This window comes from Prevotella multiformis DSM 16608, assembly GCF_000191065.1.
In the GTDB taxonomy this organism is placed as follows: domain Bacteria; phylum Bacteroidota; class Bacteroidia; order Bacteroidales; family Bacteroidaceae; genus Prevotella; species Prevotella multiformis.
The window spans coordinates 668,118-725,788 of record NZ_GL872282.1 but is presented as its reverse complement, the minus strand read 5'-3'; the positions used below and the strand labels follow the sequence as shown (position 1 = coordinate 725,788).

The window sequence follows — 57,671 nt, the reverse complement described above, 5'->3', positions numbered from 1 at the left end:
CGGCGGCGGATCAGGCTTCGGCAACTGGTTCCTGTAGACAGACTGCAGGTTCCCGACCGGCCGGGAACATCTGTACCGGGCACTGGGAACAGCATTCCCTGACGGTCGGGAACAGAATAAAACGTATAATCATCAAAGAATATGACAAAGCAAATGATACAAAAGAGACTGACCGCATACCTGCTCCTCGGCCTGATGTTATTCGGCCTGGGCAGCTGTACGCGCAACGAAATGCCCGTGAAGCAGTCCACCTCAAAGACGAAGTTGGACCACCTTATCATCAAGGAAGTGTTCTACGTAGGCCATTACTGGTACCGTGACGTGAAGGCATGGGGCATGAAGAACATGAACCAGATGTACAACGACGACCAGTACATCGCCATTTACAATCCTACCGGCGAGGTGAAATACCTGGACGGACTGGCTCTGTGCGACAATGCCATCGACCCGAGCAAGGCGATACAGTTCGCCCCGAAGGACGACTTCGTCAACCGCTATTACGGAGCGGCGGGCATCTCCTATTTCCCCGGAAAGGGCAATGACTATCCCGTAAAGCCGGGGCAGACCATCATCGTGGCGAAGTATGCCATCGACCACAAGGCGCGCTTCGAGTCGGAACTGGAGGGGGAAGACCTGAAGATGTATGGCGGACTGGGGGCTTTCCTGGACCTGAGCAAGGCCGACTTTGAATGGACGAACATCAATTACGACCCCGGACACAAGAACAATCCGGATGTGCCGGACCTGAACGCCATTCTCACATCGACGGACAGCAAGGGCAACATAGGTCCTTCCTACGAGTTCTCCAACATATCGGAGAGCAACGGCATCGCCTTGATAAAACTGCCCTGGACACCCGAGGACTTCCGGAAGAACTATGCCGACACCAAAGACGGGAAGGGCTATCTGCACTACATTACCGTCACGAGCAGTGCTTTCGGCGATTTCTATGCGATAGAGATTCCCTTTGAGAACGTCATCGACTGCATCACCATCTGCCCGCGCCGTATGTTCCAGATGCGCCCGAGCAAGCTGGACCGTGGATACAATGCCGTCACGGACGTGTCGTCCGCCAGCATGAAACAGAGCGATTACCCCATTTTCTCCGGACTTGCGCTGATGAGGAAATGGGACGGAAAGAAGTTCGTGGACGACAACAATACCACTGCCGACTTTGAAGTGAAGGTCGCCTCGCTGTCGAGGAAGGACAGCAAGGGGAATGCGGTAAAGTAGGGTGCTTTCCCTACTTTATCCGCCCGTGATTGCCTGTGCTCGCCTACTCGAAATAGTAAAGGAAGGTGGCGATCCCCTCGAGTGCCGGCTTGCGTTCGCCTTCTATCTCGATCCGGAAGCTGATGCCGGCCTTGCAGATGCCCCGCAGGTTCTCGATGCCGGCGAGGGTGGCGACGAGGCGAACACGCGAGCCGGCGAGGACCGGGCGGCCGAAGCGCATCTTGTCCATGCCGTAGTTGACCATCATCTTGAGGTTCTTCACCTCGATGATCTCCTGCCACATGTGCGGAAGCAGCGAGAGGGTCAGGTAGCCGTGGGCTATCGTGCTCTTGTAGGGGCTCTCCGCTTTCGCGCGTTCCGGGTCGACGTGGATCCACTGGTGGTCGAGCGTCGCGTCTGCAAAGAGGTTGATCCGTTCCTGGTCGACGAGGAGCCATTCGCTCTCTCCGAGCTTCTCGCCCAGTCGGGCAGCAAGCTCATCGTAGTTGTTTACTGTTAATTTTGCCATTGTTGTTTTCTTTTTGGTTTCTTGAAAAATGCAGTCGGGAAAGACCATGACGGGCTTCTGTCATTGATTTTCTTCTCCGCCTATGGCCGCCTGTCACCGCCTGTTATCCCCTCCTACACTTCCCTGCAAAATTACGAAAAACTTCCGGAACATCCAAATCCCCCGGCAGCCTCCCGGAAAGCGGTGAAATCCCTCCTCGAATTAAAAAAACTAAAAAAAACAACCGACACCGCCGCATCCTGATTAATTTTCATAAATTTGCAAGGAGTGCCGTGTCCGGGTGCATGTCCGCGGCGCTCGGAACAGGACAATCTAATGAGACAGAATGAAAAAGATACTCTCCCTGATCGCCGCACTCCTCATCACCGTGGGGATGCAGGCGCAAAGTGATGTCGTCACGGTGGCCGACGCCATCCGGATTTTCCAGACGAAGACGCTCTACACCGGCCGGCAGGTGCTGGAGAAGCAGGGCTACAGATACAAGGGGCTGTCGTCCGACGAGTTCGGGAAAGACCACAACTGGGTGAAGAACATGGACCTGACCAAGGATTTCGTCCCCACGGCCATGGGACGTGGAAACTCCAGCATGGTACTGCTGGCACAGGACGGAAAGACCGTCTACGTCTATGTCTTCAACCGCACCGCCTTCGCCGGACTGCAGGCACAGGTGAAGGCGATGGGCTACGACATGGGCAGGGCCGTGAAAGCTGACAAGGGGACGCTGATCTGCACGAAGGACAACCAGCCCACCATTACTTTCCTCACCCTCCAGCAGCCCTTGCCCTACTGCATGCAGATTACCGAGTAGCCGCACCCCGCCCCCCCCTGTCATCCTCGCCTATTGCCGCTTATCCTCGCCTGTCATCGCTTATCGTCCCCGCCTGCCACATTCCCTCCTGCTGGAGGGCTTGCGGAGGCTCCAGAAAACAAAGAACAGAATGAAGAAGAAACCCACCTACAAGCTCCCCGTGTCCATCTGTGCCATCGTCCTGGCGGCAGGAGCGGTCGTCCTTGCCGTGCTCATGGAGACACGCCAGATGGCTCCGCCCCGCAAATACGAGGTGGATATGTCCGGAGAGGTCATCGGCATCGACAACGGTCCGAAGACTCCTGTCCTGACGGAAGAGGAAACGAAGGAAGAGGAAACGAGAGAAGAGAAGAAGCGGGAGAAGCCTGTCCCTGCTGCTCCTGAGGAGGAGGAACCGGCCGCCGCCGAAGAGCCGGTCATCGTCCCTGATGTCCCGGAAGGACAGACCGACCCCGCTCCTGTCGTCCGGACTCCTGCCCCGGAAATCAAGAAGCCTGTGATTGACAAGGTCGAGAATTGACGGAATCCCCGTCCTCTGTTCCCTTATTCTCTTATCCTCTTTTATTCCCTTTTATTCCCTCTCATCCCCTTTTATCCTCTCTTATTCCCTCTTATCATCGCTTGTCATCGCGCTGCATCCCCTCCCTCGGAGGGGCTTGGGGAGGCTTTCTGGGGAATCCACAAAAAAGTCTGGAGTTCTTAGCAATAAGAACTCCAGACGATATGGTTGCGGGTGCAGGACTCGAACGTGCGACCTCCAGGTTATGAGCCTGGCGAGCTACCAACTGCTCCAACCCGCGATGTGATATGTTGACAATCCTTCACGGCCTTGCAGCCGTATTTCCGAATTGCGGATGCAAAGGTACGGCTTTCTCATGGAAATGCCAAGAAAATATACATTATTTAACAGATGATCCGCTCTGCGCCGGCCGCTTCCAGACTTTCCCGGCTGCCGTTTCCGTATGTCACGCCGCAGGTATGCGTCCCTGCATTCCGTCCCATGAGGATGTCGAATTCGGTGTCGCCTACGACAAGCGCCTCGTCCGCCCGGACACCGAAATGGTGCAGCGTAAGGACGACAGGGTCGGCTGCCGGTTTCTGATGCGCTGTGTCGTCGGCCCCGATGAGGTAGCTGATGTAGTCCGACAGATGCAGGTCGTGTACCAGTCCCGCAAGCGACCGGTGGCTGCGGCTGCTGGCGATGGACATCGCAATCCCCCTTTCTGACAGCCGTCCGAGCGTCTCCTCGACACCGGGGAAAGCCGTCACCGCACCCGGCACATTCTTCACGTTGAAGATCTCCGTATAGGTGGCGGCGCATTGTTCCGCCTGCGCCTCGTCCATCGGAATCATCGAAGAGAAGCATTCCTTCAAGGGAAGTCCTATGGTGCGGGCGCACTCCTCACGGCTCCGCCGGGGCAGTCCCAGCCGCCCGATGGTGGCGAGCATCGTGTCGGTGATGAGCCGGCGGGAGTCGCCGAGCGTTCCGTCGAAGTCGAAGATGACAAGGCGGATGCCCTCGAGGAGGGACGGATCTGAGAAAAGATCGGGGCGGCAGCGTGCCGGGGTCTGCCGTACCGCCGCCGCGTCTGTGCCGCCGGGAGCGGATTCTCTCCGCCGGAACCAGCCCTTGACACGCTTGTAGCCTTCCACGCCGAGGATGGCGATGCCACTGTACTGGAAGGCCTTTGCCAGCCCGAACAGCACCGCCCACAGTATTCCTTTCGTGGCGACCGGAAGGGGAAGGAGCATCTGCGAGAAGGACAGGACATAGAAAGGTACGCACATGAGCAGGATGATGACACCTGTGCGGAAAGAGAGCGTCTGGAGTCTTTTTCGGATGGACATATTCTGTTCTGTATTTCGTTTCAGCCGGCGGAGACGAGGCAGACGGGAAGCGGGAAGCTGCCTGCCGGATGCGGCTTACGGCCTGCAAAAATAGGAAAAAACTTTCTATTACAGGTCTCTGGAATGGAAAAATACAATCTCCTCTCTGTCCTGAAAGTTCTAAAAGGTCGGATAAAGGAGCGTGTTCCCTTCCGGAAGAGCAGGGCATGGTGGCCGTATTCCCTCCCGGAAGGGCAGGGCATAGTGGCCGGACTCCCTTCCCAAGAATCGGATAAAGGGGCAGTCTCTCTTTCCCGGGCATCCGTCCGGAACGTCCTCTCTGGCCGATCCGGAGCGTATTCCCCCCGCCTTCGCCACGGTCTCCTGCAAGGTACGGCCCGGCATATCCGCACAGGAACGGAGAGCCTCCGGTGCGGTGCAGGCATAGGGACACCTCCGTCCCTTTCCTGATGGACCGGCTGGACACAGGCCGGCCGGCAGCTTCCGGCACATACCGATTTGGACCAAAGAAAACTCCTTATACGCCCGCCGGGCATATAAGGAGTTTTCTTTGGTTCAGTCAACGGTTGCTGTTGACTGCCTGATGGTGCGTATGTCTTATTGCGGCCACAGCCAGTGCGCATTGTTGCGAGGCCCATATCCGGTATGTACCTCATTTTTCTGAACATACAGATTATAGGCATTTAATGCTTCATAGGGGCGTGGTGTGCTTGACCAATAATATCCTCTGACCCCGACATTTCGCAACTCCCCATTATTTAGTATATAAGTGCCGATAGCTGGCAAGTAGACATAATCATTCGGGTTGTCGGGTCTGCCGTCTTTAATGGTTTTATTGTCTTTAATAAACTGATCATATATTTTATATGATTGTTCCTTCGTGTAATCCGTTCCACCGGGAGCCGCCTTCTTCATCTCTGTTACATTCGTATGTTTGTCTGCAGCGATACCGCTGAGTTTCTTCAGCCACATGCCTCCGGCATACAGATGTTTCATGATGGACCAGAGAGAAGGATCCCAGTGAGGATCTCCATACATGACATACCACAGCATTTCGTTGGCGTTAGGGCAGGCGGCTGCCGAACGTGTTGCAGAAGTCGGGAACGGAGCAGGGTTATACCATCTCGAATCACCGGATGTTTTTGGATAGCTGGCGTTCGATCCTCCGTTCAGTATCGGCTGGTCGTTCTCATGACCTTCCCATGCGTTCTTTCCCACGGCAGCGTCCCACATATAGTATCTGTCGCTCGAATAGTGTGTGATTGCCAGATCGGTGCTTACTTTCTTGTTCTTTCCTGCCTTGCAGGTAATGTCATTATAAGTCTTGGATACTGTCCCGCGGACCTGCGTCTTCTGGTCGTAGAGGGTGTATTCCACGGTGACATGATGATATTCTCCCGGTGCAAGGACCATTATGGCCGCGTTCTTTTCATGGTCTGCTGCCTTGGGGATGACGAATCCGTTATTCGAACCGCCGTTCAGTGTGAGCGTTATGCTCCTGTTGGCAGCAGTTGCGGCGGGGCGGGGTGTCGTGTTTATCCCATTGTCATCGAATTTGAACTCTCCGGCAATTGCCTCGTCTGCCGTTACCTTGATCTGCGTCACTTTCACGTCCTCTGCAAACTCAGGGCTGTAATAAGGCGTAAAGACGAGGTAGGATGCTTTGTGAGCGAGCGTGAAGGTGTAGCTCCCGTCCCCCTGCCTGGTGGCTTCCGCCGTGCCGCAGTCTCCGTCTGTACCGATGTGCGAGGCATCGTCAGGAGCGCTCTGCGACTGGGCCGTACTTATGGTCACCTTGTCGCCATGGGCGTTGCCGTTGCCCGTATAACGTACGTTGTATTTCGACGCGGTGAGTATCCCGGGGAAATAGAACTTGGCCGTAGGAGCCTTGCCCGTGATATTGTCTTTTGTGCTTATTGTTAAAGTGCCGGCGTCGTTGATCCACAGCCTGTCTCCTGAAGTCCAATAAAACTTTATCGCCGAACCGTCGTAAGTGCCTGCTGTGCGGGTCAGCCCCCCGTCTGCGAACTCTGTCATTCCTGCGGGCACCGTGTTCTGCTGCTTCCCGTTGTCCGCCTGCAAAGTGTCGTCATTGGAGCAGCCTGCCAGTGAAAGCAAGGCTGCGACCGGTAAAGCCCAAAAATAAGAATACTTCATTTTTCTACCTTTTCTTAACTTGTGTTCCATTCTACTTTAGTTCTTGTCTTCGGCAGATTCTTCCTCAAAGAAAAAGCTTGACGGCTTTGCATTTAAAGACTCGCCGTCATCTTCTGCGCTGTGATGCCCTCCGCTTACAGAAGTCCGGAGAAGATATTCCTTCTCGCCGATGGATATTACAGCTGTCTCAGCTTTAACATACATTTTTCTTTCCATATTGTCAACTTTCGTTAGTGATTACGATTTTGAAAACTGCCGTCTGCCGGCATCTCTCTTTATAATCGGCTGATGCGTGCATCAGCCGGAACCGGACTGGCTGCCGTCCGGAGCCCTTGCGGAATCCCTGTCCGTCCGGCTGCGGCATGACACGTTCCCGTGTATGTCTGATGAATATCATGCGCACGTCCGGAGCATATGCCGGGACAGCAAGAATCTCTTTGCGGGATGTTTTACACCTTATAATACGATATAAGGATGCCATTATCCATACGGTCAATCCTTCCGGATTCCAATGACAGGTGTGCAAAGGTAGTGCTGTTTTTGTGAATGACAAAATAATTTAACTATAAATAACACGCTTGATCCCAATGGGTTCTGTCTATATGGCCGAAAGGAAAAGCCGAAGATGCCGCATAAAAGTAAAGACACAAAGAGCGGACAGATTCCCTGTCAACGACAGACCGACGCGTTTTTTCAGAACAGGGCCTCAGCAGAAATATACCTGCATGGAAAGGCATATACTGTCAGCAGCAATCAGAAATAAGTCCTCAACCCGTCAGCCAAGTTTGGAAGTAAGCGGAAAAGCTGTCGGCCCGGAACGTCAAACCACAGACCCGACATGTTAAACTGCACGGAAGAAAATCCCGCCGAAGGCCGGGACGGGGATTCCCGGCGCTTGGGAATGTGATTCCCAGCGTCCGGTACTGCTGTTCCCAACCGGTTGGGAACAGCAGTACCGGCAATGCCCACCCTGTCCATAAAGTATCAACTTTGGCTAAAATAGTATTTGCAGTTTACGCTTTTAACCCTTATCTTTGCAGCAGTCTTTCCGACTGGCCGCAGGCGGGGCATCCGATGATGTCTGCCGAGGGGGCCAAAGAAGCGTAACATCCTAAAAACCAGAAATCAAAGATAACAGCATGAACAGAAGAAGTGTTTTCACCTTATTTATTACTCCTTCTGCGGCCCCGACATGAAGTCCGTCGTAGAACCGGGGGACTTCGAGGTGCTGGTAGGAGGCAGCAGCCGGGACGAGGACCTGCAGAAAGCGACCTTTACAACAGTAGAGAGACCCCTGCAAAACTCTATTTATATCAGAACATCATATTTGATTATCAATAAGTTACACTTTTCGAGAGTCTCATGTAATGGAGTTTTACCGAGGGCTCGTAGAATGAATATGAAAAGAATACTCCTTGCCATGGCTGCCGCCTTGCTCGCAGCGAACGCGGCAGGCTTATTCAGTAAGAACCCACTGTTGAAATTAATGTTCCTCGGCTTTGGAGGCATGAATCTCTTAAACAATGCAGGACATGAAATGTTAGGAGTACCTGAGCCGTCTGCCCCCAGGAGGAACTACAAGCAATATGATGATGAGCCACTCAACCCACGCTTAAACAATGTGGCATTAAGAGGGCGATCATTAATAGCAGATATCGACAATCAACCTGTCGTTATAAATATTTCAGATACCGCAGTAGACGCATTTGAAAAAAAGCCCTACCTTTGAACACGCTTGCAAATGCGGTGTTAAGAAAGTATGACGAAAACAGAGCTTCAGCTGCTAATAGCTATGACAGGACTTTAGCTTCACAGGAAGAACAAGAGCGACAGCGAGGTTATGGAATGAAATAATTTCTTACTATCAATACTTGTTAGCACCCCTGCCGGCGTAGAAGAGTTGCGTCGGTGGGGGTTTACTATAATAAAAAAGTGGAGAAGAAAAATCTTCCCCACGGATATATTAAATCATATCTTATTTACCTCAAATAATGTATTATTACATGAAGAGAAAGTAATTACTCATAATCTACCTTTAAAGTCTTCTCGCTCAAAGTGAGTTGAACTTTTGGGATTATAGTCTCATATGTTGTATTTGCTTCAACAATCTTGCTTAGATCTGCAAATGATATTTTTTTCCTAACAATCCATTTCCCTGTTCCTCCCTCCGATCTTGGCTCCAAAATCTCCCAGCCATTCACTTCCAAATATGCAAGCCCTTCCATCATATTTCGCACAACGATAGCTCTCCCATCAGTAGTTTTCATGATAGAAGGACGCTGTTGTCCATTTTCTCCCGGAGACATCAATATTACAAAGCACTGTTCTCCATTAGCCTTATTAGCCCATCTAACTTCAATGTAAGAATACATATAATAGTCTCTCTGCGTATCAGGTGCCGTTTTGCCCTGTGCCATACTATTTAATGTAATCGCCATGAGCAGAGCTACAAGAAACAGTCTTATCTTTCCCATAACATATAAACGTTAATGAGTACGCCGATAAAAGCGTACCCATAGTTAATGATTCATCTTAAAATAACTTCTGATGGTTATCATGTGACCATCCCATAGCATCCTTATAGTTGCTATTTCTTCTCCCACGCTTACGGCTATTTCCCCCGCCTAACGCAGCCTTAATTCCTGCCCCGAAGATGCAGGCACATACTGCTAATTCAATCATGATTAATTTCCTTTCTATCGTTTACGTTCAGTTATATCTACTTACAAAGGTGCGACTTTATTTTCGGATTACAAAACATTTATCACATTATATTCAACAAAGATATTTTCAGGGAGATTGAAAGATCTGACAACCTCCTATGCTATATTCATAAAAGTTTAAATTCAATTTCGGGCATCCTGATTCTCAACCTAAAATTAGGTTTGAAGTCTCTTCGACCCGAACTTTTTTTTATTTCGGTGTAACCGTCATCTCGAACTTTTTATGTGCGATGGAGAGTGCCGTCCACAAGGAAAGTAAGGCAGACAATTGACCGGTGATTTTTTCAGGAAACCGCAATCCCGTTTTCCCTCTTTTTCCGTCCGCAGACTGCCCCCATGACACCCGGAGGGCGGTTTCGGCTGTCAATTAGGCAGGAAAAATGCCGGCAAGATAAAATAAAGAAAGAAATCTTACGTTATGAGAATGAATTTACGTACTTTTGTACTTGAAATCATTTACAAAGAAAGGAAAGTCCAATGGCACAACTATCAGACCGGCTGAACAGGCTGGCACCTTCCGCAACGCTGGCAATGTCGCAGAAGAGCAGCGAGATGAAAGCGCAGGGCATCGACGTCATCAACATGAGCGTGGGCGAACCGGACTTCATGACCCCCGACTTCGTCAAGGAGGCGGGCAAGCAGGCGATCGACGACAACTACTCGAAGTATTCGCCCGTCCCCGGCTACCCCGCCCTCCGGAAAGCCATCGCAGAGAAGCTGAAGCGGGAGAACGGTCTGGACTACGCCGCTTCCGAGATCATCGTCGGGACAGGCGGCAAACAGGGGGTGTGCAACACCATCCTGGCACTGGTCAATCCCGGCGACGAGGTGATTATCCCCGCTCCTTACTGGGTGAGCTATCCGCAGATGGTGAAGCTGGCGGGTGGTGTGCCGGTCATCGTTCCGGCCGGCATCGGGGAGGACTTCAAGATCACCGCCGCGCAGCTCGAAGCGGCCGTCACGCCGAAGACGAAGCTGGTCATCCTCTGCTCGCCGAGCAATCCTACGGGGAGCGTCTATTCGGAAGAGGAACTCGGGGAGCTGGCCGGGGTGGTGCTCGCCCATGACGACCTGTTCGTCCTCTCGGACGAGATCTACGAACACATTAATTATATAGGGGGGCACAGCAGCATCGCCGCCTGTCCGGGCATGAAGGAACGGACGGTGGTCTGCAACGGCGTCAGCAAGGCCTACGCCATGACGGGCTGGCGGCTCGGATGGGTGGCCGCGCCGGAGTGGATCGTCAAGGGACTCGGCAAGCTGCAGGGACAGTACACCTCCGGCACGAGCAGCGTCAGCCAGATGGCGGCCCTGGCGGCCTACGAAGGCGACCAGAGCTGCGTGGCAGCGTTCCGCGAGACCTTCCGCCGCCGCCGCGACCTGATCGTCTCCCTGGCGAAGGACATCCCGGGACTGGAAGTGAATGTGCCGCAGGGAGCGTTCTATCTCTTCCCGGACTGCTCCGCCTTCTTCGGCAGGAGCGACGGGAAGCGGGTCATCCGCAATTCCACCGACCTCGCCCTCTACCTTCTCGAAGAGGGACACGTGGCGACGGTGGGCGGCGAAGCCTTCGGCGCACCCGGCTGTTTCCGGATGAGCTACGCGACGGACGACGCCAGCATAAAGGAAGCACTTCGCCGAATCAAGGGCGTACTCTCAAGGCTGGAATGAGAACGGAAAAGCAAATTGTAAGGAAGTACAGGCAAAAACTATACAACCACGATTGTTAAATGTTATTAATCGTACCTATAATTTTCTTTTAATTGCTATCTTTGCGGAGATAAGACCCCCTTTCCGGCGGTGTGCCGTAGCGTGTCTGTTTACAAACACTTAAGAATCAGAAAGATATTAACAATTTAATTCATTAATAACCTAAAATTAAAAATTTCATCAAATTATGGCAACTACACAACAAAAAGCAGCCCCGAAGAAAAAGTCCGAGGGCTTCACAGGAGTTAGAGGTGCATTCTGGATCATCGTCGTTTGCGCCATCGTTGCGTTCGTACTGTTCTTCACATGGTTCGGCAACGACATGCACTTCCAGGATCCGGGTACCAACGAGACACCGGCTGACGTATGGGGTACCATCTTCAAGGGCGGCGTTGTCGTTCCGGTCATCCACACCCTCCTGCTCACCGTGCTGGCTATGTCCATCGAGCGCTGGCTGGCGCTGAAGACCGCTTTCGGCAAGGGTGCGCTTCCCAAGTTCGTTGCAAACATCAAGGCAGCTCTCAACGCCAACGACCTCGCCAAGGCCAACCAGCTCTGCGACAAGCAGAAGGGTTCTGTGGCAAACGTGGTGAAGGCTTCCCTGAACGCTTACAAGGACATGGAGACAGGTGCCAACGCTAACCTGAAGAAAGCACAGAAGGTATCCAAGATCCAGCAGGCTCACGAAGAGGCTACGCAGCTCGAGATGCCGACCCTGACGATGAACCTCCCGATCATCGCCACCATCGTCACCCTCGGTACGCTGACCGGTCTTCTCGGTACGGTAACCGGTATGATCAAGTCGTTCTCCGCTCTGTCCGCAGGCGGCGGCGCCGACTCTGCCGCACTGTCTGCCGGTATTTCCGAGGCCCTGATCAACACCGCATTCGGTATCGCTACATCCTGGTGCGCAGTGGTTTCCTACAACTACTACTCAAACAAGGTCGACAAGTTGACTTACGCACTCGACGAGGTTGGTTATTCTATCGCTCAGACATACGAAGTAAACCACACGGAAGAGGCTTAATTTTTGCTGACCCTTTAAATATTTATCGCTATGGGTAAAGTAAAAATTAAGAAGAGTGACGTCTGGATCGACATGACACCTATGTCCGACGTGATGACCCTGCTGCTTACCTTCTTCATGCTGACTTCGACGTTCGTAAAGAACGAGCCGGTGAAGGTGAACACCCCGGGTTCCGTGTCCGAGACCAAGGTGCCGGAGAACGGCGTCCTGACGATTCTCGTCAGTCCTGAAAAGAGACCTGACGGCAAGCCGACCGGCGAAGGACAGGTGTTCCTGAGTTACGACAACACCAACGAACTGGCGCAGATCGTAGACCAGATGACCACCCTGACACCCGCACAGAAGAAGACTTTCGTGGCAGAGTCCACATTTGGTACTCCTCTCGACAAGCTGGCAGCCTACCTGTCAAAGCCGGCCGCAGAGCGGAGCAAAGAACTCCCTAAGATGGGTATTCCTCTCGACAGTATCCAGGGACAGGAGATGACGGAGTTCCAGCAGTGGGTCAACGCAGCCCGCCAGGTGAACCCGAAGGTGAGACTTGCCATCAAGTCCGACGCCGATTCTCCTTATGGAACAGTTAAGAAAGTAATGAGCGAGCTCCAGGACATGGACGAGAGCCATTACTACATGATCACGCAGTTGGACGCTAAAAAGGCTGCCCAGGCAGCTAACGGAGGGGCTAAGTAATGGCAAAGGAAAAGAAAAGTAAGCAGAAGAAGATGACCGTGCGCGTGGACTTCACGCCGATGGTGGATATGCTGATGCTGCTCATCACCTTCTTCATGCTCTGTACCTCGCTTAGCAAGCCTTCGACGATGGAGCTGACCATGCCGAGCAATGACAAGACGCAGGACGATACGAAGAAGAACGAAGCCAAGGAGTCGCACTCCATCACGATCTACATCGCCGACGGAGACAAGATGTTCTACGGCAACGGTAAACCCGAGTACGACAATGCGAACTGGCTGAAACCCGCCGACTGGAGCAACACTCCGAAAGGCATCCGGTACGTTCTCCAGCACAAGCAGGTGGGCGATCCTTCTACCGGCGAGGCAATCACCGTCCCGTATCAGGACATGGAAATTGCCGTCAAGGAGCTGAACCAGAAGAAGCAGGCCGATCCGAAGGCTTATCCGGACAGCATCTACCAGTCGGAGATCGCTGCCATCAAGAGCGGTATGATCAACGGCAAGAAGGTATCGACAATGACCGTTATCATCAAGCCGACCGATCAGGCTTCTTATCGTCACTTGGTAGACATTCTCGATGAAATGCAGATTTCATATATTGGAACTTACGTCATTGACAAGCTGACAGACCAGGACAAGGCTCTTCTGGCCAAGAAAGGTGTGAAGGCTTAATCACTGATTCGTAAACAATTAAAGAAAGAAACAATGGCAAAAATAGATCTATACGATCCGAAATGGGTCGACATGGTGTTCGCCGGAAAGAACAAGGAATACGGTGCCTACAGGCTCCGTAAGACCGTCTCCCAGCGTAACATCAAAGCATTGGCTATTCTGCTGTGTGCTGCATTCCTCGGCGGTGGTTACTTGGCTTACCAGATCAAGAAGCACAACGACGAACTGGCAGCCCAGGCGGCGTATGCGGCCAAGATGGAGCTGGCAGCCCTCGAACAGGCAAAGAAGGACCAGGCGGAACGCAAGAAGAACCAGCCGAAACCGGAACAGAAGAAGATCGAACCGGAGAAGGTGGTGCCTGAAACGCGTGCCACTGTCAAGTTCACTGCCCCTGTCATCAAGGACGACAAGGACGTGAAGGAGGAAATGCCGCCTATGGTCAAGATGAACAAGGAGACGAAAGCCGTCGGCGTGGAGAACAAGGAAGGTACGGAGGACCGTACCGAAGTCGCTGCACGTACGACCGTCGCTACTCCCGAACAGGTTGTGCCGAAGATCGAGAAGCCGGTCGTTGAGGCTCCGAAGCCGGAACCCAAGGAAGAGGTGGAGAACAAGATCTTCACCGTGGCGGAGCAGATGCCTTCGTTCAAGGGCAATGTGAACGCATGGCTGAGCTCGCACCTGCAGTACCCGGCTGTGGCTGCCGAAAACGGCATCCAGGGACGCGTCATCGTCAAGTTCGTTGTCGGACGCGACGGAAGCGTCAGCCAGGCACAGGTCCTCCGCGGCGTCGACCCGTCGCTCGACCGTGAGGCGCTGCGTGTTGTCAACAGCATGCCGAAGTGGAACCCGGGCATGAACAACGGCCAGGCGGCCAACGTCTGGTTCACCCTGCCCATCACCTTCAAGCTGCAGTAAAAGCACGACTGATATGAAAAGACCGAGATTCTACATTACAGTAGGATGGATGCTGACCCTCGGCTTCCTTCTGTCCGCCTGCGGACAGAAGAAGGTCAGGGACGGCAGAACAGATACACCGACGTCAGGGACGATTAAGTTCGCCTCTGACGAAAGTTTTAGTCCTATTATCGAGGAACTGCTGCAGACGTATCAGTTCCGTTATCCACAGACCCACCTGCTGCCGATCTATACGGACGACAACAAGGGGATGAAACTGATCCTCGACCAGAAGGTCAACCTCTTCTTCACTTCGCACAAGCTGACGAAGGGAGAGGACGCCATGTTACGGGGGAAAGGTCCTATTCCGGAGGTATTCCCGATAGGATATGACGGGATCGCCTTCATCGTGAACCGTGCCAACAGCGATTCCTGCATCACGGTCGGCGACGTGAAGAAGATTCTCAGCGGACAGATTGCACGATGGAAACAGCTGGATCCGAAGAGCGGCCGGGGCGACATCGAAGTCGTCTTCGACAACAGGGCTTCGGCGACGCTGCATTATGTCGTCGATTCCATCTTAGGCGGAAAGAACATCAAGAGCGCGAACATCGTCGCGGCCAGCAGCAGCAAGGCGGTCATCGACTATGTTCACAAGACTCCCAATGCGATAGGTGTCATCGGATCCAACTGGTTGAACGACCACCGCGACTCCACGAACACCACATTCAAGAAGAACATCACGGTGGTAGGCATCTCTAAGACCACCGTCGCACAGCCCGGCAACAGCTGGCAGCCCTATCAGGCTTACCTGCTCGACGGCAGATACCCGTTCGTCAGGACGATCTATGCCATCGTTGCTGATCCCCACAAGGCGCTGCCGTGGGCTTTTGCCAATTTCGTCACCAATCCGATCGGACAGAAGATCATCTTCAAGGCGGGTCTGCTGCCTTACCGGGGAGAGATCAACATCCGGGAAGTGGAGGTGAAGACGGAATAGCGCTGGCAGGCGGCATCCGACAGGCATCAAAGTGGCACCCATGAAAGCGGCGGTCACAAAGGAGCGGTCACAGCTCCGGAGTCTCTCCTCTCCCTGCCATTTCCGCTTATCATCGCTTTTCTCCGCCCATCCCAGCTTATCATCACCTATTATCACCCATCCCCTCACAGAAAGTAACCCTTTAAAGAACGAGAATTATGAATACAAAGAAATATCTTATCGCCGGAGCATTGATGTTGGCAATGTCTGCGCCGGCAACGGCACAGGAAGTCAACTATGCCGAGGCACTGAAACCCATCACCGCTGCCATCCAGGCCGCACCGAACGACCCGAAGGCGGCCAAGGATCTCATCAAGGAGTATCAGAAGACCTTCAAGAAAAGTGAAGAGGCGATCGTCGCACTGGGCAACGTCTATCTGCTGCAGCACAATTTCACCGCTGCGACCGATATTGCCAACAGCGTGGTGAACAACAAGAAGTTCAACGGAAGTCTGGGGTATGTCCTCCTGGGCGACATCGCGGCTCTCCAGGACTCCATCGGCAACGCCGGTGCCGCCGCACAGCAGTACCAGACCGCCATCAGCCTCGACCCGCAGAACGTCGCGGCTTACGAGCGTTATGCGAAGGTCTACCGCCATGTAAACTCCAAGGTGGCTGTCGCCAAGCTCGAAGAGCTCCGCAAGGTGAAGCCGGATTACCCGGTTGAGGCGACGGCTGCGGAGATCATGCTCAGCGACGGCAAGTACAAGGAGGCGCTCGCATGGTACGACAAGGGGAATCCTGCCTATATGTCCGAGGACAACTTCTACAACTACGGTTTCGCCGCCTACATCACGAAGAACTACCAGAAGGCATTGGATGTCATGAAGAAGGGTCTGCAGAAGTTCCCGAACAGCGAATACCTCAGCCGTATCGCCATGATGGCGTCGGTCGAACTGAAGGATTATCCTTCTGCCATCAGCTACGGAAAGGTGGTCTTCGCCGGTACGGGCAAGAAGGTCGCCAACGACTATGATGTCTATGCCAAGGCGCTCTGCGGTGCGCAGCAGTATGACGAGGCCGTCAGCACGGTCAACAAGGCGCTCGAGGTCGATGCGAAGAACGTGGAGCCTCTGAAGACGCTGGCTGCCATCTATGCCGCACAGGGCAATGAGGACAAGTCGCTCGAGGTGCAGCAGGAGTATCTCTCCAAGAGCAGGAAGGCTACCAACAACGACTGGGCGACGCTTGCCAACACGTACGTGACGAAGGCGGAGGCTCTGACGGACCGTGACGAGAAGAATGCCGTCCTGGCGAAGGCGCTGGATGTCTACGAGCAGATGGTCGAGAAGTTCCCGTCTATCTCCGACTGGGTATGGCTGAACCAGGCGAATGTGGCACAGCTCATGAACGACCCGGACAAGGTGGCTGAGATCTATCAGAAGGTGGCTGCCTATGAGGAGAAGAAGCCCAAGCTCGATGAGGACAGCAAGAGCTATCTGGAGAGCGTGTACTACGGCCTCGGCTACTACTATTCGAAGAAGGGCAACAAAGAGCTTGCTGACCAGTATTTCAACAAGGTGCTGAAAGTGAACCCTGACAACGTGGATGCCAAGAAGGCACTGGGAATGTAATTATCTGAAACAATCATTGATAGGAGGGCGATGGTCGCAATGACCGTCGCCTTTTTTCGGTTCTTCCGTTAAATGCGTAGATTGGAAACAGGATAAAGGCTTATGCCCTTGCAGGGTATGACTGTCCAGAATCAGACAGTCTTAAAAGACAGGATAAACTGCAAGATAAAATACCGGAAAAAGACAAACAGATACGATGTCTGTCCGTCAGCATGTCTTTCCGACTTCTACAAACAACTTATTCTCATATCATCGGTGTTTGTAAACATTTTTATGCGGTCCAAAGCTGACACATGCTCTTCTGGCTCCTGAAAGATGCCTGATTGACTTGCAGCAGATGCCCTTTCAGCGTGTTACCAACGCCCTTTTGAAGCCCAATCAGGCACCTTTTACGAATGGCTTAATAACCAGTTGATTGACTGCTGGTTACAAATCTGCTCTTTGCACGTGTTCTTTATATTTGCAGATGATTTGTTTGAAATTATGCAATGGTTTTTCAAAACCTTATCTGTCTTTTCAACGTATCAAAATGAAAAGGTCTTTGTATCAGGTGATGATGACAGAACAGGCAGTTGTCGGTCTGGCCATGTTTTTGTTGAATGAACCACTTCGGTTCTTCCGTTAAAGCTATATGGAAAGCATCCACGCATTGAACGAAAGACCCTTTTTTCTGCCGCCCTGTGGGCGGATCCGCCTGCGGAGGAGGCTCTGCGTAAGGACGGATGCCGATGAAACGCACGGCCGTATGGATTTTCCAATATCTCTGTCTGCTGCCCCTGTCCCTCTGCCTGCCGACTGTTCCTGCCTTCCCGCCTGTTGGCCTTGAATCGCCGGCCTGCGCTCCGTCTCTCCGGTCCGCCGGCCTCAGACTCCGTTTTTCTCCTCCTGCATGGAATCAAAAACGGCTGCATTTATTTTGCAGTTCGCTTGATTTAGTGTATCTTTGTGGCTATGAATGCACAGCAGGCACAGAATATACGTTGGAGTGAAAACATCATCATCGCAGACGGTGATTATATAGACCATGTCGCTTTCGACCTCATCGTGAACTTTGAGCGGATGCTGGACCGTCGGATTCCTGCCGCCGACTTTAGTCAGTGGGCTGTTGACATCGCTCTTGACGGACGGCTGAAGCCCGGTGACCACGAGACGCAGGTGGTTCTGCTGCACGACAGGAAGCACCTGAAGCTGGAGAACTTCGCCCCGTCCGACTATGAGAAGGAGCTGAACGGACAGGCTTTCAGGGACGCCCGTCTCGGCGAGTTCATCATCAACGCCATTGCCACGGGACATGAAGAGAGCGGGAAGGAGGCTGTCCTGCTCGATCTGCTGAATGTCCTTTGCAGTCATGAGGAGGTGAAACGCATCATGGTCGTGCCGGATGCAGAGGACAGCTCCCTGCTGCATTCCATTAAGAGAATCTTTGAGGAGGTCGATGATGAGCTGAAGCATGTCACGCTCTTTGCCATGCAGCCTGTCGAGGGCGGCAACTTCAGGCAGCAGATTCTGGGGTATTCGCTTCTGAATTCAATGGGCATCTCTTCTTCAGAAATAGACGGTAAGATAAAATAACAAGTAAGATAAATGGGAAAAGTTTTAATGATCGGTGCAGGTGGTGTGGCCACCGTAGCCGCTTTCAAGATCGTCCAGAACCGGGACGTGTTTACGGAGTTCATGATTGCCAGCCGCCGCAAGGAAAAGTGCGACGCACTGGTCAAGGCCATCCATGACAAGGGCTACAAGGCCGACATCAAGACCGCACAGGTGGATGCGGACGACGTGGAGCAGCTGAAGTCATTGTTCAGCGACTTCAAGCCTGAGCTGGTGATCAATCTCGCTCTGCCTTATCAGGATCTGACGATCATGGACGCCTGCCTGGCCTGCGGCTGCAACTATCTCGACACCGCCAACTACGAGCCGAAGGACGAAGCGCACTTCGAATACAGCTGGCAGTGGGCTTACAAGGACCGGTTCGAGAAGGCGGGACTGACGGCTATCCTCGGCTGCGGTTTCGATCCGGGTGTTTCGCAGGCTTATACTGCATACGCAGCAAAGCATCACTTTGATGAGATTCACTATCTCGATATTGTTGACTGCAACGCCGGCAATCACCACAAGGCGTTCGCCACGAATTTCAATCCGGAGATCAACATCCGTGAAATCACTCAGAAGGGACTTTACTATGAGGACGGCAAATGGATTGAGACAGAGCCGCTGGCTGTGCATCAGGATCTGACCTATCCGAACATCGGCCCCCGTGACTCTTATCTCATGCACCACGAGGAGCTGGAGTCACTGGTGAAGAATTATCCTACTATCAAGCGTGCCCGCTTCTGGATGACATTCGGCAAGCAGTACCTTACTTACCTCGACTGCATCCAGAACCTCGGCATGAGCCGTATCGACGAGATTGAATACGAAGCACCGTTGGCTGACGGCTCCGGCAAGACGGCGAAGGTGAAGATCGTGCCTCTGCAGTTCTTGAAGGCGGTGTTGCCTAACCCGCAGGACCTCGGCGAGAACTATGACGGCGAGACCTCCATCGGCTGCCGTATCCGTGGTATCAAGGATGGTAAGGAACAGACTTATTACATCTATAACAACTGTAAGCATCAGGATGCCTATAATGAGACAGGTATGCAGGGCGTGAGCTATACGACAGGCGTGCCGGCAATGGCTGGTGCAATGATGTTCTTCAAGGGACTGTGGCGCAAGCCAGGTGTATGGAACGTGGAGGACTTCGATCCGGATCCGTTCCTGGAGGTGCTCAATAAGCAGGGCCTGCCTTGGCATGAAGTGTTCGGCGGTGATTTAGAACTATAAGAAGATGGCTTGCTCTTTGGATTTTATCGAATTTGTCTGCAGTCAGATAGCTGCGGCAGGGACTGTGAGATACAGGAAAATGTTTGGCGGTTACATCATTTATGTTGACGAAAAGCCCGTCATCACAGCCTGCGACAATATACCTTACGTGAAAGAACACGAGGCGATCAAGCCGATGATGCTGTCTGCCGAACGTGGATTCCCCTACGAAGGTGCCAAGGAACACTACGTTTTAGATGTTTCAAGGTCTGATTTTGCAGTCAGGGTTGTCAAGACCTTAGCAGAGGTTTTGCCCTATCCAAAAAGCAGAAAGAAGAAATAATGTTTTATCAATCAAAAACGAGATATATAGTATATGGCAAAAGAAGATACAGGCGCTGCATCAGCTGCTGAGGGAAAACTGAAAGCCTTGCAGGCCGCGATGTCCAAGATAGAGAAAGACTTTGGGAAAGGGTCCATCATGCGGATGGGCGATGAACAGATAGAGCAGGTAGAGGTCATCCCTACGGGCAGTGTGGCCCTTGATACCGCACTCGGCGTGGGCGGTTATCCGCGTGGCCGCATCATCGAGATCTTCGGTCCGGAGAGTTCCGGTAAGACCACCCTCGCCATCCATGCCATCGCCGAGGCGCAGAAGCAGGGCGGCATCGCTGCCTTCATCGATGCCGAGCATGCCTTCGACCGTTTCTATGCGGAGAAGCTCGGCGTGGATGTGGATAACCTCTGGATTTCGCAGCCTGACAACGGCGAACAGGCTCTGGAGATTGCCGACCAGCTGATCCGCTCCTCCGCCATCGACATTCTTGTAATCGACTCCGTGGCGGCCCTCACGCCGAAGAAGGAGATCGAAGGCGACATGGGCGACTCTGCCGTCGGCCTGCAGGCACGCTTGATGAGTCAGGCTCTGCGCAAGCTCACCTCCACCATCTCAAAGACCAACACCTGTTGCATCTTCATCAACCAGTTGCGTGAGAAGATTGGTGTGATGTTCGGTAACCCAGAGACAACAACGGGTGGCAACGCCCTGAAGTTTTACAGTTCCGTCCGCCTTGATATCCGCCGTGTTACATCTATCAAGGACGGCGATCAGGTGATCGGTAACCAAGTTCGTGTAAAGGTTGTCAAGAACAAGGTAGCTCCTCCTTTCCGCAAGGCGGAGTTCGAGATAACCTTCGGTGAGGGAATCTCAAAGATCGGCGAGATCGTCGATCTGGGCGTGCAGTACGGCATCATCAAGAAGAGCGGCAGCTGGTTCAGCTATAAGGACACGAAGCTCGCCCAGGGCCGTGATGCCACCAAGACGATGATCAAGGACAATCCCGAACTGGCCGAGGAGCTGGAGGGACTGATCAAGGAGGCCATCTCGGCACAGACGAAATAAGCGCACGGAGCGTGTCGGGGATGTCAATTCTGCAGGGCAGACAACCCGTCTGTCCTGCCGTTTTGTGTCGGATGGTCCCGTGCGCTTTCTTCCTATATGGAACAGTAGTCAGGCATCCATCCATGGATGGCATAGGCGTTGTCTTTCATCAGTCTCTGCACATAACGTATCCTACCAGACATTGAGACACCCGTTCCCAAGGCTTGGGATTCCTGTTCCCAGGCATCGGGACTTCTGCTCCCAGGCATCGGGAATCGTGTTCCCGGGTGTCGGTATGACATCTGTTTGCAGGAATGAAGGCAGGAACAGTGCTCCTTTCGTGAATCCGGCCTTGTCTTTCTTTGCTTAAAGTACCATCATAATTTATTTTTTACTCCCATGTTACCGTTCTCTTCCCTTTCTTCCAATGAGCGTGCGCTTCTTATGCTGATGGCTTATTTTTATAGTGACAAGCTTACAGAAGGCAAGCTTAGGAATCTGTCAGCCATGATAATGTCCCCGGCTCTCTTTGAGCAGGTCTTTGTTTCGTTGAGGAAAAAGAAAGTCTTACGGGAAGAACTTAAATACTATTACAATGGTCCTAAGGTCTACCAGATAGGGAAGGAAATGGTGATACCGGCTGTCATCAGTCTTTTCAAGGCGGAAAACAAAAGGCTGTTGACCAGCATCCGTTCCGCTTATAATGCAGAACATAGATATGGTAAACCGGCATCGCTGGTCCGTCTGACAGCTTATTTTGCTGCGCCGACCGAACCGGAGGCGATAGAGTCGGCTTATGGGCAGACTGTTGATGATTTTTGCAGAAGCTGTTCCGTCCTGCTTTGTGACAAGGAGTATGCTTTGTTCTTCCAGTCTGTTTCTGACGATGTGTTCTCCGGAATTCTGAATCTCTCTCTCGGTGAAGCTTTGATACAGGATAAGGAGATTGACTGGGCTTATCTGAAAGGTCTTGTATCAGACTCCAGGAAGAATACGCTGCTTCAGAAGCGCACCCTGGAATCCGTTTTCGCATTCTATTATTATTTGGGGACCGGGGAATTCTGCATCGATCTTCATAAGTCCATTGTCAATCCTTTCAGTCTCCAGATAGCAGCCATTGAAGCTTTGTATAAAGGCGACAATGCTTTGGCTTACAAGCTCTACGCCAAGGCGATGGCGGCGAACAACAAGGTCGCTCCTCAGAAAGGGATCTTTTTGAATCCCGTTTCCAATTATTATTTCGCGCTCGCCGCTATCCTGACCAACACGGAGACTTCCCTGAAGAAAATCGAGACGATCGTGAAGCGGAACGGGGAAGGCGCTTACACGCCGACCTACTTCCTGGTATCGCCCCTGAAGGATTATTTCTGCGGGAAAACCGAGCCGGCAGTCTCCCCGTCGGCTTATCGGTCACTGCTCGACAGCTCCTATGGAAAGATGGTCCGCTGGCTTACCGGGAAGCTGTACAGCCGTCTCGGCATCCTCTCCGGCAAGGTGTCCAGGCCGCTCGAAAAGCCGAACTGGGCTTACCTGCGGCATGAAGCCGGTTTCCCGGAAGACGAGGGGCATGCCGGAGAGCTGCAGCGGAAGTTCGGCGGCTCCTCCGTGCTCGACCGGCTGGAGATAAAGTCGGTCTGGCAGCTCCGGCTGGAGACGCTCATTGCCGAGAACCAGGCCGGAAGCGGCAAGGACGAGCGGGACGGACGGGAGACGATGCTTGTCTACCTCATCCGCTATGGTACGATCGTCCCCATCCTCAAGCGGCGGCTGAAGAACGGCAGCTGGTCTGTGGGGAAGGAGCTGTCCGTGCGCGACCTGCTCAATCTCGACGACCCCTGTCTGGATGCCGCGGACCAGCGTGTCAGGGAAGGCATCTTCTCGTGGGAATACAGCATTTATGTAGACAAGTACATCCATCTCCTCGTCGGCTGCGACCATGTCTACACGGGTTCTGCCTATGAACTCCAGCCGGTGAAGGTACACAGCGAGAAACCTTACCTTATCATCGACAAGCGGAAGGACGGCTCTTTCGGGGTATCGACGAATGTCGAAGAACTGGAGAAAGGAGAGAAGAGTTCGTTTTTCTACAGGAAGAATACGGAAACGGACTATTCCGTGTTCATGCCTTCCGCCTTTGAATACAAGACCTACAAGAACATCCTCGCACAGCGGGTCTATCCGGCCGAGGCCGAGCCGCTGCTCGTCAGGCTGATCACGGCGATCGGCGGAAAGACGGAAATCCACTCCAACATGGTGGCGGAACTGGACGACCTGCAGCAGGTGCCTGTCCCGCCCTGCGTCACGCTGCGTGTCGGCCCTGCGGCAGACAACAGCTTCCAGCTTGCGGCGGTGGTGCGCGCTTCGGACAGTCTCCTCTTCGTTCCGGGAAAGGGGAACATCACCTCGATCGTCGAACAGGACGGCAGGAAGGTGCAGCTGGTACGCAACCTGAAGCAGGAGCGGAAGAGCATGACGGAGATCAGCCGGGAACTGGCCGCGCTGGACTTCCTTGAAGAGGACGAGGACTGGATGCCCGAGAGCATCACGGAGTCGGTGACGCTTCCTGTCCAGACGATGCTCCCTTTCATCCAGTGGTGCAAGGAGCACGGGGAGGTCTGTGTGCTGGAGTGGGCGGAAGGCTGCAAGGTGACCTTCCATCCGGGCATCAGCAGCAGTGCGGCGCACATAGCCTTCAAGTCGAAGAACAACTGGTTCGAGGTGGAGGGCGATGTCGAAATCAGCGACGGACAGGTCCTCTCGCTGCAGAAGCTGCTCGACCTGATGCACCGGAATGCCCGGCAGAAGTACATCCGCATCGGCGACAGCGAGTTCATCACGATCAGCAACCGGCTCTCGCATCTTCTGAAGCGGCTCGACACGGTGACGAACGAGAACCGTTCGCATCTGCAGATGGCACCGGCGGCGGTGTCCCTGCTGGGCGACGTGCTGGACGACGCCTCCCTGCACATCCGGCGTGACGGGGCGGTCGATGCCTTGCGCCGGCGCATCGAGGAGAGCAGCAGGCACGTCCCCGCCGTCCCCAGGACCCTGCAGGTACAGCTGCGCGACTATCAGGAGGAGGGATTCGAATGGATGTCGAAGCTGACGGCATGGGGGGCAGGGGTCTGCCTGGCTGACGACATGGGACTGGGCAAGACCCTCCAGACCATCACCCTGCTGCTCGAACAGCAGGAGAAAGGGGCCTCGCTGGTCGTCGCCCCGGCATCGGTCGTGCCCAACTGGCGCAACGAGCTCCGGCGGTTTGCCCCGACCTTGCAGGTAACGGTGCTCAACCAGAGCGGAGACCGCCCGGGCGACATCAAGGCGGCGAAGTCGGGCGAAGTCATCATCATCACCTATGCCCTGCTGAACATCCAGCAGGACGACCTCACGGACAGGGAGTGGAACGTCGTCTGCCTGGACGAGGCGCATACCATCAAGAATGCCAATACGAAGATGTCGAAGGCGGCCATGAAGCTGCAGGCGCAGCGCAAGGTCATTCTGACGGGTACGCCCATCCAGAACCACCTGGCGGAACTGTGGAACCTCTTCCAGTTCATCAATCCCGGTCTTCTGGGGAGTGCCGAACAGTTCAAGAAGAAGTTTATCCTGCCCATCGAGGGCGACAACGACAAGAGCCGCCAGAGCCAGCTCCGCAAGCTGATCTCGCCTTTCCTGCTGCGGCGGACGAAGAGCGAGGTCATCGACGAACTGCCTGCGAAGAACGAGATCAGGCTGCCGGTCGAACTGTCCTCCGACGAGATGGCGATGTATGAAGTCCGCAGGCGGGAGACGGAGGAAAAGGTGCGTGCCAACGCCGCCGACAAGGTGAGTACGCTGGCGGAGATCACCCGCCTGCGGCAGATGGCGTGCAGCTGTTCGCTGGTCGACAGGAAGTGGAAACTCCCCAGCAGCAAGGTGCTCGCCTTCATCGACCTGGCCGAGAGCCTGAACGACAGCGGCAACCGCGCCCTTGTCTTCAGCCAGTTCACGAGTTTCCTCGACGAGGTGAGACGGGCCATGGACAAGGCGCGGCTGCCTTATCTCTACCTTGACGGCAGTACGCCGATGGCGCAGCGTGAGAAGCTGGTGCAGGACTTCCAGACGGGCAGGTGTCCTTTCTTCCTGATCAGTCTGAAGGCCGGAGGACTGGGGCTGAACCTCACGGGGGCGAACTACGTCATCCATCTTGACCCCTGGTGGAATCCCGCCATCGAGCAGCAGGCCACCGACCGCGCCTACCGCATCGGGCAGAAGCAGGAGGTGACGGTCTACCATCTGATCAGCCAGCACACCATCGAGGAGAAGATCCTCCGGCTGCACCGGACGAAGCGCAATCTCTCCGATTCGCTCCTCGAAGGAACCGACATCTCGCACGCCATGACGCAGGAGGAGCTGCTCGAACTGCTGCAGGACAACAGATAGCCGTCCGCCGTGAGGGAAGCGGCAGGAAAAAGGTTCTTCCGTTGAATGCGCGGATGTTTTTTCGCATCGCTTCAACGGAAGAACCGAAGTGATCTGTTGAACAAAAACATGGCCAGGACGGTCAGCGGTCTGTTCTGTCATCATCTCCCGATGCAAAAACCTTTTCAATTTGATATGTTGGAAATACGGATAAGGTTTTGAAAAACCATTACATAATTTCAAACAAATCATCTGCAGATTAAAAAGAAACGTGTAGAAAGCAGGTTTGTAACCGGCAGTCAATCAACTGGTTATTAAGACGTTTGTAAAAGGTGCCTGATTGGGCTTCAAAAGGGCGTTGGTAACACGGCAATAGAGCACCGGTTGCATCCCGATCAGGCATCTTTCAGAAGCTAAAGGAGCATGTGTCAGCTTTGAGCCGCATAAAAATGTTTACAAACGCCGGTGATATGGGAATAAGTCGTTTGTGGAAGAAGGAAAGACAGACTGATGGACAGGCATTGTATCTGTCCGTCTTTTCTGCATTTTATCTTGCAGTCTGTTCTCCTTTGCAGGACCCTCTGCTTTCGGACAGTCATACCCTGCAAGTGCGTAAGCCTTTATTCTGTTTCCAGTCCATGTATTTAACGGAAGAACCGGAAAGAAGCCGGAGGAGCGGGCCGGTGGCCGGGCGACTGCGTTCCGGCCGTGCTCCTTTGGCTTCCTTGTCTGTTTCTTTCGGGAGGGGGTCACTGCCGCCGGGGCTTCGCCCACTCCTTCCCGATCTCTTCCAGGGTGATTCCCAAGAGTTCCATCTCGCGGAAGAGGGAGGGAAGCGTCTGGGAGAGGAAGGCCTTGCGGCGCGCCGTCATGATCTGTTCCCTTGCACCGTCCGAGACGTAGTAGCCCAGTCCGCGCCGGATGTAGATGATTCCCTCACGGGCAAGCAGCTCGTATGACTTCACGGCGGTGTTGGTGTTCACCTGCAGCATGACGGCATACTCCCGGACGGACGGTATGCGGTCGTCGGTCTTGTAGGTCCCGGCAATGATCTCGTCGCACAGACGGTCTGCCATCTGTTCATAGATGGCCTTGTTATCCTCGAATTTCATACTGTTCAGATGTTTATCCAGCGGTTGTTGATTACTTGCATGCGTGTATAGAGTCTGTACGCTCCCCAGTACGCCAGCAGGATGATCGCCCCGCAGATGATGTTGCTGAGGAGGATGTACCGTGGGGAGTCCGGCAGATAGACGACGTAATCCGTGTTGGCTTGAATCAGGTAGGCGGCGAGCGTGATGCCTGCCACGGCGAGAATCCCGATGAGGGTCATTGCCGCCAGGGTCTTCAGCCATGCGCTCTTGCGGAAGAGCATGCCGCCCAGGATGGCAAAGGCGTTGAACAGCAGCATGCCTTCCAGCTTCGCCCATAGCGGCGACGGCCCCGTGCCCGTCAGAAAGAACCCGGGCATCATGCCGATGAGGGAGGCTCTTCCGCCGTGGTGGATGAGCATGTTGAGCAGCTGCTGCGCGCAGTCTGCCGCCAGGAGCGCCGCCAGGATGGCGGCGGGGAAGACGAGCGTGACGAGCAGTATCCGTGCGAGGAATTTCTCGAGGTTCGTGGCGGGGAGCATCATCTCGCTGATGCGGGCCTGACGGGTCGACAGGTCTTTGATGACCATGGTGGCGATGACGAAGAACGCCACGAGGCAGATGGCCTTGATGAGCCCCTGTGCGCCGGCGATCCGCCATGCCATGTCATCATGCGACAGGGCCGTCCAGTTGAAAGGCTGGCTGTCCAGCATGACGATGATGAAGAAGGTGATGGCGAAGCCCAGGAAGGTGTTGGACAGTGAGCGGCGGCGCACGAGGATGAGGCGGCCTGTTACTTTTCCGAAGCGGTTCAGATCAAATTTTTTCATATTTTCTTTTCCTCCTTGTTCTTTATTTCGTTCTTGTTGTGTGGTCGGTGATTCCGCCGTTCCCTGTCACGTTCTGCTGTACGGGCCGGCGGGTCGTCCCCGTGAGCTTGATGCCGGCATTGCCCGACACGTCGAAGGATGCGGTGTCTGTCCTGTCGAAGTTCACTTCCATGCCGGCGTTCCCGCTGATGTCGAAGGCGGCACGGCGGGCGGTGAGGTTCTGGAATTTCACTCCGGCATTGCCCGACAGCTCCATGTCGAACTGTCCCACCGTCATCCGGTGTGCCTTGACGGCGGAGTTGCCTTCGATGTCGAGGCTGAGCCTGTCGAGCGTGACGGAATCGGGGAAGACCAGCAGGCCGTTGCCGTCCTGGCTGATCTGCGTGAGGGTGGGGGAGGTGATGTACACCTTGACGGTGTTGTCTCCCTGATGGGAACTGCTGAAGTAGATGATGTCTTTCGCACGGGCCTCGTCTGTGCTGTAAACGTTCAGGACGTGGTTCTTCACGCTCACCTTCATGCCCCGGAGCAGCTTTTCCTTCCCTTCAAGTCTTACGCCGGGCTTCTTGCCCTGCAGGAAGTAGACGGCCATGTTCCCGTCCAGTTGCACGCGGTCGAAGTCGGCGGCGGGCATGGTCTTCCTGACGGTCGGGCCGTAGTCGGCCTTTTTCATGAGACAGGAACTGAGCGGCAGCGTGCAGGCTGCCATGGACAGCAGGGCTGTGAGGATGTGGATGGATGGTCTTTTCATAGGTGTGTCCTCCTTGTTTTTATTTTAGTTTTCCCGATGTGACGGCGTTGAACAGCAGTTCCAGGTTGATGACGGTCTCGCCGTCGCCCTCTCTGCGGCGCGTGATGACATGATTGCCTTGTACGGACGGCTCGGCATAGAGCACGGTGTCGTCCATCTCGGCGGGCTGCCGGATGCCGAAGCTGTAAGTCTCCATGACCTCCTCCGTCGATGCGTCGAGCAGCAGCCGGGAGTTGTCGAGGATGAGGATATGGTCCAGCAGCTGCTCGATGTCGTGTACCTGATGGGTGGAGATGATGAGCGACGAGCCGTCGGCCATGTTGCCGGCGACGACCTTCCGGAAGCCCGCCTTGGAGGGGATGTCCAGGCCGTTGGTCGGTTCGTCCATCAGGAGCAGCCGGCAGCCTGTGGCGAGGGCGAAGCTCATGTAGACCTTCTTCTTCTGTCCCATGGAGAGCTGTTTCATGTCTACTTCCCCCGGCATCTCGAAGTCGGACAGGCATTTCCGGAGGATCTCCCGGCTGAAGCGGGGATAGAAATCCTCGTGGATTTTCGTGTAGCTTTCGAGGCTCATGTCGGGGAGGTCGTATTCCTCGGGCACGAGATACAGCTCCTGGAGCATTTCCGGATGGCGGCGGCCGGCGTCGAATCCGTTTACGGTGATGCTGCCTTTCTGCGGCTTCAGAAGTCCTGCTGTCAGGTAGAGCAGTGTGCTCTTGCCCATTCCGTTCTTGCCCAGCAGGCCGTAGATGCGGCTTTCGTCGAGCCGGAGGCTGAGGCCGTCAAACACGTTGTGCTTGCTTCCCCGGTAGCCGAAGGTGAGGTTGTTTGCTTGAATCATTTGGCTTTTTCTTTTAAGGGTCTTGTTTCTGTTGCTTGTCTGTTCTCTTTCGGACAGTCAGTATATGTGTACTGTTTCGATATTACACTGCAAATGTAGGACGATTATTTGATACCTGCAAGTTTTTCGGCGGAAAAAACAGGATGAAAGGCGATTTTCCTTCATTTTTCTTTTCCTGCTTCTTTGTGTCCGGATTCTCTCCGGAGGTGTCGGAACAGTCCTCCATGAAGGGATAACAGCTTTCATTACAGACACCTGCCTATCTCTTCAGACTGCCGGAAAAGCCCCCCTGCACAGGCTGTTCCCGTTCGGAGACAGGATGCCGGATCTTTCCCCTTTTCTTTCTCTCTCCTCCCTTTCTTTCCTTCTCCGGAGGGGTCTGATGCGTTCCCTTTCTGTCTTCTCTGTTCTCTTAGCCTTCCTCCAAGTGGACAGTAGTTTAATCAATTCATCCTCTGTCTTCTCTGTTCTCTTAGTCTTCCTCCAAGTCCTCTCCAAGTTCCCCAAAATCCTCCCCGAGTTCCCCTCCAATTCTCCTCAAGAGCCGTCTGGCGCATTGCCGAGAACTTCTTCTACTCCCCGTTCTCTTCAAGTTCTCTCTCCGTTCTCTTCAAGTTCTCTCTCTCCGTTTTCTTCAAGTTCTCTCTCCGCTCTCCATCCTCTTCTCTCCAAGACCCTCCACGTTCTCTCCTCTCCGTGCCTCCGTGTATCCGTGTGAAACAAAGTCCGATGGAAAAGACGGGAGGGGTCAGCACCCGATTCCGACCGAGAGCGGCTGTCATGTGAAAAGAAAAACCGCTATCAAAGAGCTGACAACTCGATGATAGCGGTGGTTTTGATGTTTATGGGGGAAGCTGCCAGCAGGAAGGGGGGCTTTTCTGGATCCTGAGTGATGGCACATCCTCTACGGGTGAGGCCGTCTTCCGGCAGGAAGTCCTGTCATGCGTATGAGGGAAGCACGGCGCAGCCTGCCTGGAAGGTGCCGTAAAGAATCCTCCTGACATCCGCTTAGGAACGGCAATAAGTTCTGAAACGGTCTGCCGTCATTCCTGACATTCCCGGCAGTCGGCTGACATACAGCGCACTGTGGGCTGGCGGTGCATGCCGGGAGTGGCAGCAGATCCGTTTCTTGTTCCGGCCGGATCGGGGGACGGCGCCGCACCGGTGTGACCTTGTCTGGAACGGCCAGGAAAGGCGGAACGCCCCCGTCAGACCGCTTTCCGCCGGCTCATTCCCTCCGTTCTTCCGCCTGTCTGCCCGACAGCAGTTCCACCATGATCCTCGCCGCATTGTCCGGTGCCACCTCGTCGCCCAGCCGCTCGCGTACGAGCCGGTATCCGGCAAGCATACGGTCCCGTCCGGGCTGTCCGGGGAGAATGCGGTAAAGTTCGTTGGCGATGTTGCGGATGGAGAAGCGGTCGGCAAGAAGTTCCTGCACGATCTCCCTGTCGGCAATGAGGTTGACGAGCGAGATGAACCGCACCTTGATGATGTGCCGGAAGGCGAAGCGGATGAGCTTCGGCACCGGTGTCTCGTAGCACACCACCTGCGGGACGTCCAGCAGGGCGGTCTCCAGCGTCGCCGTACCGCTGGTGACGAGGGCGGCGGTGGCGTGGGCGAGAAGCTCGTAGGTCTGCATCTGCACCATCTTCGCCTCGGTCTGTCCCATGAACTTCCGGTAGTAGGCTTCGCCGATGGACGGTGCCGCCGCCACCACCATCTGGTAGTCGGCGAAGTGGCGGGCCGCCTCGAGCATCGCGGGCAGGTTGTCCTTTATCTCCTGCTTCCTGCTTCCTGCCAGGAGGGCGATGACGGGCTTGGCGGACAGGCCGTTGCGCCGGCAGAACTCATCCTTCGTCTCCGTATAGACGTGGCGGAAGTTGTCTACCTCCTCGGCGGTGGGATTGCCGACGTAGTGTATCTTGCAGTGGTGTTTCTGCTCATAGAAAGGCACTTCAAACGGCAGGATGGAGAACAGCTCCTTCACGTCGCGCCGGATGGCCTTGATGCGCCACTCCTTCCAGGCCCATATCTTCGGCGAGATGTAGTAATAGACGGGTATCGCCGTGCGCTTCCTGACGAATTTGGCGATGCTGAGGTTGAAGCCCGGGTAGTCGACGAGGATGACGACGTCCGGCTTCCACCGCACGATGTCCTCCTTGCACATCTTCATGTTCCTGAAGATGGCGGGCAGGTGCAGCAGCACCGGGACGAATCCCATGTAGGCCAGTTCACGGTAATGCTTCACCCGGGTCCCCCCGGCTTTCGTCATCAGGTCGCCCCCGAAGAAGCGGAACTCCGCCTCCGGGTCGTACAGCCGGAGCGACTGCATGAGCCGTGAGGCGTGCAGGTCGCCGGAGGCTTCGCCGGCTATCAGGTAATACTTCATTGCATCAGTGGCTTAAAGGGTTTCCCATGTTTTCATCCTGCCGAGCGCCTCGAAGTCGGTCACGTCGATCTTCGTCGGCGTGACGGCGACATAGCCGTGCTCCAGCGCCCAGCGGTCGGTGTCGGTCGCTTCCGGCTCGTCGTTCCGGTAGTGTCCCGTCATCCAGTAATAGTCGAACCCGCGGGGATGCCTACACGGCACCACCTCGTTGGTCCAGCTGCCGAACCCCATGCGGCAGACCTTCAGCCCGGCGAACGGTTCCGCCTTGGGGAAGTTCACGTTCAGGCAGACCCCTTTCGGCAGTCCTTCGGCAAGCACCTTGCTGACGATCCGCCGCACGTAGCCGCGCAGGTAGGAGAGGTCGGCGCCGGGGTCGTAGTCGCAGCTCGAGAAGGCGATGGAGGGGATGTACTTCATGCAGCCCTCGTACGCGATGCCCATCGTCCCGCTGTAATGGTTGTTCACCGAGGAGTTGTCGCCGTGGTTGATGCCGCCGAGGATGAGGTCGGGGCGGCGGCCGGTGAAGATGCGGTCCAGTGCCAGCTTCACGCAGTCGACAGGAGTCCCCGTACACGACCACACCTCGCAGTCCGGGATGTTGTGCCGTCTCTTCAGCAGCAGATAGTCGACGACGGAGAAGGCGCACGAGAAGCCGGAGCGGGCGGCCTCCGGGGCGCAGACGACGATGTCGGCGAAGTCGGAGAGGAAGGAGACGAGGGTGCGGATGCCGTTGGAGTGGTATCCGTCGTCGTTGGAGATAAGTATGAGCGGTTTCTTGGAATTCATAATTTTTGTTTTGATTCTCGTGCAAAAGTACGAAAAAAGGTTCACAAAGCCTGTCTGTCTCGTATAAAATATGTATCTTTGTACCCTAATAAACGTATTTGGATTAAATAGAAAAATGGGAAAGATTATCGCACTCGCCAACCAGAAGGGCGGCGTCGGAAAGACGACCACCACCATCAACCTGGCGGCTTCGCTGGCGACGCTCGAGAAGACCGTGCTGGTGATTGACGCCGATCCGCAGGCCAACGCATCCAGCGGCCTGGGGGTGGACATCAAGGAGGTGGACTGTTCGCTTTACGAATGTATCATTGACCATGCCGACATAAAAGATGCCATCTATACCACCGACATCGAGGGGCTGGACATCGTGCCGAGCCACATCGACCTCGTCGGCGCCGAGATCGAGATGCTGAAGATCAACGGCCGTGAGAAGGTGATGAGCGACCTGCTCGCCTCTGTCCGGGATGACTACGATTACATCCTGATAGACTGCAGTCCGTCGCTCGGACTGATCACCGTCAACGCGCTGACGGCCGCCGACTCCGTGATCATCCCCGTGCAGTGCGAGTATTTCGCGCTCGAGGGCATCAGCAAGCTGCTGAACACCATCAAGATCATCAAGAGCAAGCTGAATCCGAAGCTGGAGATCGAGGGCTTTCTGCTGACGATGTACGACAGCCGTCTGCGCCTTGCCCGCCAGATCTACGACGAGGTGAAACGCCATTTCCAGGAACTGGTGTTCAAGGCGGTCATCCAGCGCAACGTGAAGCTCTCGGAGAGCCCGAGCCACGGCCTGCCGGTCATCCTCTATGATGCCGACTCCACGGGAGCCAAGAACCACCTCTGCCTGGCAAAGGAAATCATCGAAAAGAACAAGGAATCAAGGTAAAGACAAGGGCAGGCAGCACACGGGCAGGCAGCAGAATCCAAGCCCCCCGGTCCTTTTATCATCGCTTATTCTCGCCCATCCCCGCCTACCCACCAATCAAAAGAACACATGGCCGTACACAAGAAATACAACCGCAATGCGAAGACCAACGCCCTCGGGCGCGGCCTGGACGCATTGATCTCGACAGAATCAGTCAGCACACAGGGCAGCTCTACCATCAACGAGGTAGCCCTGGACCAGATAGAAGCCAATCCCAACCAGCCGCGGCGGGAGTTCGATCCCGTCGCCCTGGAGGAACTGGCAAACAGCATCCGCGAACTGGGACTCGTCCAGCCCATCACGCTCCGGCAGACCGACGAGAACCGGTTTCAGATCATCGCCGGAGAACGCCGGTGGCGGGCCAGCCAGCTGGCAGGCCTGACCGCCATCCCCGCCTACATCCGCACCATCAAGGACGAGAGCGTGATGGAACTGGCGCTGGTGGAGAACATCCAGCGCGAGGATCTGAACGCCATCGAGATCGCCCTTGCCTACGAGCATCTGCTCGAGAAGAGCGGCATGACGCAGGAGCGTGTGGCGGAGCGTGTCGGAAAGAGCCGCGCCGCCATCGCCAACTACCTGCGCCTGCTGAAGCTCCCGGCACAGGTGCAGATGGGACTGCAGAAGAAGGAGATCGACATGGGGCACGCCCGTGCCCTGCTCTCGCTGTCCAGTCCGTCGCTCCAGCTGAAGCTCTACCGCGAAATCCTCAAGAACGGTTACAGCGTCCGGAGGGTAGAGGAGCTGTGCCAGCAGCTCAACAGCGGCGAAGACATCCAGACAGCCAAGAAGAAGATCGCCGCGCGCACCCGCCTGCCCGAGGAGTTCAATCTCCTCAAGCAGCGGCTCTCCGCTTTCTTCGACACGAAGGTGCAGATGAGCTGCAACGCCAGCGGGAAGGGCAAGATCAGCATTCCGTTCGCCTCCGAAGAGGAACTGCTCCACATCATGGAGGTGATGGACAAGATGAAGTAGCCGCCCCGGTACGTGGCATGAATACAGATGAACAGACGGCAAGTCACGCAGGCCGCCGGCTCCCGGCCGCCGGGAACAGGAGTACCGGCCGCCGGGAACAGGAGTACCAGCCGTTGGGAACAGGAGTACCGGCCGCCGGGAACGGCATTCCCGGCCGCCGGGGACGGAAAGAGCGGCGACTTGCACGAAGACAACAGGGTAGTGATGAAATTGAATGATAGGATCCGCAGAGGGCTGATGGCCGCCTGCATGCTTGCCGGCGCGGCGGCTGCACAGGCGCAGGTGCTGACGCGGGACACGGTGAAGGTGGTCTATCCCGGCGACTCGGCAGTCGTCGAGGTGCCCGGTTCGCAGGACCGGTACATGGAAGAGAAGTCCGTCCTCCCCCCCGGCGATGAGGGAAAGCTCACCGCCGTGCTTCGGAAGGACGGCCTCGGCGCGGCGGGGAAGACGGGACGCGACTGGGCAAAGTGGCGCCCCAGCCCCAAGCGGGCGCTCTGGCTGGCGCTCGTCCTGCCGGGGGCGGGGCAGGTCTACAACCGCAAGTACTGGAAGCTGCCCATCTTCTACGGGGGCTTCGTGGGCTGCATCTATGCCATGACGTGGAACAACCAGATGTACCACGACTATGCCCAGGCCTACATCGACATCATGGACAACGACCCGGCGACGCAGAGCTACAACAGCTTCCTGCATCTCGGGACGACCATCACCCCGGCCAACGAAGAGCGGTACAAGAGCATCTTCAAGCAGCGCAAGGACCGCTACCGCCGCTGGCGCGACCTGAGTGTCTTCACCACCATCGCCGTCTATGCGCTGTCCGTCATCGATGCGTATGTGGACGCCTCGCTGTCCGACTTCGACATCTCGGACGACCTGTCGCTGCACATCGCCCCGGCGGTCATCCCCGACAGGAGCATCGTCACGCCCGGCGGCGCTTTCCGCTCGCCGGCCATCGGCGTGGGATGCAGCCTGACATTCTGAACAGCAGCGCACGGAATCCGTGCCGGAACGACAAGAAACAATGAATAGCAGACGATACATACTCTCCTTCCTGATGGCCGCCGGGGCGGCCTGCACCCTGCCGGCACAGCGCCAGACCGTCGTCGACGACCACGGCCGGGCGGTGGAGGTGTGCATCCCGTCGGCCGACGGGGCGATGGCGGGATACGTGGACGTGGAGTACTCGGACGACAGGTTTTACAGCGGCGGCAGGCAGGCGGGAGGAGGGGAGACACCGGTGCCCGCCGCCGGGGAGACGGAGGCCGGCATGGAGGGCATCGACCGCAAGATACGGAGCCTCTCGGACGTGATGGCGCTCGGCTGCAACGAGGAGGTGAAAAGATACATCGACCGGTACACGAAGGCCGGACGGCAGTCCACCTGCTGCCTGCTCGGGCGTGCCCGGTACTACGACCCCTTCTTCGAGAAGGCCCTGCGCTCCTACGGGCTGCCGCTGGAGCTGAAATACCTCCCCGTGATCGAGTCCGGACTGGATCCCAATGCCACGTCGCGGGTGGGGGCGGCCGGCCTGTGGCAGTTCATGGCGGCGACCGGCCGGCAGTACGACCTCCGGATAGACTGTTACGTCGACGAGCGGCGCGACCCGGAGAAGTCGTCCTACGCCGCGGCGCGTATGCTGAACGACCTTTACAACCGCTTCGGCGACTGGACGCTGGCACTGGCGGCCTACAACTGCGGCCCCACACGTGTCAGCAACGCCATCAGCAAGGCCGGCGGCGCTGCCGACTTCTGGGCGGTCTACCGGTATCTGCCGAAGGAGACACGGGGCTATGTGCCCGCATTCATCGCCGCCGGCTACGTGATGAACTTCTACGGCGACTACGGCATCATCCCGCAGCCGGCAGGACTGCCCGCCCGGTGCGATACGGTGCTCGTGGAGAAGGACGTCTCCCTCGCGCGGATCGCCGGCGTGCTGGGAATGGCGGTGGACGAACTGAAGACGCTCAACCCGCAGTACCGGCAGGGGATCGTCAGGACGTGTCCCGGCGGAGGAACGGCGCGGCTGCACCTGCCGGCGGAAATGGCGGAAAAGTTCAGATACTGCAAAGAAGAGATTTACGAAGACGGCACACCCTGCGACGGAACGGAAAGGACCGTCGCAGCCACCGGCACGGAACGGCAGGCCGCACCCCACCGGCAGGGTGTCTTGCTGCATTGACGACAGGCTACTGATCACCTTATTATAATATGTAACGGGAGGATGCACAATGGACAAGAACAAGGAGAAGACAGACGTGAAGGGAGTGGACTATGAGAAAATGGTAGACGATGCCTTCAGACACCTTTTAGACACGTATCTCGCATCGAGACACCGGAAGAAAGTAGACATCATCACCAAGGCCTTCAACTTCGCGCGGCAGGCGCACAAGGGCGTGCGGAGACTGTCGGGAGAGCCTTACATCATGCACCCCATCGCCGTCGCACAGATCGCCTGCGGGGAGATGGGGCTGGGTGCGACGAGCATCTGCTCCGCCCTGCTGCATGACGTGGTGGAAGACACCGACTATACCGTCGAGGACATCGAGAACATCTTCGGATCGAAGATCGCGCAGATCGTCGACGGACTGACGAAGATCTCCGGCGGCATCTTCGGCGAGCAGGCTTCCGCACAGGCCGAGAACTTCAAGAAGCTGCTGCTGACGATGAGCGACGACATCCGTGTCATCCTCATCAAGATATGCGACCGGCTGCACAATATGCGTACACTTGCTTCCCAGCCTGCCAACAAACAATACAAGATAGCGAGTGAGACGCTCTATATCTATGCGCCGCTTGCCAACCGGCTGGGACTGAACAAGATCAAGACCGAACTGGAAGACCTCAGTTTCCGCTATGAGCATCCGGATGCATACGCCTCCATCGAGAAGAAACTGGCTTCCACGCAGGCGCAGCGTGACGCGCTTTTCGCAGAGTTCACGGCTCCTATCCGTGCCGAACTTGACAAGATGGGATTCCGGTATGAAATCAAGGCGCGCGTGAAGAGTCCTTATTCCATTTGGAACAAGATGCAGAACAAGCACGTCACCTTTGAGGAGATTTATGATATTCTTGCCGTACGGATCATCTACAGGCCGAAGTCGCCGGAAGAGGAAATCAACAACTGTTTCCAGATTTACGTGGCAATCAGCCAGATTTACAAGAGCCATCCCGACCGTCTGCGCGACTGGGTGAACCATCCCAAAGCGAACGGCTACCAGGCTCTGCACGTGACCCTCATGTCGGCCAAGGGACGGTGGATAGAGGTGCAGATCCGTTCCGAGCACATGGACGAACTGGCTGAACAGGGCTTCGCTGCCCACTGGAAGTACAAGGACGGCGGTGAAATAACCGAGGATGAAGGCGAACTGAACGAGTGGCTCAGTACCATCAAGGAAATCCTCGACGACCCGCAGCCGGATGCCATGGACTTCCTCGATGCCATCAAGCTCAACCTCTTCGCCTCCGAGATCTTCGTCTTTACACCGAAAGGCGAAATCAAGACGATGCCGGCAGGATGTACGGCACTCGACTTTGCCTTCCAGATACACACTTTCCTCGGCAGCCATTGCATCGGTGCGAAGGTCAACCACAAACTCGTGCCGTTGAGCCACAGGCTCAGCAGCGGCGACCAGGTCGAGATTCTGACCTCCATGTCGCAGCACGTCAATCCGTCATGGATCAACTTCGTCTCTACGGCGAAGGCCAAGGCGAAGATACAGGCCATCCTCCGCCGCGAGAGCCGTGAGATACAGAAGACGGGGGAGGAGCAGCTGGCGAAGTGGCTGAAGGCGAACGACCTTGAGATGACCACCTCCGTACTGGACAAGCTCTGTGACCTGCACGATCTTCAGAAGCATGAGAGTCTTTTCCTTGCCGTCGGCGACAGGACGGTCATCCTCGGCGACACGGATCTGGACGAACTCCGGGGAAAGAAGAAAGGGGAGAAGGCCATCTCTGTGAGCAAGTGGCGGCGTTACGTGCCGTTCCTGAAGTCGAATGGGAAGAAAGTGACCGGGTCGGTGGATGCTGACGATATGGCTTCGGCAGAGGGACTGATTGTCGTGACCAGGGACTTCAACCGGAAGAAACCGGTCTTCATCAGCGAGGAGAATATCCATCGCTATCTTTTCCCGCATTGCTGTCATGCAATTCCCGGCGATGATATCCTCGGCTATATAGACAACAAGAACCACATCGAAATCCACAAGCGGTCCTGCCCTGTGGCTTCAAAGCTGAAGGCGAGCTACGGTACGCGCATCCTGGATGCCAAGTGGGATATGCACCGCCGGCTCTTCTTCGATGCGACAGTAGAGATACGGGGGATCGACCGCAGCGGAATGCTGCACGACATTTCCGACGTGCTTTCCGACCAGCTGGGCATCAACATCCGCAAGATAACCATCTCCAGTGACAACGGCATCTTCGAAGGGACAATCGAGATGCAGGTCTACGACCGCAGGGACGTCAAGTTCATCGTGGAGAGCATGAAGAACATCAAGGATATGCAGGAGGTGCAGGAGGTGCTGTGACATGGCGGCCTCATTCCATCTCTTTTCCGGATGGGAGGAGGGGGGAGAGTGCTGTCTGCCTGCAAGCCGCAGGACGTTTCACGGGCAAATTCAGATGTCCTCTTTGAGTATGTATTTCTTTAGATCATCCTCAATGACTTTTGGAACGGCTTCTCTGCCCTCATAGGTCTTCATCAGCTTGCCTTGGTGGATGTATGCCAGAGTCTCGCAGATACCGGTCAAGGCAGAGATGATGTGAGAGGATATCAGGAATGTGCTTCCCTCGCTCTTTCTTTTGACTATCCAGTCTTTCAGTAGGATGACACCTGCGACATCCAGTCCGTTGAAAGGCTCGTCCATGATATAGAAGTCGCACTTCTGCATCATCAGTGCCATGAGCATCAGACGCTTTCTCATTCCCAAAGAGTATTTCGACGGATAGCTGTCCAACGGAAGATGAAACAGCTTGTTGTACTGATTGATTTCCTCACCGGTACACGGCAGATGGGCAGCCTTCAGGCAGAATTCCAGAAACTCCTTGCCGGTGACCAGCGGATAAAAGTAAGGCGTATCGGGCAGGTAGCCAATCCTGCAATGTTCTTCCATGATGACGTCGCCCTGATAATGTTCCAGGCCCGCAAGACATCTGAACAATGTGCTTTTTCCGGCACCGTTCTCTCCTACGATGCCATACGCTTTACCTTTCTCTAACCGGAGGGTCATGCCATGAAGGATGACGGACGAGCCGTATTTCTTCCTGATATTGTTTATCTGAATCATGCTGAATATTTGCTGTAGACCATAAAAGATAACAGAAGGGTGGTGAACGCAGCCAAGGGAATCATCACGGTCTTCATATATCCTGCGGCATCGACCATGAACAAAGCTGATAGCACAATCATGATTACAATCGGATTGTCTATTTTGAAATACCTGATAAGCTCCGACTGGAAAAGAAAGAGCGTGGCAAGGATATATATCATGACGACTTCTCCGATGACAAGGGCGTCGGCTTTGTGTATCAGGAGGATAGCGAAGAAGGGACACAGCAGTGCGAATGTATTCCCGATGGCATATATTGACTGTAAATGAATCATTCTCAAAGGGGAAGAGTAGAACATCAGATGGCTCTTCCTGACAGGCTGACAGATGAGGAATCCAAGCAGATATACGAAGAGCAGGAGTGTGGCATAGGTGATATTGATGTTATGGTACAGCAGCCCCATGCAGGAGGCGAATATCCCCAGCAGGTAAGGGATAAGCAGCGTCCTCATACTGCCGGCATACTGATAAGAGCCTTTCAGCAGGAAAGGATAAGTGAACATTGTGAACTGCAGCCGGGGTCTGGGCAGCATAGGCAGGGCAATCGCTGTTGCCAGACACATGAGAAGTGGCACCCAATAGAGGCGGAGCGCACAGACGGCCATGAACGGAGTGGAAAGGAGGACATACTCTGCCATCAGCAGCCTCTTCTCACTTCCGTACAATGTCTGCAGGAGTTCCCTGTCGCCTCTGCTATAATGGAATCCGGCCACGAGAGCGGCATCAACCAGTATGATATTCGTCTGCGGAGCCAATGACAGTATATAGAGCAATAAGCCTGCGACACACAGCAGAAGGACAGAGACGATTGTTCCAAGTCCCTTCATCAGACGGTAAACGATTAGAAGCTGTAATTTCAGGAAATTCATGTGCTTTGACCGGATAGCAAGGAGTCGGATTCTACCTTGTCCTTTATGAACCATTGCATTGATGAGACCAAGGAGTGAAGCCGTTGCAGGCTGCCTTCAGAATTTTGACAGTGAACCGCTTTCTTTACTCTTGATGATTAAGAATTTCAGGCAGAGATACCCTAAGAGCAAGTATAATCCATCATTGCAGAGAATGACCATCAGGGTATTCGGTGTCAAAGATGATCCACGGAGCAACAACTGCTGTATGGCCGCATTCGCCTCTGCAAAGGGGAACAGCAGCATGAGTGCTGTCTTGGAAGAGATAAAGACTGCCCCGTAGGTCAGGATACCAAAGACGATGGAGGATACCATGCTGTAGAATGACGATATGCTCTTGTATTTTAATGCCAGTGAGGCGCACATGATTCCCAGACCTATAAGCGAGAAGATGGATATGAGAAACAGCGGAAGTACAGAGAGCCATTGAATAAAAAGACCCGCTTGCACGGAAGGGACCAGAAGAACGCAGATAAACAGTGTGAGAACGGACTGGATGATGGTAATCACACTTGACACAAGCCCCTTGACCAGAAGTAATGTGAAGAAAGATCTTGAATTGAGATACAGCTGTTCTATTGTTCCCTGGACAGTCTCCGACACGATGGAATCCACCACGGAGATGAAAGAGTTGTTGGCGATGAGCCAGATCATGAACGAGCAGATAAACGCCCATGTCTTGACCTCCGGTTTCCCCCGGAGGAGGACATGGGAGAGCAATACCATGAGCACAGCCCAGAAGAGAATATTGAACAGCGTGTTGAATTTATACCTGAAAGCCAATTTGATGGATTTGACAAACTCTGCCTTCAGAAGTCCCCGGAAATACATCATGATGAATCAGTTTAAATAAAAATCTTTTAGGTTCTCTCCTTCTATCTCCACGCTTGTCACCTCGTGTCCTTCTTGGTTCAGTCTGTCGATTTCCTTGCCCAATAGGAGTGCGGTGGTGAGAAGTCTGATTGTACAATAGAGGTCGTGCCGTTCCAGGATTTCATATCTGGCGGCCTGTAACTTGTCAATATCAGGATGCAGGATTTTAAGGATGAAAGCGTTGTCGAAGCTCGCTGTATCTTCTTTCCTTTTCATGACTCCGTCTTGCAGCTTGAATATCTGCCGGGCGGTGCGTTCTATGAAGTTAAAGTCATGAGAAGTCATGATGATCAATCTGTTTGAAGTGATTTCCGGGGATGACAGGAAACTGCTCAGTCCGAATGCACTCTCAATGTCCAGCCCAAGGGTCGGCTCATCAAGGAATACGACGGGGGTGTTCATGCTCAGCGCACAGATGATGGCGACCTTTTGCTGCATCCCGCGAGACAGATTCTCTACCAGCTGATTCCTTTTGTCGTATAATCCTAATTCGTTGAGGAGTTCCTTGCTCTGACTTCTTACGGCATTGAACGGGACGCCACGCACGGCGGCGAAATACTTTATGTTCTCCCATGGCGTCAGCTTGTAGTAGATGTTCCGGCTGCCTTCAGACAGCAGCGCAAAGGTCCTGTTCTTTTCTTCCTTGCTCATTGTCTGGAGGCCTTTCCCGAAATATTCTATCTTCCCCTCTTCATAGTCCAGCAGGTCTGTGCAGGATCTGATAAAAGTCGTCTTGCCTGCTCCATTCGATCCCAGGATGGCGACAACGCCTTTCTCCAAAACGATATTCACGTCTTTCAGGACCTCATTCCTATTGGATGAGGTCCTGAAAGTCTTTTTCAAATGATGCACGGAAAGTGCAGCTGTATTATCCATATATCCCGAGTATTTCTTGCTGAATTTAGTGTTGTGGTGGATAGGAAAACTGTCCAGACGGTTTTCCTGGCTCCCTACGAGATGAGTGCCATCACGTCCTCGACGATCTGCTCGTCGAGCAGGCGGTTGTCAGACAGCAGCTGGTGGAGGTCGAAGCGGTCGTAGAGGTCTTTCTTCACGCCGCCTACAAGCACTTTCATGCCGGACGTGCCGTAATAGGAAGCGATGCGCTCGCCGAAGCCGCCGTCCTTGCAGCCGTCTTCCAGCGTCACGACCAGTTCGTGGCTCTCCTTCAATGCGTCGAGCGTCTCTGCGTCCACGGCATTCAGGTAGCGGGGATTGATGAGCGTCGCATCAATGCCCTTTCCGGCAAGCAGACGGACCACATTCTCTCCTTTCTGATAGAAAGAGCCGGCAGCAATGACGGCCACCTTCTCCCCCTTGTGCGTTGTTCTGTATTGCGGTTCATAGCCGTACTCCGTGTCGACAGGTGCTGCCGTATGGTTCACTCCGTTGCCCGGTATGCGGATCGCGATGGGTTTCCTGTCCTGACAGACGGCCCAGCGCAGCATGGCAAAGTATTCCTCGCACGTAGCGGGGGCAAGGTAGATGAGGCCGGGAATGCTGCACAGCATCGGGATGTCGAAGAGGCAGATGTGCGTGATGTCGTTCATCGATGCCGTACCGCCCCCTGCCACGTTGATGACCGCCGGGTTGGAGTTGATGCAGAGATCCTGCGCTATCTGGTCGTAGGTGCGCTGGAGGAAGGTGCTGAACACCGTCCATACAGGATGCAGTCCGCCTTTCGCCATGCCGGAGATCATCGCCACGGCCTGCTCCTCCGCAATCCCCACATCGACGTGCTGCCGGCCGGCCTCCCGGCGTTTCTGCGGCGTGAAGCCTGCCGCCGCAGGCGTTCCCGCCGTGACGGCGACGAGCCGGCTGTCCCGTTTCATCTCCCGCAGCAGCCAGTCGCTGATCAGCTGCCCGTAGGACTCGCATGCAGGCTGCTCCGGACGGCTGCCGTCTGCCACGTTGAACGGCATGCCGTAATGCCATGCCTCCTTGTTCTCTACGGCGGGGGCGAAGCCGTGTCCCTTCTCGGTGTGGATGTGGACGACCGTCGGCCTGTCCGTGTCTTTCACACTGCTGAACACCTCGATGAGCTTCTCCACGTCGTTTCCCTCTTCCAGGTATCTGTATTCAAATCCCCATGCCTTGAACCAGTTGTGCCCGCAGGTGCCGCGGCTTTCACGCAGGGCACGCAGATTCTTGTAGATGCCGCCGTGGTTCTCGGCGATGGACATTTCGTTGTCGTTCACGACGATGATGATGCCGGTGCCGAGTTCCGACGCCTCGTCCAGTCCCTCGAAAGCCTCGCCGCCGGAGAGCGAACCGTCACCGATGACAGCGATGATGTTCTCCTTCGTACCCTTGATGTCGCGGGCTTTCTGCAGGCCGGTGGCAAGGCTCACGGAAGTGGAGGTGTGCCCCACCTCGAAGTTGTCGTACTCCGGGCATTCCGCAGGCGATGAATAGCCGCTGACGGCATCCATCTCTTCCGCACTGCCGAGGAATCCCGACACACGCCCCGTCAGTATCTTGTGCGGATAGCTCTGGTGGCTTACGTCGAACACGAGCTTGTCTTCCGGTGCGTTGAACACGTAATGCAGGGCGACGGTCGCCTCTACGAAACCGAGGTTCGGCCCTACGTGCCCGCCGCGTCTGCTTACACGGTTCAGTATGGCCTGGCGTGTCTCGTCGGCCACGGTCTTCAAGGCCTCGATGTCCAGCTGTTTCAAGTCGGCTGGCGACTGTATCTTCTCGATGTACATGGTTCTTGTCTGTCTTCTGATGCAAAGTTACTCGTTTTTTTTATTATCGGCAGGTTTTTAAAATGGTTCTTCCGTTAAATGCGTAGATAGGAAATAGAATAAAGGCTTATGTAATGAGGTTTGTCTTGTGCGTTGATGACTTTGATGAAATATCATACAGAGACAGAGAGTGGACGGAGGTAAGACCCCCCTATAACGGAGGCACCGCCGTCACTTCCTATTGCGGAAGCCCCTTATGTACCTGCATGATATGACTATCCCAAATTAGATGGGGCTTACAAAGGTGGATAAACTGCAAGATAAAATGCAGAAAAGACAAATTGATATGATGCCTGTCCATCAGCCTGTCTTTCAGTCTCCTGCAAACAACTTCTTCTCATATTATCGGTGTTTGTAAATATTTTTGCATAGTTCAAAGCTGACTCATGCTCTTCTGGCTTCTAAAAGATGCCTGATTGACTTGCAATCGATGCTCTTTCAGCGTGTTACCAACGCCCTTTTGAAGTCCAATCAAGCACCTTTTACGAACGACTAAATAACCAGTTGATTGACTGCTGGTTACAAACCTGATTTTTTGCACGTGTCTTTTATGTTTACAGATGATTTGTTTGAAATTATGTAATGGTTTTTCAAATTCTTATCTGTATTTTCAACGTATCAAAATGAAAAAGTCCTTTTGTGTCGGAGGCGGATAATAGAATAGAGAGTTGATATTCTTGGCTATGTTTTTGTTGAATGAATCACCTCGGTTTTTCCATTAAAGCTATACGAAAAGCATCCGTGCATTTAACGGAAGAATCTTAAAAATCACCTTTGACGGATTCCCGCCTCTCCGGCCAGGCTGTCGGCCGCCTGTCATTCGGAATACCAGGACAGAAACAGTCCGGCTTCTCTCCCGCTCTCCCCCTGATGGGAAAGTCGGGGAAAGATACCTGTTAAATTTATTCCCTGCAACCGGCCTGATTCACGGAAAATTAGTATCTTTGCACTTTAGTTCATAACCAGCGATATTCGTTTTTCAGAAGACAATAAATTAAAACATACATAAAATCGTGGCTGAAACAAAGTACATCTTCGTTACGGGCGGCGTGGTTTCCTCGCTTGGCAAAGGAATCATCTCGTCGTCAATCGGTAAGCTCCTCCAGGCAAGGGGCTACAACATCACCATCCAGAAATTCGACCCGTACATCAACATCGACCCGGGGACGCTGAACCCCTACGAGCACGGGGAGTGCTACGTGACGGTGGACGGCATGGAGACCGACCTCGACCTCGGGCACTACGAACGCTTCACGGGCATCAAGACCACGAAGGCCAACTCCATGACCACCGGACGCATCTACAAGAGCGTCATCGACAAGGAACGCCGCGGCGACTATCTGGGCAAGACCATCCAGGTGGTGCCTCACATCACGGACGAAATCAAACGCAACATCAAGCTGCTCGGACAGAAATACCACTACGACTTCGTCATCACGGAGATCGGCGGTACGATCGGCGACATAGAGTCGGCGCCGTTCCTCGAGGCGATCCGGCAGATGAAGTGGGAGCTGGGCCGCCGTGCCATCAACCTCCACCTGACCTATATCCCTTATCTCAAGGCGGCGGGCGAACTGAAGACGAAGCCCACGCAGCACAGTGTGAAGGAACTGCAGAGCGTCGGCATCCAGCCCGACATCCTCGTGCTGCGCACGGAGAAGCATCTCGAGGACGACATCCGCAAGAAGGTGGCGGCCTTCTGCAACGTCGATTTCGACTGCGTCGTGCAGAGCGAGGACCTGCCGAGCATCTACGACGTGCCGGTCAATATGCTGAACCAGGGGCTCGATGCCGCCATCCTGCGCAAATGCGGCGAGAAGGTGGGACCCAAGCCGGCCCTCGGTCCGTGGAAGGAATTCCTCGACCGGCAGCGCAAGGCGACGAAAGAGGTACACATCGGACTCGTCGGCAAGTACGACCTGCAGGATGCTTACAAGAGCATCCGGGAGGGACTGCTGCAGGCCGGCGTTTACAACGACCACAAGACCGTCATCACCTTCATCAACTCCGAGGACCTGACCGAGGCGAACGTCGGGGAGAAGCTCCAGGGGCAGGACGGCATCGTCATCTGTCCGGGCTTCGGCCAGCGGGGCATCGAGGGGAAGATTGTCGCCGCCCGCTACACCCGTACCCACAACATCCCGACCTTCGGCATCTGTCTCGGCATGCAGATGATGGTGATTGAGTTCGCCCGCAACGTGCTGGGTTACAAGGACGCCAACTCGCGTGAGATGGACGGGAAGACGGCGCACAACGTCATCGACATCATGGAAGAGCAGAAGAACATCACCAACATGGGCGGCACGATGCGGCTCGGCGCCTACGAGTGCGTGCTGCGCCAGGGGTCGCGCGTCTTCGACATCTACCGCCGGGAACACATCCAGGAACGCCACCGCCACCGCTACGAGTTCAACAACGACTATGAGAAGGAATTCGAGAAGAACGGCATGATGTGCGTCGGCCGCAACCCCGAGAGCGACCTCGTGGAAATCGTCGAGATACCGGGTCTGAAGTGGTACATCGGCACGCAGTTCCATCCGGAATACCAGTCGACCGTGCTCCATCCGCACCCCCTGTTCCTCGACTTCGTAAAGACATCAATAGAAAACCAGAAAAAGAAATAAATGGATAAGAATACGATTGCAGGGTTTGTTCTCATCGCCCTGGTACTCTTCGGGTTCGCCTGGTGGCAGCAGCCGTCGGCCGAACAGGTGGCACAGCAGCGGGCCGAGTTCGTGAAGGACTCCGTCGCTGCAGCCCGGAAAGCGCAGAACGCAAAGCTCGCCGCAGCGAAGCAGGCACAGCAGAAGGCTGCCGCGGCAGCCGACACGACGGCCCTGTTCCACTCGGCCCTGAACGGCAAGGGGCAGGACATCACGCTGAAGAACAGCAAGGTGGAACTGACCCTGAACACCAAGGGCGGCGTTGTCAGCAAGGCTGTCATCAGGAACTACGTGGGGCATGACATCGCCGTCAAGGACGGGTCGAAGGACCGGAAGGACGTCACCCTGTTCAGCGGAAACGACCAGAGCCTGAACTTCATGCTGGCCGGCAAGAACACCAACATCGAGACGAAGGACCTTGTCTTCATCCCGTCGAACGTGACCGACACGACCGTCACCCTCACCGCCGTGGCCGGACCGGGCAGGACGCTCACGCTGAACTATGTCCTCGGCAGGGACTACCTGCTCCACGCCTCCCTGCAGGCAGAGGGTATGAGCGGGCTGTTCGCACCGGACTGCAACCAGATGGACGTCAGCTGGCAGGAGCGTTGCCGCCAGCAGGAGCGCGGCTTCACGTTCGAGAACCGCTATGCCACGCTCACCTACAGGAAGCACGGCGGCAGTACGGATTACCTGAGCGAGACGGCCGAAAAGGAGGAGACGACCGAGGACGCCATGGACTGGGTGGCCTTCAAAAACCAGTTCTTCTCTGCCGTGATGATCGCCAGGGACAATTTCGCAGCAGGCGCAAAGCTCAAGAGCACGCCGCTCGACAAGGAGTCGCACTACCTGAAACACTACGAAGCCAGCATGAAGACCGGCTTCGATCCTACGGGCCGGCGTCCGTCAGAGTTCGAGTTCTACTTCGGTCCCAACGACTTCCGCCTGCTCCAGTCGGTAGAGAAGGAGAGCCGTTTCGGCAAGGACCTGGATATGCAGAGGCTCGTCTACCTCGGCTGGCCGCTGTTCCGCATCATCAACCGGTGGTTCACGCTCTACGTCTTCGACTGGCTGAGCAAGGTGTTCCCGATGGGTGTCGTGCTGATTCTCATCACCCTGCTGCTGAAGCTCATCACCTATCCGATGGTGAAGAAGAGCTACATGAGCTCGGCGAAGATGCGCGTGCTGAAGCCGAAACTCGACGAGGCGACCAGGCAGTTCAACAAGCCCGAGGACCAGATGCAGAAGCAGCAGGCGATGATGCAGAAGTATGCCGAGTACGGTGTCAGTCCGCTCTCCGGCTGCCTGCCGATGCTGATACAGATGCCTATCTGGATCGCGATGTTCAACTTCGTACCGAACGCCATCCAGCTCCGCGGGCAGAGCTTCCTCTGGATGGACGACCTCAGCACCTACGACCCGATCATCTCGTGGGGGCATAACCTATGGCTCGTCGGCGACCACCTGTCGCTCACCTGCATTCTCTTCTGCGGTGCCAACCTGCTCTACTCATGGTTCACCATGCAGCAGCAGAAGGACCAGATGGTGGGACAGCAGGCCGACCAGATGAAGATGATGCAGTGGATGATGTTCGCCATGCCGCTCTTCTTCTTCTTCATGTTCAATGACTACTCGTCGGGTCTGAACTTCTATTACTTCGTCTCGCTCTTCTTCTCGGCCGCCATCATGTGGACGCTGCGCAAGACCACCGATGACGAGAAACTCCTCCGGATACTGGAGGCGAAGCGCAAAGAGAAGAAGAACAACCCGAACCAGAAGGCCGGCGGACTTTTCGCCCGGATGCAGGCCCTGCAGGAAATGCAGCAGAAGCAGCAGGAAGAATTGAGGCACAGAAAGGAAGAACTCAACAACAAAAAGAAAGGTCTATAACTATGAACAGGAACTTGACAGTCGCAATGGCTGCCGCACTCGTCATGAGCGGCGGCGCACAGGCACAGGATGTGAACATCGGGCGCAGCAGCATCACGCTGAAGAGCGACCTCATGACACCCGAGGCTCTCTGGGCCATGGGGCGCATCGGTGCCGCACAGGCATCACCTGACGGCAGACGGATCGTCTACCAGGTGGGGTACTACAGCGTGAAGGAGAACAAGGGACACCAGGTGCTGCGCATCATGGATGCCGACGGCAGGAACGACCGCCTGCTCACCACCTCCGCAGCGAACGAGAGCGATGCAGCATGGCTCGACAACAACACCCTGGCTTTCCTCACCGGAGGACAGCTGTGGACGATGAAGGCCGACGGCACGGACCGCCGGCAGCTCACCCGCTCGGACATCGACATCGAGGGCTTCCGCTTCTCGCCCGACCGCCGTCGCGTCGTGCTCATCAAGAGCATCCCTTACTACGGCACGATCAGGCAGAACCCGAGTGATCTGCCGAAGGCTACAGGCATGGTCATCACGGATATGAACTACCGTCACTGGGACCATTACGTGACGGCGAACGCCCATCCGTTCGTGGCTGACGTCACTGACGGAGGCATCGGCGACGGTGTCGACGTGCTCGAAGGCGAGCCTTACGAAAGTCCGCTGGCACCGTTCGGCGGCATCGAACAGATCGACTGGAGCAGGGACTCCAAGTCTGTCGCCTATACCTGTCGCAAGAAAGAGGGCACGCAGTATGCCATCTCGACCGATGCCGACATCTATATATATAATGTGGAAACCCGCCGGACGAAGAACCTCTGCAAGCCCGAGGGTTATGTGGAACCGGCAATCGATGCGACGAAGAGCATGCGCAACCAGGCAGTCAACCATCAGGCCGGCGACATGAACGTGGGCTACGACGTGAATCCCAAATTCTCGCCCGACGGCAGGTACATCGCCTGGCAGAGCATGAAGAACAACGGTTATGAGAGCGACCGCAACCGCCTCTGCGTCTACGAGCTGGCCACGGGCAGGAAGACCTACGTCACCGAGAGCTTCGACTCGAACGTCGACGAATACACATGGGGGGCCGATTCCAAGGTCCTCTACTTCATCGGCGTATGGCATGCGACGGAGAACATCTATCAGACCAGTCTCAAGGGCGAGGTGAAGCAGCTCACGGAGGGCGACCACAACTATGTCAGCATTGCCTTGCTGGGCGACAGGAAGCTGCTGGCCATCCGTCAGAGCCTCTCCCAGGCCAACGAAATCTACGCCGTCACGCCGGCGAAGAAGGAGAAGACAAGCCTTCAGACACAGCTCTCCTTCGAGAACAAGCACATCTACGACCAGCTCGCACTGGGCGAGGTACACGACCGATGGGTGAAGACGACCGACGGAAAGGAGATGCAGGAGTGGGTGGTGACACCGCCTCACTTCGATCCGAACCGGAAGTACCCGACGCTGCTCTTCTGCGAAGGCGGACCGCAGAGTCCTGTCTCCCAGTTCTGGAGCTACCGCTGGAATCTCCAGATCATGGCCGCCAACGGCTATGTCGTCATCGCACCCAACCGCCGCGGCCTGCCCGGTTACGGCAGTGCATGGAACGAGGAGGTAAGTACCGACTGGACCGGTCAGTGCATGAACGACTACCTCTCCGCCATCGACGATGCGGCCCGCAATCTGCCCTTCGTGGACAAGGACCGGCTCGGTGCCGTCGGTGCGTCTTTCGGCGGATTCTCCGTCTATTATCTGGCAGGCATCCACGACAGACGTTTCAAGTGCTTCATTGCACACGACGGTGCCTTCAACCTCGAGAGCATGTACACCGATACCGAGGAGGCGTGGTTCAGCAACTGGGAGTATGACGACGCTTACTGGAACAAGGACAAGACGGAAGCAGCCCGGCGCACCTACGCCAACAGTCCGCACCTGAACGTCGGCAAGTGGGACACGCCGATACTCTGCATCCACGGCGAGAAGGACTACCGCATCAATGCCAACCAGGGCATGGGCGCCTTCAATGCAGCCCGTATGCGCGGCATACCGGCAGAGCTGCTCCTCTTCCCCGATGAGAACCACTGGGTCTTGAAGCCGCAGAACGGTATTCTCTGGCAGCGCACATTCTTCAGCTGGCTCGACCGCTGGCTGAAGAAGTAAGTTTACAGGTCGACGGGTTTGCGGGTAGTCAAGTTGCCTGATGGCATTGACCTGCCAGCCCGTCGACCTGTCAGCCCGTCAACCTCTTTTAACTGATAATCTGACAGACAACTCGTCTACCCGTTTACTCGTAGACTTTTAATAATTCATCATGACTGAAAAAATTCAAACAACATTGAGAGATTCAGCGGCTATGCGCTGGACGGCTCTCCTCCTGCTGGCACTGGCGATGTTCTGTGCCTACATCTTCGTGGACATCCTCTCCCCGATCAAGGAACTGATGCAGGAACAGAGGGGATGGGACTCTACCGCATTCGGAACGATGCAGGGGTCGGAAACCTTCCTGAACGTATTTGTCTTCTTCCTCATCTTTGCCGGAATCATCCTCGACAAGATGGGTGTCCGCTTCACCGCCGTACTCTCCGGTGCAGTGATGCTGGCCGGTGCGCTGATCAAGTACTATGCCATCAGCGAGAGCTTTGGCGGCAGTGCGGTAGAAGCGTGGTTCACCAACAACCTCAACCATATTCCTGTCTTCGAACAGCTGGGTGTCTCTCCTTTCTACGAGGGCATGCCGGCATCGGCGAAGGTGGCGGCCTGCGGCTTCATGATCTTCGGCTGTGGAACGGAGATGGCCGGCATCACCGTCTCACGCGGTATCGTGAAATGGTTCAAGGGACGTGAGATGGCATTGGCAATGGGTTCCGAGATGGCGCTGGCCCGGCTCGGTGTCGCCACCTGCATGATCTTCTCTCCGTTCTTTGCCAAGTTAGGCGGGCATGTCGATGTGTCACGTTCCGTAGCCTTCGGTGTCGTACTGATCTGCATCGCCCTGATGATGTTCGTCGTCTACTTCTTCATGGACAGGAAACTCGACGCACAGACCGGCGAGGCAGAGGAGAAGGAAGATCCGTTCAAGATCAGCGACCTCGGGAAGATCCTCACCAGCATGGGCTTCTGGCTCGTCGCCCTGCTCTGCGTATTGTACTATTCGGCCATCTTCCCCTTCCAGAAGTATGCCGTGAACATGCTCCAGTGCAACCTTACGTTCCATGAGCTTCCGGCCGGTTCGTTCTGGGCGTCTTCCAGTGTGACGATGGTCCAGTATGTCATCATGCTCGTCGTCGCTGCCACCGCCTTCATGTACAACTTCATGAAGCGGAAGGCGCTGAAGAACACGATGCTCCTGCTCTCCATACTCAGCCTTGTACTTTATTGCTACATGGGCTATATGCGCCAGTCGGCAGAGTCGATCTTCGCCGTGTTCCCGCTGCTGGCAGTAGGCATCACCCCGATTCTCGGCAGCTATGTCGACCATAAGGGCAAGGCGGCCTCCATGCTCGTGCTGGGCTCGCTGCTGCTGATTCTCTGCCACCTCACCTTCGCCTTCGTCCTCCCGCTGTTCAAGACCAGCCAGGTGGGCGGCGTCATCGTGGCCTATGTCACGATTCTTGTCCTCGGTGCTTCCTTCTCGCTTGTACCTGCCTCGTTGTGGCCGAGTGTGCCGAAGCTGGTGGATGCGAAGATCATCGGGTCCGCCTATGCACTGATCTTCTGGATTCAGAACATCGGCCTGTGGCTGTTCCCGCTGCTCATCGGCAAGGTGCTCGACAAGACGAACGTCGGTGTGACCGACCCGACACAGCTCAATTACACGGCACCGCTGATCATGCTTGCCGGACTGGGTGTCGTCGCCCTCGTCATCGGTCTCATCCTGAAGGTGGTCGACAAGAAACGCCACCTCGGACTGGAAGAGCCGAACATCAAGGAATAAACCGGCTTTCACCATACCGTCTGAACCGGCAGGGATAATCCCTCCGGTGTCAGCATCGCAGCCATCTGGCAGGGACAGACCTCCGCGTCTTTCCCTGCCTTTTTTCGGTTCTTCCGTCCAATGCGCAGATGGGAATAAAGACTTCTGCACTTGCAGGGCGTGACCGTCCAGAATCAGATAGGGTCTTGCAAAGGGGGATGATCTATAAGGTAAGATGCCGGAAAGGCAGATTGACACGATGCCGGTCCATCGGCAGGCCTTTCCGTCGTCTACAGACAGCCGATTCCCATACCGCCGGTATTTGTAAACTGTTTTCATGCAGCGCAAAGCAGCACATGCCCTTCTGGCTTCTAAAAGAGGCCTGACTGGCCTGCAGCAGGTGCTCTTTCAGTGTGTTACCAACGCCCTTCTGAAGCCCAATCAGGCACCTGTCAGAAATGACTTAATAACCGGTTGATTGACTGCCGGTTACCAGCCTGCTTTTTCCACGTGTTTTTTATATTTGCAGATGATCTGTCTGGAATTATGTAATGGTTTTTCAAGACCTTGTCTGTATTCCCGGCAGATTAAACCGAGAAGGTTTTTGTATCAAAGGATGATGACAGGATAGACAGCTGACGGTCCTGGCTATGTTTCTGTTGAATGAACCACTTCGATCCTTCCGTTAAAGCCATACGGAAAGCATCCACGCATTTAGCGGAAGGACCGGAAAACGGCAACAGGTGTACGGACGGGAAAGTCCCCGTTTCCGCACACCTGTTGTCTATATTGTATGTAAGGGCGGCCTATTCGGTCTTCCACAGGCGGAGACCGTTCTTCTTTTCGATGATATTGCTTACGACGACATCACGCGAATTGAAATAAAGGCTGTAGGAAACATCCTTACCCCATTTATATGGTGTACTCGTCCAGTAACGTCCATACGAACCGAACTCTATAAGTTTGCCTTCCTCATAGCGTCCCATGGCAGGCAGGAAGAAATAATTGCTGCGGTTGTCCGGAGCCTTCTGCGTGATGTTCTTGTTATCCGGAGGAGTTATAAAGGGCTGATTGTGAACATGGTCTGTTCCGCTTGGTGCTTTTTCTTTTAGTTTATCAGCACTGCTCTTTCCGTTTTCCGAGGCGATGACGCTTGCCTTCTTGAACCACATACCGCCTGTGTACAGATGTCCCCATACGGTCCAGAGCGTCTTGTTGTCCCAGTGCGGGTCGCCCTTCAGGCAGTACCACATAAGTTCATTGGCATTCGGACAGGTCTTGGCGGTGTTGGCAGTGGCATTCGGGTCTTTGGAAGTGTTGTACCAGCGGTCGCCATCCGCACTGGTAGGATAATTGCTGCCTGGTACTCCCGTTTTCTTCGGCTGGTCGTTCTTGTGTCCGAACCAGTATTCCTTCTTGGCATCCCAGGTATAATATTTATCATCATAGTACCTTATGGACAATGCTGCCGGCATGTCATAGTAGCCGTTGGCATCATACTGGAACTCGCCGAACGTCTTTGTGATGACACCCGAAACGCCTGTCTCTTTGTCCCTGACGTAGTATTTTATGGTGAGTTTGTACTTTCCGGGCATGATGACCATGAACATCCGGCCGGCCTCGCAACTTGTCCCGGCTGCATTGTTCTGCATGGCGAATCCGTCACTGCTGCCTGCCGTCTTGGGCGTCAGCGTGATTGTCTGGCTGCTGCCTGTTCCGGTGAGCCGTCCGTCCGTGCCCAGTGTGTAGGCTCCGGCGATGTTCTTATTAGCGGTCACTTCAATCTTCGTGACATAGGTGCTTGCAAGCGGATGGCTGTAAGTGGGCTTGAAACAGAGATAGGCGGCAGCATGATTGAGCTGGAACTTGTACTGTCCGTTGGGTTGGCGGGTGGCCGTGCCTGTACCGCAGTCGCCGGATATGCCGAAGTGGAGGGTGTTGTCCGGTCCGTTCTGGGTCTGGGCGGAAGCGATTGTCACGTTGTTTCCGGTGCCGTTCTTGCCGGGGTAGTAGACAAAGTAGCTGTTGTGGGCGTAGGTGCCGGGCATCAGGAACTTGAATGCAGCCTGTCTTGTCCCCGTTACGGCATTGCTGCTGTGCTGGAAGACGTTGCCGTCGTCTTGCACATAGATTCTGTCGCCTTCTTCCCAGAAGAAGTCTCTTGTGTCATAATCCAGTGACGTGCGCGTACCTTCCGTACCGGCGACAAAGCCCGTCTGTGCCGTTTCGTTTCCCTCGGCTGCTGGTTTTGCAGTTTTCTCTGTCGTTATGTCGTCGCTTGAACAGCCGGCGGCTGCAAGCAGCAGGGCTGTCACAGCCCATTGATAGGATAATTTGATCTTCATCTTCATGTTTTTGTTTTAGTCTTCCCATGATGCCGGTACATTCTCGCCGCCGCTTCTGAAGAAAGCGCCCTTGGCTCCTTCGCTCGACTCTTCGGTCGGTCCTGACTTGTGCTCTCCCTTGTGGTGGTCTCCCGGGAACGAAGCATCCAGCAGCTGGCTGCCTGTACGGATGTACACGACTTCGACCTCAGGTTTCTGATACGTGGTCTTGATTTGCATTCTGCTCATTTCAATTTTGTTTTAATTTTGTTAGTGGATGGTTTCGTCTGCATATCCTGTTGTATGACGCCTGTCCGTAGCCAGCGTTAAGGAGGGGTTATCCGTGGTGAACTGTTCTTTGCGAGGCCTGTTGTATGACGGCTGTCCGTAGTCAGCGTTGAGGAGGGGTTATCCGTGGTGAACTGTTCTTTGCGAGGCTGGTGCCGGCTTTCTGTTGTCTCTGCCGTTTTCCTTAAAACCAGTTTTGTCCGCTTCCTTGTATCCGGTCTTGCAGACGATGCTTCCGCATGTGCTGTCTGGTTTCTGCAAGATGAAGTCATTTGCTCTGCCTTGCAGTGCGTACAACTGGAGTCTGCGAAAGCCTTTTCCTTTTTGTATAACTTTAAATGGCTGATTTTGCTGCAAAGTTAGTGACATATCTTCAATTACCCCCCCTAAAGCGTTAAATATATATAATAAAGTAAAATGCAGCTTGTCCTCTCTAATCTGTTTCAGCTGAACTCAGGTCTTTTCTTTTTTGGACGGGGCTTTGCGAAGTCTTGTTCTGATTCCTCTGCAATATCCTGTCCCGATGGCAGAATCATGCCTGTTATCCGTTGTTTCTCAATGGTAATGTTCTGTAAAACGGGGCTTGCGGGAGCGTGCCCTGCAGGAAGCCCTTTTTCTTGCTGCCGAAAAAAAGCCCTGTCCTCGCATCTCGTGCTTGGACAGGGCTGTTCTTTTCTGCTTCATCAAAACAGGGAGGTCTTCAGGAAAGGGGTGCTGTCTCCCTTTCTTCATTTCCTCTGATGAGCGCCTCCGCTGCTCGATCTTATCCGGTGATCGATCTTATCTGATGAGCGCCTTCAGTGCAGACAGACCGGCGCCAGCCTTCTGCGGCATAGGCAGTGCAGGCTTTGCGCTGCCTGAAGAGGGCAGGAGGTGGTAGAACACCGGCAGCGTCAGGATGAGCATCGGCTTTCTGAATGTCAGTTTCTTGCCGGACAGCAGGTACTCGTAGATCCCCAGCGTATTGGCGTTGAAGCTGTTGACGGCAAATCCCATCTGTGCCAGACCGCTCTGCTGGCTCATGTAGTCGGCGTTCGCTCCGCTGTCCTCGAAGAGTCCCATGACGACCCCGTCTTCCTCGGAGGCCATCATCGTGGCTTTCATCGACAGCTTTTTGGATGCGAAGATGCTGTAGATGCCGGGCAGCGTAGACTGCTTGAATGTGTTGTAGTCGGCATCGCTTATCTTTCCTGCGTTGTGCTGGCTTTCGATCTGGCTGATGGCTTTCTGCAGGGCGAGGTAGAAGTCCCTGTCCCAGACGGAGGTCACGCGGAGCAGAGAGCCGCTGCCTCGGGGAGTCGACGAGAGGAGGTCGGCGCCCGTGAGCGAGAAGGCGAGGGTCTTGGGGTCGAAGCCGAGATGGACGACCATCGGCGATCCGCTGACGGCGAAGACGACGCTGCCGTCGGTGTTCTTCTTGATCGTACCGCTCATCCGGGTCAGCAGCTCGCTGAGATCCTTGGTCTGCGGGGTGAGCTTCAGGAGGTCATAGCCCTGGAGGAAATACGCCTTGCCGACGAAATCGTCCAGGCAGCCCTGTGTCACCGTGACGGTGTCGGTCTTCTGCCGGTTGGTGATCACGAGGTTGAAGGTGCGCGGCTCGCCGGTCTTGTTGGCATTGATGTGCGCCACGAACGCGTCGCCCTTGTCCTCGGTCGATGCGACGATGCCGGGAGGGGTGCCTTCCGCCACGTCGATGACCGGCTCTGCCCCCACCTTCGTGTAAGGCAGTGCCAGGGCGGTGTCGTTGTCATTGACGGCGATGTCCTCCTGGCCCGTGTACTTGAACTCGGCGCCCGACTGGAGGATGGAGAGGTTGGTGGAGTCGCTGCTGTTCTTGATGGTCAGCACGGCGGCGCGGCTGTCGGGTGCGGCGTTGTTGGTCACGCTGACGATGACGGAGTCGTCCTTCACCTCGGCCTTGGCCCATGCCTCGCTGACGGAGGCCGTCGACCCGGCCGGTGCGTTGAACTTCACGCCGCCCTTCTGTGCGTCGGCATTGAAGAAGAGCTTGGAGCTGACGATCTGCACGGAGTTCTCGCGCAGGTATCCGCTGCCAGCGTCGTCGTTGTCGCTGCAGGCGATGAAGCCTGCGGCGGCAACGGAGAGAAGACAAATATTGAATATCTTTTTCATAAAGCGTTTACTTGTTTAGTTTCACTTGGGATGCATTCCATGCCGGCAGGATGGATCTCCAGTCCATGTCGAAGCGTGCGACACGGTTCGCCTTGTACTGGGGCAGGGCGGTATCGTGTCCGCTGCCGGCAGCGTCGTCATCGAACAGCGGGGCGGGCTTTGCCGGCGAAGACGTCGAGGTCTTCTCGATTACGGCGTTCTGCCACTTGTCCAACCATCCGGCGAGGTTGTCCTCTGAGAACGGTTCGCCGGTGAATGCGTAGAGGACGATGATCTGCGTGGTCAGTCCGGTGTACTGGAGCCGTCCGCCGCTGATGACGAACAGCGGGCCGCAGAGCGAGGCCCTGATGTCGCCGTTGTCGGAGATCTCGAAGGAAATCAGGTTGTAGGCATTCGTGCCGACACCCGTTCCCTGGCTCTTGTTGATGTTGAAGGCATTGCCGATGTAATAGGTCTTGCTCTGTCCGTGGAGCGTGATCACCTTCTGTCCCGACTGCATCAGGAAGGCGTTGGCCGACTGCACGTAGGTCA

46 protein-coding genes and 1 tRNA gene (2 of these 47 cut by a window edge) are annotated in these 57,671 nt (G+C 55.1%); 26 read left to right on the top strand and 21 right to left on the bottom strand.

Annotated elements, in window-relative coordinates:
• Both HMPREF9141_RS02965 and HMPREF9141_RS02960 read left to right on the top strand, forming a co-directional pair.
• On the top strand, nt 1-37 hold the end of the coding sequence (locus HMPREF9141_RS02965; RefSeq protein WP_007366976.1) for a hypothetical protein. The gene continues 1,370 nt to the left of window position 1, outside the view; only the last 37 of its 1,407 coding nucleotides appear in the window; its start codon lies beyond the left edge, outside the window; it ends in the stop codon at nt 35-37.
• A 104-nt stretch (nt 38-141) separates the two neighbouring features.
• A complete protein-coding gene (locus HMPREF9141_RS02960; RefSeq protein ID WP_007366975.1) occupies nt 142-1,233 on the top strand; it encodes a DUF4876 domain-containing protein in 1,092 nt (363 codons plus the stop codon).
• A gap of 43 nt (nt 1,234-1,276) precedes the next feature.
• Here the strand turns inward: HMPREF9141_RS02960 and HMPREF9141_RS02955 are convergent, their stop codons facing one another.
• A complete protein-coding gene (locus HMPREF9141_RS02955) occupies nt 1,277-1,741 on the bottom strand; it encodes a MaoC family dehydratase (RefSeq protein WP_040554177.1) in 465 nt (154 codons plus the stop codon).
• A 325-nt stretch (nt 1,742-2,066) separates the two neighbouring features.
• Between HMPREF9141_RS02955 and HMPREF9141_RS02950 the strand changes: the two genes are divergently transcribed.
• Both HMPREF9141_RS02950 and HMPREF9141_RS02945 read left to right on the top strand, forming a co-directional pair.
• Nucleotides 2,067-2,549, top strand: a complete 483-nt coding sequence (locus HMPREF9141_RS02950; RefSeq protein WP_007366972.1) for a hypothetical protein — start codon at nt 2,067-2,069, stop codon at nt 2,547-2,549.
• Between the two features lie 130 nt (nt 2,550-2,679).
• Nucleotides 2,680-3,069, top strand: a complete 390-nt coding sequence (locus HMPREF9141_RS02945; protein ID WP_007366971.1) for a hypothetical protein — start codon at nt 2,680-2,682, stop codon at nt 3,067-3,069.
• A 204-nt stretch (nt 3,070-3,273) separates the two neighbouring features.
• Here HMPREF9141_RS02945 and HMPREF9141_RS02940 read toward each other — a convergent pair.
• The 4 genes from HMPREF9141_RS02940 to HMPREF9141_RS02920 all read right to left on the bottom strand — a co-directional run bounded on the left by HMPREF9141_RS02940 (nt 3,274) and on the right by HMPREF9141_RS02920 (nt 6,770).
• A tRNA-Met gene (locus tag HMPREF9141_RS02940) sits at nt 3,274-3,349 on the bottom strand.
• A 103-nt stretch (nt 3,350-3,452) separates the two neighbouring features.
• Complete coding sequence (locus HMPREF9141_RS02935; RefSeq protein WP_007366970.1) at nt 3,453-4,397, bottom strand: HAD-IA family hydrolase; 945 nt, start codon at nt 4,395-4,397, stop codon at nt 3,453-3,455.
• A 597-nt stretch (nt 4,398-4,994) separates the two neighbouring features.
• Entirely contained in the window at nt 4,995-6,554 is a 1,560-nt protein-coding gene (locus tag HMPREF9141_RS02925) for a fimbrillin family protein (RefSeq protein WP_040554392.1), read from the bottom strand.
• Nucleotides 6,555-6,590: 36 nt separating this feature from the next.
• The gene (locus HMPREF9141_RS02920) at nt 6,591-6,770 is read right to left on the bottom strand and encodes a hypothetical protein (RefSeq protein WP_007366968.1); all 180 of its coding nucleotides are present in this window, start codon (nt 6,768-6,770) and stop codon (nt 6,591-6,593) included.
• A gap of 1,183 nt (nt 6,771-7,953) precedes the next feature.
• On the opposite strand from HMPREF9141_RS02920, the gene HMPREF9141_RS12630 reads away from it, so the two are divergent.
• Nucleotides 7,954-8,283 (top strand): hypothetical protein, encoded by a 330-nt coding sequence (locus HMPREF9141_RS12630; RefSeq protein WP_257009550.1) that lies wholly within the window; start codon nt 7,954-7,956, stop codon nt 8,281-8,283.
• A gap of 289 nt (nt 8,284-8,572) precedes the next feature.
• Here HMPREF9141_RS12630 and HMPREF9141_RS02910 read toward each other — a convergent pair whose 3' ends face one another.
• A complete protein-coding gene (locus tag HMPREF9141_RS02910; RefSeq protein WP_007366964.1) occupies nt 8,573-9,028 on the bottom strand; it encodes a hypothetical protein in 456 nt (151 codons plus the stop codon).
• Between the two features lie 726 nt (nt 9,029-9,754).
• On the opposite strand from HMPREF9141_RS02910, the gene HMPREF9141_RS02905 reads away from it, so the two are divergent.
• From HMPREF9141_RS02905 to HMPREF9141_RS02850, 12 genes are all read left to right on the top strand, one after another.
• Nucleotides 9,755-10,948 (top strand): pyridoxal phosphate-dependent aminotransferase, encoded by a 1,194-nt coding sequence (locus HMPREF9141_RS02905; RefSeq protein ID WP_007366963.1) that lies wholly within the window; start codon nt 9,755-9,757, stop codon nt 10,946-10,948.
• A gap of 226 nt (nt 10,949-11,174) precedes the next feature.
• Nucleotides 11,175-12,014, top strand: coding sequence for a MotA/TolQ/ExbB proton channel family protein (locus HMPREF9141_RS02900; protein WP_007366962.1), 840 nt, complete (start codon nt 11,175-11,177; stop codon nt 12,012-12,014).
• A 30-nt stretch (nt 12,015-12,044) separates the two neighbouring features.
• Complete coding sequence (locus tag HMPREF9141_RS02895; RefSeq protein ID WP_007366961.1) at nt 12,045-12,701, top strand: ExbD/TolR family protein; 657 nt, start codon at nt 12,045-12,047, stop codon at nt 12,699-12,701.
• Nucleotides 12,701-13,375 carry an ExbD/TolR family protein gene (locus tag HMPREF9141_RS02890; protein WP_007366960.1) on the top strand — a complete coding sequence of 225 codons (675 nt, stop codon included), beginning with the start codon at nt 12,701-12,703 and terminating at the stop codon, nt 13,373-13,375. The genes HMPREF9141_RS02895 and HMPREF9141_RS02890 overlap by 1 nt, the downstream gene beginning before the upstream one ends.
• Nucleotides 13,376-13,408: 33 nt before the next feature.
• Nucleotides 13,409-14,293, top strand: a complete 885-nt coding sequence (locus tag HMPREF9141_RS02885) for an energy transducer TonB (protein WP_007366959.1) — start codon at nt 13,409-13,411, stop codon at nt 14,291-14,293.
• A gap of 13 nt (nt 14,294-14,306) precedes the next feature.
• Nucleotides 14,307-15,272: a PstS family phosphate ABC transporter substrate-binding protein gene (locus HMPREF9141_RS02880; protein ID WP_040554173.1), complete on the top strand. Its 966-nt coding sequence runs from the start codon at nt 14,307-14,309 to the stop codon at nt 15,270-15,272.
• A 197-nt stretch (nt 15,273-15,469) separates the two neighbouring features.
• Nucleotides 15,470-16,885, top strand: coding sequence for a tetratricopeptide repeat protein (locus tag HMPREF9141_RS02875; protein WP_007366957.1), 1,416 nt, complete (start codon nt 15,470-15,472; stop codon nt 16,883-16,885).
• A 951-nt stretch (nt 16,886-17,836) separates the two neighbouring features.
• A complete protein-coding gene (locus HMPREF9141_RS02870) occupies nt 17,837-18,457 on the top strand; it encodes a DUF6621 family protein (RefSeq protein WP_007366955.1) in 621 nt (206 codons plus the stop codon).
• Nucleotides 18,458-18,469: 12 nt separating this feature from the next.
• Nucleotides 18,470-19,708: a saccharopine dehydrogenase family protein gene (locus HMPREF9141_RS02865; RefSeq protein ID WP_007366954.1), complete on the top strand. Its 1,239-nt coding sequence runs from the start codon at nt 18,470-18,472 to the stop codon at nt 19,706-19,708.
• Between the two features lie 4 nt (nt 19,709-19,712).
• Complete coding sequence (locus tag HMPREF9141_RS02860; protein ID WP_007366953.1) at nt 19,713-20,030, top strand: TfoX/Sxy family protein; 318 nt, start codon at nt 19,713-19,715, stop codon at nt 20,028-20,030.
• Nucleotides 20,031-20,063: 33 nt separating this feature from the next.
• Nucleotides 20,064-21,089: a recombinase RecA gene (gene recA, locus HMPREF9141_RS02855; RefSeq protein WP_007366952.1), complete on the top strand. Its 1,026-nt coding sequence runs from the start codon at nt 20,064-20,066 to the stop codon at nt 21,087-21,089.
• 528 nt (nt 21,090-21,617) lie between these two features.
• Nucleotides 21,618-25,493 (top strand): DEAD/DEAH box helicase, encoded by a 3,876-nt coding sequence (locus HMPREF9141_RS02850; RefSeq protein ID WP_257009548.1) that lies wholly within the window; start codon nt 21,618-21,620, stop codon nt 25,491-25,493.
• Nucleotides 25,494-26,221: 728 nt separating this feature from the next.
• On the opposite strand, the gene HMPREF9141_RS02845 is transcribed toward HMPREF9141_RS02850, so the two are convergent.
• The 6 genes from HMPREF9141_RS02845 to surE all read right to left on the bottom strand — a co-directional run bounded on the left by HMPREF9141_RS02845 (nt 26,222) and on the right by surE (nt 32,160).
• A complete protein-coding gene (locus tag HMPREF9141_RS02845; RefSeq protein WP_007366949.1) occupies nt 26,222-26,584 on the bottom strand; it encodes a GntR family transcriptional regulator in 363 nt (120 codons plus the stop codon).
• Nucleotides 26,585-26,589: 5 nt separating this feature from the next.
• The gene (locus tag HMPREF9141_RS02840) at nt 26,590-27,393 is read right to left on the bottom strand and encodes a hypothetical protein (RefSeq protein ID WP_007366948.1); all 804 of its coding nucleotides are present in this window, start codon (nt 27,391-27,393) and stop codon (nt 26,590-26,592) included.
• A 22-nt stretch (nt 27,394-27,415) separates the two neighbouring features.
• A complete protein-coding gene (locus HMPREF9141_RS02835) occupies nt 27,416-28,144 on the bottom strand; it encodes a GIN domain-containing protein (protein ID WP_007366947.1) in 729 nt (242 codons plus the stop codon).
• A 19-nt stretch (nt 28,145-28,163) separates the two neighbouring features.
• Entirely contained in the window at nt 28,164-28,985 is an 822-nt protein-coding gene (locus HMPREF9141_RS02830) for an ABC transporter ATP-binding protein (RefSeq protein WP_007366946.1), read from the bottom strand.
• A 1,228-nt stretch (nt 28,986-30,213) separates the two neighbouring features.
• Nucleotides 30,214-31,374 (bottom strand): lipid-A-disaccharide synthase, encoded by a 1,161-nt coding sequence (lpxB, locus tag HMPREF9141_RS02815; RefSeq protein WP_007366942.1) that lies wholly within the window; start codon nt 31,372-31,374, stop codon nt 30,214-30,216.
• Nucleotides 31,375-31,386: 12 nt separating this feature from the next.
• Nucleotides 31,387-32,160, bottom strand: coding sequence for a 5'/3'-nucleotidase SurE (surE, locus tag HMPREF9141_RS02810; protein ID WP_007366941.1), 774 nt, complete (start codon nt 32,158-32,160; stop codon nt 31,387-31,389).
• A 115-nt stretch (nt 32,161-32,275) separates the two neighbouring features.
• On the opposite strand from surE, the gene HMPREF9141_RS02805 reads away from it, so the two are divergent.
• The 5 genes from HMPREF9141_RS02805 to HMPREF9141_RS02785 all read left to right on the top strand — a co-directional run bounded on the left by HMPREF9141_RS02805 (nt 32,276) and on the right by HMPREF9141_RS02785 (nt 38,595).
• Nucleotides 32,276-33,049 carry a ParA family protein gene (locus HMPREF9141_RS02805; RefSeq protein ID WP_007366940.1) on the top strand — a complete coding sequence of 258 codons (774 nt, stop codon included), beginning with the start codon at nt 32,276-32,278 and terminating at the stop codon, nt 33,047-33,049.
• Between the two features lie 108 nt (nt 33,050-33,157).
• A complete protein-coding gene (locus HMPREF9141_RS02800) occupies nt 33,158-34,063 on the top strand; it encodes a ParB/RepB/Spo0J family partition protein (RefSeq protein WP_007366939.1) in 906 nt (301 codons plus the stop codon).
• 204 nt (nt 34,064-34,267) lie between these two features.
• Entirely contained in the window at nt 34,268-35,047 is a 780-nt protein-coding gene (locus HMPREF9141_RS02795) for a DUF5683 domain-containing protein (RefSeq protein WP_040554391.1), read from the top strand.
• Nucleotides 35,048-35,087: 40 nt separating this feature from the next.
• Nucleotides 35,088-36,245, top strand: coding sequence for a lytic transglycosylase domain-containing protein (locus tag HMPREF9141_RS02790; RefSeq protein WP_007366937.1), 1,158 nt, complete (start codon nt 35,088-35,090; stop codon nt 36,243-36,245).
• A gap of 49 nt (nt 36,246-36,294) precedes the next feature.
• Entirely contained in the window at nt 36,295-38,595 is a 2,301-nt protein-coding gene (locus HMPREF9141_RS02785; protein WP_007366936.1) for a RelA/SpoT family protein, read from the top strand.
• A 90-nt stretch (nt 38,596-38,685) separates the two neighbouring features.
• Here the strand turns inward: HMPREF9141_RS02785 and HMPREF9141_RS02780 are convergent, their stop codons facing one another.
• The 5 genes from HMPREF9141_RS02780 to HMPREF9141_RS02760 form a co-directional block, all read right to left on the bottom strand.
• The gene (locus tag HMPREF9141_RS02780) at nt 38,686-39,354 is read right to left on the bottom strand and encodes an ATP-binding cassette domain-containing protein (RefSeq protein WP_007366935.1); all 669 of its coding nucleotides are present in this window, start codon (nt 39,352-39,354) and stop codon (nt 38,686-38,688) included.
• Complete coding sequence (locus tag HMPREF9141_RS02775) at nt 39,351-40,265, bottom strand: hypothetical protein (protein WP_040554171.1); 915 nt, start codon at nt 40,263-40,265, stop codon at nt 39,351-39,353. The genes HMPREF9141_RS02780 and HMPREF9141_RS02775 overlap by 4 nt, the downstream gene beginning before the upstream one ends.
• Before the next feature lie 96 nt (nt 40,266-40,361).
• Nucleotides 40,362-41,138, bottom strand: coding sequence for an ABC transporter permease (locus HMPREF9141_RS02770; RefSeq protein WP_007366933.1), 777 nt, complete (start codon nt 41,136-41,138; stop codon nt 40,362-40,364).
• Nucleotides 41,139-41,144: 6 nt separating this feature from the next.
• Entirely contained in the window at nt 41,145-41,969 is an 825-nt protein-coding gene (locus HMPREF9141_RS02765; protein ID WP_257009547.1) for an ATP-binding cassette domain-containing protein, read from the bottom strand.
• A gap of 158 nt (nt 41,970-42,127) precedes the next feature.
• Entirely contained in the window at nt 42,128-43,888 is a 1,761-nt protein-coding gene (locus HMPREF9141_RS02760) for a 1-deoxy-D-xylulose-5-phosphate synthase (protein WP_007366931.1), read from the bottom strand.
• Nucleotides 43,889-44,940: 1,052 nt separating this feature from the next.
• Here HMPREF9141_RS02760 and pyrG point away from each other — a divergent pair.
• The 4 genes from pyrG (at nt 44,941) to HMPREF9141_RS02740 (ending at nt 52,413) form a co-directional block, all read left to right on the top strand.
• A complete protein-coding gene (pyrG, locus tag HMPREF9141_RS02755) occupies nt 44,941-46,551 on the top strand; it encodes a CTP synthase (RefSeq protein WP_007366929.1) in 1,611 nt (536 codons plus the stop codon).
• Nucleotides 46,552-48,480: a membrane protein insertase YidC gene (yidC, locus tag HMPREF9141_RS02750; protein WP_007366928.1), complete on the top strand. Its 1,929-nt coding sequence runs from the start codon at nt 46,552-46,554 to the stop codon at nt 48,478-48,480. It begins immediately after the preceding gene.
• A 2-nt stretch (nt 48,481-48,482) separates the two neighbouring features.
• Nucleotides 48,483-50,639: a dipeptidyl-peptidase Dpp5 gene (dpp5, locus tag HMPREF9141_RS02745; protein WP_007366927.1), complete on the top strand. Its 2,157-nt coding sequence runs from the start codon at nt 48,483-48,485 to the stop codon at nt 50,637-50,639.
• Nucleotides 50,640-50,790: 151 nt separating this feature from the next.
• Complete coding sequence (locus HMPREF9141_RS02740; RefSeq protein WP_007366926.1) at nt 50,791-52,413, top strand: MFS transporter; 1,623 nt, start codon at nt 50,791-50,793, stop codon at nt 52,411-52,413.
• A gap of 785 nt (nt 52,414-53,198) precedes the next feature.
• Here HMPREF9141_RS02740 and HMPREF9141_RS02735 read toward each other — a convergent pair.
• From HMPREF9141_RS02735 to HMPREF9141_RS02715, 4 genes are all read right to left on the bottom strand, one after another.
• Nucleotides 53,199-54,737: a hypothetical protein gene (locus HMPREF9141_RS02735; protein WP_040554387.1), complete on the bottom strand. Its 1,539-nt coding sequence runs from the start codon at nt 54,735-54,737 to the stop codon at nt 53,199-53,201.
• Nucleotides 54,738-54,752: 15 nt separating this feature from the next.
• Complete coding sequence (locus tag HMPREF9141_RS02730; protein ID WP_007366924.1) at nt 54,753-54,965, bottom strand: hypothetical protein; 213 nt, start codon at nt 54,963-54,965, stop codon at nt 54,753-54,755.
• Between the two features lie 819 nt (nt 54,966-55,784).
• Entirely contained in the window at nt 55,785-57,140 is a 1,356-nt protein-coding gene (locus tag HMPREF9141_RS02720) for a BACON domain-containing protein (RefSeq protein WP_007366921.1), read from the bottom strand.
• A gap of 7 nt (nt 57,141-57,147) precedes the next feature.
• A protein-coding gene (locus tag HMPREF9141_RS02715; protein WP_007366920.1) for a DUF4302 domain-containing protein crosses the window boundary here: on the bottom strand, nt 57,148-57,671 show its end. It continues 1,222 nt past the right edge of the window; 524 of the gene's 1,746 nt are visible here — the last part of the coding sequence; its start codon lies off the right edge, out of view; it ends in the stop codon at nt 57,148-57,150.

Bases quoted from the DNA above. Each gene is read 5' to 3' on its own strand.
- HMPREF9141_RS02730 (WP_007366924.1), bottom strand. From the start codon at position 54,965: ATGAGCAGAATGCAAATCAAGACCACGTATCAGAAACCTGAGGTCGAA.
- HMPREF9141_RS02920 (WP_007366968.1), bottom strand. From the start codon at position 6,770: ATGGAAAGAAAAATGTATGTTAAAGCTGAGACAGCTGTAATATCCATC.
- HMPREF9141_RS02785 (WP_007366936.1), top strand. From the start codon at position 36,295: ATGGACAAGAACAAGGAGAAGACAGACGTGAAGGGAGTGGACTATGAG.
- HMPREF9141_RS02845 (WP_007366949.1), bottom strand. From the start codon at position 26,584: ATGAAATTCGAGGATAACAAGGCCATCTATGAACAGATGGCAGACCGT.
- HMPREF9141_RS02960 (WP_007366975.1), top strand. From the start codon at position 142: ATGACAAAGCAAATGATACAAAAGAGACTGACCGCATACCTGCTCCTC.
- HMPREF9141_RS02805 (WP_007366940.1), top strand. From the start codon at position 32,276: ATGGGAAAGATTATCGCACTCGCCAACCAGAAGGGCGGCGTCGGAAAG.
- HMPREF9141_RS02890 (WP_007366960.1), top strand. From the start codon at position 12,701: ATGGCAAAGGAAAAGAAAAGTAAGCAGAAGAAGATGACCGTGCGCGTG.
- yidC (WP_007366928.1), top strand. From the start codon at position 46,552: ATGGATAAGAATACGATTGCAGGGTTTGTTCTCATCGCCCTGGTACTC.
- lpxB (WP_007366942.1), bottom strand. From the start codon at position 31,374: ATGAAGTATTACCTGATAGCCGGCGAAGCCTCCGGCGACCTGCACGCC.
- HMPREF9141_RS02870 (WP_007366955.1), top strand. From the start codon at position 17,837: ATGAATGCACAGCAGGCACAGAATATACGTTGGAGTGAAAACATCATC.
- HMPREF9141_RS02905 (WP_007366963.1), top strand. From the start codon at position 9,755: ATGGCACAACTATCAGACCGGCTGAACAGGCTGGCACCTTCCGCAACG.
- HMPREF9141_RS02860 (WP_007366953.1), top strand. From the start codon at position 19,713: ATGGCTTGCTCTTTGGATTTTATCGAATTTGTCTGCAGTCAGATAGCT.
- HMPREF9141_RS02895 (WP_007366961.1), top strand. From the start codon at position 12,045: ATGGGTAAAGTAAAAATTAAGAAGAGTGACGTCTGGATCGACATGACA.
- HMPREF9141_RS02875 (WP_007366957.1), top strand. From the start codon at position 15,470: ATGAATACAAAGAAATATCTTATCGCCGGAGCATTGATGTTGGCAATG.
- HMPREF9141_RS12630 (WP_257009550.1), top strand. From the start codon at position 7,954: ATGAAAAGAATACTCCTTGCCATGGCTGCCGCCTTGCTCGCAGCGAAC.
- HMPREF9141_RS02795 (WP_040554391.1), top strand. From the start codon at position 34,268: ATGAAATTGAATGATAGGATCCGCAGAGGGCTGATGGCCGCCTGCATG.
- HMPREF9141_RS02770 (WP_007366933.1), bottom strand. From the start codon at position 41,138: ATGATGTATTTCCGGGGACTTCTGAAGGCAGAGTTTGTCAAATCCATC.
- HMPREF9141_RS02800 (WP_007366939.1), top strand. From the start codon at position 33,158: ATGGCCGTACACAAGAAATACAACCGCAATGCGAAGACCAACGCCCTC.
- HMPREF9141_RS02840 (WP_007366948.1), bottom strand. From the start codon at position 27,393: ATGAAAAAATTTGATCTGAACCGCTTCGGAAAAGTAACAGGCCGCCTC.
- HMPREF9141_RS02760 (WP_007366931.1), bottom strand. From the start codon at position 43,888: ATGTACATCGAGAAGATACAGTCGCCAGCCGACTTGAAACAGCTGGAC.
- HMPREF9141_RS02925 (WP_040554392.1), bottom strand. From the start codon at position 6,554: ATGAAGTATTCTTATTTTTGGGCTTTACCGGTCGCAGCCTTGCTTTCA.
- HMPREF9141_RS02720 (WP_007366921.1), bottom strand. From the start codon at position 57,140: ATGAAAAAGATATTCAATATTTGTCTTCTCTCCGTTGCCGCCGCAGGC.
- HMPREF9141_RS02880 (WP_040554173.1), top strand. From the start codon at position 14,307: ATGAAAAGACCGAGATTCTACATTACAGTAGGATGGATGCTGACCCTC.
- HMPREF9141_RS02780 (WP_007366935.1), bottom strand. From the start codon at position 39,354: ATGATTCAGATAAACAATATCAGGAAGAAATACGGCTCGTCCGTCATC.
- HMPREF9141_RS02945 (WP_007366971.1), top strand. From the start codon at position 2,680: ATGAAGAAGAAACCCACCTACAAGCTCCCCGTGTCCATCTGTGCCATC.
- HMPREF9141_RS02885 (WP_007366959.1), top strand. From the start codon at position 13,409: ATGGCAAAAATAGATCTATACGATCCGAAATGGGTCGACATGGTGTTC.
- HMPREF9141_RS02900 (WP_007366962.1), top strand. From the start codon at position 11,175: ATGGCAACTACACAACAAAAAGCAGCCCCGAAGAAAAAGTCCGAGGGC.
- HMPREF9141_RS02775 (WP_040554171.1), bottom strand. From the start codon at position 40,265: ATGAATTTCCTGAAATTACAGCTTCTAATCGTTTACCGTCTGATGAAG.
- HMPREF9141_RS02790 (WP_007366937.1), top strand. From the start codon at position 35,088: ATGAATAGCAGACGATACATACTCTCCTTCCTGATGGCCGCCGGGGCG.
- HMPREF9141_RS02865 (WP_007366954.1), top strand. From the start codon at position 18,470: ATGGGAAAAGTTTTAATGATCGGTGCAGGTGGTGTGGCCACCGTAGCC.
- HMPREF9141_RS02735 (WP_040554387.1), bottom strand. From the start codon at position 54,737: ATGAAGATCAAATTATCCTATCAATGGGCTGTGACAGCCCTGCTGCTT.
- HMPREF9141_RS02950 (WP_007366972.1), top strand. From the start codon at position 2,067: ATGAAAAAGATACTCTCCCTGATCGCCGCACTCCTCATCACCGTGGGG.
- recA (WP_007366952.1), top strand. From the start codon at position 20,064: ATGGCAAAAGAAGATACAGGCGCTGCATCAGCTGCTGAGGGAAAACTG.
- HMPREF9141_RS02955 (WP_040554177.1), bottom strand. From the start codon at position 1,741: ATGGCAAAATTAACAGTAAACAACTACGATGAGCTTGCTGCCCGACTG.
- dpp5 (WP_007366927.1), top strand. From the start codon at position 48,483: ATGAACAGGAACTTGACAGTCGCAATGGCTGCCGCACTCGTCATGAGC.
- HMPREF9141_RS02740 (WP_007366926.1), top strand. From the start codon at position 50,791: ATGACTGAAAAAATTCAAACAACATTGAGAGATTCAGCGGCTATGCGC.
- surE (WP_007366941.1), bottom strand. From the start codon at position 32,160: ATGAATTCCAAGAAACCGCTCATACTTATCTCCAACGACGACGGATAC.
- HMPREF9141_RS02910 (WP_007366964.1), bottom strand. From the start codon at position 9,028: ATGGGAAAGATAAGACTGTTTCTTGTAGCTCTGCTCATGGCGATTACA.
- HMPREF9141_RS02835 (WP_007366947.1), bottom strand. From the start codon at position 28,144: ATGAAAAGACCATCCATCCACATCCTCACAGCCCTGCTGTCCATGGCA.
- HMPREF9141_RS02935 (WP_007366970.1), bottom strand. From the start codon at position 4,397: ATGTCCATCCGAAAAAGACTCCAGACGCTCTCTTTCCGCACAGGTGTC.
- HMPREF9141_RS02830 (WP_007366946.1), bottom strand. From the start codon at position 28,985: ATGATTCAAGCAAACAACCTCACCTTCGGCTACCGGGGAAGCAAGCAC.